Raw genomic sequence first — 56,657 nt, forward strand, 5'->3', positions numbered from 1 at the left:
TATCTCCACCGAACAACAATAATTACTTAATAATATAACATGGTCTCTAAGAAAAAGGAAGTAATAAACAAAATAAATAATATCTCGCCTAAAATTTATCAGAACCCTTATAAGTAAGGAAGCGTTAAAAGGAATTGGCGGCTTGTGGTCCGAATACATGAATCTAAGTAAATAAGTAGAAGAATTCCGTCAATTGTTTATCCGACCGGTTCGCGTTGAGACCTGACTTGTTTCACTGCACTGATTAAATAGCCGTGAATGGATGCGTACCGTTTAGGATTTGTCCAGACATCATGGAAAATTTGTTTGAGAGTAAGTTGGATGCGCCGTTCATCGGACAACATTCGTGTTAATAACAAATATAACGATTTTTCATACCGGTCATATAACAATTCGAGAGCGTATCTATTTTTTAGTTCGATTTGTTGGAATAACTCTTCATCAGTTCGCATGCTCTCCTCCTTGTAGTCGTTTACATCTTGTTTTGTAAACACTTTGTTACTTGTTTGTTGTTGTAATTTTCCCGATAAAAAAAATATCAAACACCTTAACTCTTTGATATTAAGATATTTAAGGAATACGTTAGTCGCAAAGAAGGAGAATGACGCCATGAATTCGATTTATTTACGTGTGTATACAAAAGAAGACGCACAGGCATTGCTGGATCTCAGTATTCGAAACCAAGGACATTTTGAATATTGGATGCCGGTCAAGCCCCCAAAAGACACCTATACGCTGCCGAAACAACTTGAGCGAATTCAACAGTTGGAGGAGAACCAAAAAGCAGACCGTTCATATGCGTTCGGGATATTTTTAACAGAAACGAATCAACTGGTTGGAGAAGTGTCTGCGGCGTTCGTTGAACGTTTCCCGGCAGAGACGTGTATGATCGGGTATCAACTTGATCAGCAGTATAACGGGCAGGGGATCATGTCAATAGCTGTCCGCCAAGCTGCGCGTCTCTTGTTCGAGCAGTACCAGTTCCACCGTTTGCGGGCCGAAGTCATGCCCGAGAATATCGGATCGATCCGCGTCTTGGAAAAAGTGGGGTTCAGACAAGAAGGGATCGCAAAAAAGAGTTTGTTCATTAACGGTGCCTGGGAAGACTTCGTATTGTTTGCACTATTAAAAGAAGAACTCGAATGAAGGGAAACGCTCGAGCACAGTCTTTTAGCCATACATCAGAATTGTCAAAGGAGAATGATTCATGCCCATGTCGACGTATTACCAGAATCTGCGTCAAAAAACAGGAAATCAATTGTTGTTCACACCGTCTGTCGGTGCAATCATCCGCGATGCATCGGGACGAATCTTGTTCCAAGATCCGGGAGGTCCGTTCTGGAGCCTTCCGGCGGGCGCAATCGAACCGGGCGAGCCGCCGGCAAAAGCGGTAATCCGTGAAGTATATGAAGAAACTGGATTGATTGTCCGTCCGGTCCGCCTGATCGGCTGTTTTGGAGGAGAGGCGTTTCGCCTGACCTACCCGGATCAAAACCAGGTGGAGTATATCGCCTTTATTTTCGCGTGTGAGGTGTTGGAAGGGACGTTAACAGCGATTGACGGTGAATCTAAACAACTGTGTTATTTTGACAGGAAAGATCGTCCGCCCTTAGCGCTTCCTTATCCTGAGCATATTTTTGAAACAGGAACGGAAAGTAGCTTTTTTGAATGGGAAGAAGCATGGATTGATCAATTAAAGATGCAATACTCTGTAAAAGACGAACATTAAAAGGTTTTTGAATAGAAAAAATATGCTTTTTGGTGATTTTATTTTGACAAGCTTCCTAATGTTCGATATAGTATCCAAGTACGAACGTTGTTATTTCATTAATAAAAAATATTCGTTATTTGGGGTGCTAGTGATGGATGTAGTATTTGATTATGAAGATATTCAATTAATTCCTGCAAAATCAATCGTAGGAAGCCGGTCGGAATGTGATACGACGGTTGAGTTTGGTGGACGACGGTTTAAGTTACCGGTCGTGCCGGCCAATATGCAGACGATCATTGACGAAAAAATTGCGACTTATTTGGCAGAGAACGGTTACTTTTACATCATGCATCGTTTCGAGCCCGAAACACGACTCGATTTTGTCCGGTCGATGCAAAAACGCGATTTGATTGCATCAATCAGTGTTGGCGTAAAAGCGGAAGAATATACATTCGTCGAGACGTTGGCACAAGAAGGCTTGACGCCGGAATACATCACGATTGACATCGCTCATGGTCATTCGGAAGCGGTCATTCGGATGATCCAACATATCAAACTGCTGTTACCGGACAGTTTTGTTATTGCTGGAAACGTCGGGACACCGGAAGCCGTTCGTGAACTGGAACACGCCGGAGCAGACGCGACAAAAGTTGGAATCGGTCCAGGTAAAGTGTGTATTACGAAAATTAAAACGGGATTTGGTACGGGAGGCTGGCAATTAGCGGCATTGAGATGGTGTGCCAAAGCGGCCAGTAAACCAATTATTGCTGATGGCGGTATCCGGACCCACGGCGACATTGCAAAATCGGTTCGTTTTGGGGCGACGATGGTGATGATCGGTTCACTGTTTGCGGGACACGAAGAGTCCCCGGGTGAGACGCACGAAGTTGATGGCTTACGCGTTAAAGAATATTTTGGCTCGGCGTCCGAGTTCCAAAAAGGTGAAAAAAAGAACGTCGAAGGAAAAAAAGTGTTTGTTGAACATAAAGGCAGCTTGTCAGAGACCTTGATTGAGATGGAGCAAGATTTACAGTCTGCGATTTCGTACGCGGGCGGTAACAAGCTGCAGGCAATCAGAACTGTCGATTATGTGGTCGTCAAAAATTCAATTTTTAACGGCGATAAAGTGTATTAAGTCGGAGAAAGCGGCATCCTTACAGGGTGTCGCTTCTTTTTTTATTTTATTGATAACGCTTACTTAAGAACGAAAAGGGTAAAGAGAATGGTGCATATTTTCAGAAAAATCCATTTAAAGGAGTGTTTTGAAATGAGACTGGAAACGACGACTTACTTAGTAGACAAGTTTTCTGCTGTCCGCAATCAAACCTTAGCATTGATCGAACCGCTCGAACCGGAGGATTTTATTATTCAAGCCAGCCCAGATGTCAGCCCGCCGAAATGGCATATCGCACATACCACATGGTTTTTTGAGCGAATGATCCTCCAGGAATATGATGACCAGTATACAGTGTTTCATCCAAAGTATAACTATTTATTCAATTCCTACTACAATTCGATTGGACCTTACCAACCACGTCATCAACGAGGTGTTCTGTCTCGGCCGACCGTTGAGGAAATACTTGCTTACCGAATGCATGTGGACAAAGCAATCTTGTCCCTGTTGCAACAAAAGCGAGAAACACCCGTTCAGCAAAAACTGGAGCAACTGATTGAAATGGGGCTGCAACACGAACAGCAACATCAGGAATTAATCCTGATGGATGTTAAGTACAACTTTTTTGTGAACCCCTTACTGCCTGCTTATCAAAATAAAACAGAATCTGAACGTACTCTGGGCGTTGACGGTTCACCGACATTTAAACGGTTTGAAGGGGGACTCGTTGAAATCGGTCATGATGGTCAAGGGTTTGCCTTTGATAATGAAAATCCAGTCCACAAAACCTGGCTCAACCCGTTTGAGTTGGCAAGCCGACCGGTCACCAATCGTGAGTTTCTGGCATTCGTCGAAGCAGGCGGGTATGAACAGTCGGAGCATTGGTTGTCTGACGGGTTTCATATCGTTAATCAGCAAAGCTGGAAAGCACCTTTGTACTGGATGAAAAACGAACAAGGTGAGTGGTCCGTCTTTACCTTAAACGGAATCAAACCGTTACACTTGGACGAACCTGTTTGTCATGTCAGTTTTTACGAAGCGGATGCCTACAGCCGCTGGTGTGGAAAACGATTACCGACCGAGGCGGAATGGGAGTACGTCGGACGGCAGGTCGAACAACGGGGGAATCTGATGGGAGAAGGGTCCTACCATCCTCGACCTGTCAGTTCCGATCTGCAAGAGATGACCGGCATGTTCGGTGATGTCTGGGAATGGACTGCGAGTGCCTATGCACCGTATCCGGGAAGCCGGCCGCTTGAAGGGGCGTTGGGGGAATACAATGCGAAATTCATGTGTAACCAGATGGTGTTGCGAGGAGGCGCATGTGTGACGCCGGATGATCATATCCGCGAGACGTACCGTAATTTCTTTCCTCCGGATAAGCGTTGGCAGTTCAGTGGTTTTCGGTTGGCAGGTGACCTTTAAATGAGTCAGCAGGTCAAAAGTTATGACATGTATACGAAGCAACACAATATGCATCAGGAAGTGTTGTCCGGGTTATCGCAAGACAAGAAGACACTTCAGGCAAAATACTTTTATGACCAAAGAGGATCTGAATTATTCGAACAAATTACACGACAACCGGAATACTATTTGACGAGAACGGAACTCGAGATTTTATCGCAGCATCAAGTGGCGATTGCCGATTGTATCGGACCGGTCCATACGCTGATTGAGTATGGAAGCGGCAGCAGTCGGAAAATCAAAAGTCTGCTCAGCTCATTACATCAGTTGGAGGCATATATGCCAATTGATATTTCCAAAGAGTTCTTGATTCAGTCCGCGCATCAACTTTCGCAGGACTATCCGACTTTGGATATCAAAGCCGTATGTGGTGATTATTCGACGCCGTTGGTCCTGCCGATTGAAGACAAGCTGAAAAAAGTGATTTTCTTTCCCGGATCAACCATCGGCAATTTTGATCCCGACGAGGCCGCTGCTTTTTTGAGTCGTTCGTGTCAACTGCTGGAAAAGGGTGACGGGTTTTTGATCGGTATTGATACGAAAAAAGCGGCAAGTGTGCTCGACGAAGCCTATAACGATCAGGCGGGTGTGACGGCACAGTTCAATTTGAACATTTTACAGCATATCAATGAATCACTTGAGGGAACGTTTGATCTGACATGGTTCGAACATGTTGCGTTTTATAATGAAGCGCATGGCCGGGTTGAGATGCATCTGAGAAGTCGGATTGATCAACTGGTGACCGTCGCGGATCAGACATTTAGCTTTAAACAAGGTGAAACCATCCATACGGAAAATTCCTATAAATACAGTGTGGACGACTTTCAAGTGTTGGCCAGACAAAATGGATTTACTCCGGTCACATGTTTTACGGATCGAAACCAATATTTTAGTGTTCATTATTTAGAAAAGACATGACGACAAAGAAACGACCATCCGATGGCGGATGGTCGTTTCTTTGTCAGGTCAGTCGGCTTCCGTCCGGAATCGGGTGTTCCGGGCAGACCAACACGGGCATGAGCTGATCGAGAGAACCCAACTCGAGAATGCGGCCGGACGAGCCGACGACGAGCCCCGGGACGTTCAGGGCGACCAGTGCTTGTTTGCCGATGATTTCTTCGTATTCAAAACGTGTTTCTTTCCAATCGAGAAACACAGACTGTTGAAATTCTAAGAAATCAATCAGTAGTAACAGTAATGCGGGTTCTTCGTCCGAAGTCTGAAGCGAACGAATGGTACCGACACGAATGTCGAGGGATTCCAGCTGATCAAGAGTCACGAAAGGTTTGATCGGATGCACATTCAACTCTCCTTTGATATCTTAAATTAAGAACGTTTGTTCTTGTTTAATAGCGGGTATAGACTATCAAGAAGGTAAAAGTTCGTTCGTCGTGCGCTCATTGCGGTAAATAATCCTCCAGATTGATATCGAGTTCTTGCCCTAAAGCTAACTTCGCTAATTCACGCCCGAGATAGGGACCAATCGTTAAGCCGGAGGCTCCAAGTCCGTTAGCGACCAGTACATTCGGATGAGTCGCGAGTCGTCCGATGATCGGTAAGGAAGTACTGGTATATGGACGAAGTCCGACACGCATCTCATTGATTTTCGAGTCTTCCAGTGCAGGTGCAACCGGCAAGGCACGTGTCAATAAAGCATGCATGCCCTTGACGGTCGGTTGGAGGTTATAGTCAAGTTGTTTCTCGTGCGTGGAGCCGAGCGCCAATTTTCCATCCTCGATCGATACAAGATACAGTCCGCGTTGCCCCATGATGACGGGCCATTGCTCTGTCTGTTCCGCCGTGATGTCCAGATGGAGAATCTGTCCCTTCTCAGGACGGATGTCAAGTTCAAGATGCAACGGTTTCAACAACTCATTGACCCAGACACCTGCCGTCAAGATGATCTGCTCCGCGTAATGCATTTCATCCTCAATTCGGACACCTTTCACTTGACCGTCCACAACGATTAACGAGGCATCTGCTTCAACCACCTTCGCCTGCTGTTTGAGGGCGCCGCGTTCTAGTGCAGCGCGTAACGCACGTCCGTCAACTCGTGCTCCGCCGGAAACGAATAATGCATCCTCGACATATTCAATCAACGGAAACATCTGTTGCACGCGATCAGCGGTCAAACGCTCGATTTGCTGGATCGCCGGCGCCTCGGGAAAACGATTTTCAGCAATGACCTGCATTTTTTCGATTTTTGATGTTTCGTGTAAAGCGATAGCGCCTACTTTTTGATAGCCGGTCGTCGTCTCACCAAGTGCCTCGAGTTCCGGAATCAAGGTGTCATAATAATGAGCACCGTTATTGGCTAACCGATACCAAGCCTTGTTCCGACGTTGCGTCATCCAAGGACAAATGATTCCGGCTGCGACGTGCGTGGCACGACCCGCTTCTTTCCGGTCAACCAACAAGACGGATGCTCCTTCTTTCGCTAAATGATACGCGGTTGAGGTGCCGAGAATACCTGCTCCGATCACGATATGGCTGTACATGCTTTTCATCTCATTTCTAAAATAATCTAGTTCAAGTGTAAAGAAAAAAACGGCAAAGAACAAATACGAATGAGCAGCTGAAAACAGCACATTCAAATATGGGGAATGATGGGAAAATAAAACTTTTTATCAGAATGTTTCGTATACTCAATATAAACCTACATTTCACACGAAATTTACGGTTAGAAACTGCCTAATTCGGAAAGATACCCTTATAGGCATCACGTCCCGACATCATCGACTTGAGCATGGAGTCACCATTGAAGGAGGGGAAGGCAATGAACATTAGTCGCGCCATTGTACGCAAACGCTACACGGATCACACTTTGTTTTATTCTGCCATCCTAACTTGGAAGTTGCTTTTCTTCCTGCCCTTACTCATGTACGTCAATAGTGGGTCGGACCATGTTTTTCGTCTTTATTTTGTTCCTTATTTGACGGTCATTGTTTTATTTCGTGTCATGACTTACTTTGCCACGTATAAAGCGTCCTTTATGGAAATGACCGAGATGGGCTTATCTGTGTTCCTGATCATCGCAGATTTCTACTTGGTTGCGTTATTTGATATTCCATTACCGTTTGGGATGGTCATCATGTTGTTATCAATCTTGCATTTTACTGCTGCGTTCAGTCGTTTTCGTTGGTTTCGTCGTCGGCTTTGGCTCAACCGCCATTTGGAAATCTTAAATTTTCTGACCGATCATGGTGAGACGCCGATCAAGATTGCCGTAGTATCTGAAGACGAGATGCTTGTGACGACAAAAAGCGGCAAAGAGTTCACGTACCGTCATGTTTACTGGAACGGCTTTTACTTCGAACGCGGATAAAATAAAAAGACTGTAGACTCAGAGCTACAGTCTTTTTTTGATGGAAATGGCATCGATTGTTTGCGATACTGAAGGCACAGTAACGAAAAGTAGGTGAACGTTTATGATACGTTGTCTCCTTGTGACAACCGATCATCAAGTTTTGGTGGATACGGATTTGGATCGACTGCACGCACCAAACATCAAATGGTATTTTGTTGATTTTGATCAGCCGACGGAGCATGAAAAACAACAGTTGGTGTCGGCATTTGAGTTTCATCCGTTGGCGCTTGAGGACTGTTTTCAATATTTGCAGCGCCCGAAATTGGAATATTATGAAGGGTATAGCTTTTTTGTTCTGCATGCCTTAGATACGGAATCGTTAAAAGGGAAGGAAATTAATCTGTTTGCCAATGAGAAGTATGTCGTTTCCTACCATGAAGAACCATCAAGCGAGATTGATTTAGTGTTCAATGCCTTTCAACGGATTCATGGTGACCATGAACACTGGACGATTGAGATTGTACATAAAATCATGGATAAGATTGTTGACGGCTATTTTCCAATCGTGCATACGTTAGAAGATAAGATTTTTTCACTCGAAGGACGTTACGAACAGCGTGGAAACGATAAACGCATCATGGAAGACATCTTTGATATTCGATCCGATTTGTTGGAAGTGGCGCGAACGATTTTACCGATGCGGGATTTGTTATACCGGGTCGTTGAATCAAGACGACTGGCGATCCATGCAAATAAAAAAGCCTTTTTCCAAGATATCTACGATCATCTGCTGAAGCTCAACGACATGATCGAGTACAACCGCGAGATGACTTCCGAATTCCGGGACAATTTTATTTCGCTCAACTCATACCGGATGAACAATATCATGAAGACGTTAACGATCTTTACGACAATTTTTATGCCCTTGACGTTTATTGCCGGGATTTACGGGATGAACTTTGAACACATGCCGGAACTGACAACGAAGTATGGCTATTTCTTTGCTTTGGGCGGAATGGCGATGATCTCGATTAGTATGATTTTGTATTTCAGAAAAAATCACTGGTTTGATGAGTGAGGGGGAAAGCGGTTGGATATTCGACAATTACGATTTTTTACGACGATCGTGGATCAAGCGTACAACTTAACCCGTGCCTCGAAACACCTACATATTTCGCAACCTGCACTCAGCCAGCTGGTCCGCGATTTTGAAGAGTCGGAGCAAGTCGAACTGTTTGAACGCCATCATGGGCGTTTGACCGGTCTGACCGATGCGGGTCGACAATTTTATGAAGACGCCTTAAAAGTGTTACGCCAACATCAAGTCATGATGGAACATCTGCATGAACGATCCAATCTGATGCGGGGGAAAGTCCGGCTCGGCATTCCGCCTGTCATCTTACCGGTCCTGTTCTCGCAACTCATCCCGAAGCTGATGGCAGAACATCCGGGGATCGAGTTGGAAGTGATTGAAGAAGGGGCATTTGAATTAAAACGTCGTCTGTTGCTTGAAGAATTGGACTTAGCGATTTTGATTGAGCCGGGAGAGTCGTATGGAATCGAACGTTACCGGTTGATTGAAGATGAGGTCGTCGTCGCAGTCCGTCCCAGCCATCCGTTGAGTCAGCAACAGAACGTATCCTATCAAGAGTTGGCTGCAGAACCGCTTGTCATTCTCAATGACAGTTTCATGTTGCATCATCAAATTCTGTCGCAGTTTCGAAACGTTCAGGTGGAACCGCACATCTTTTTTACGTCCGGAGCGTGGGATTTATTGATCGGGATGGTCCAGGAACTGGATGTCGTGTCGATTTTACCAGAACCGATTTTACGGTTTCATCACGCGGAAGATATCCGAATTCTTCCGTTCGACCCACCGATGTTATGGGACGTCTCCCTCAATCATTTGGCGGGAGTCGAACAACGGCCGCTCGTCCGTCACGTCCACGAGTATGTCTTACATTATTTTAAATCGTACTGGCCGCATCCTTCCGGTCGAGAGGAAGCGGAATAAAAAAATCCCGGACGATTCGTGTCTCTTTCGATAAGAGGACGAAATCGATCGGGATTTTTGTTGACATTCGGCTGGTATCAAGACGCGGACGCCGGTAACAGCTGATTGATTTTTACCTGTGCTTCTTTATACGGAGCAAGCGGATTCGGGGCGCTCAAGGTATCGCGTTCGACCTCGATTTGCTTCCGTAATGTGTCCTGCAGTGCCGCATACATCGCATCGAGTAAGACGACGACGTGTTGATGGGCGACAGTGCGTAATTGTTGTTCCTCGGAGTCCAGATATGCGGTGGCGTCCGGTTTCGTCATCTGCATCAAAGCGTCTTTTAATTGTTCTTTTTCGTTCCGTTCAAAAAAGGCTTTGGCATTTCGGAAATACTGTTTGACGGATTCGTAAGGTGTCGGGTCAAGAAACGGTCCCGTAAAACTTACAGCCGGCATCGAAAATGCCTCGAACGGCGATAATTGGAAGGACGGATTTAATTTCGTCGCAAACTGTTCTTCCTCTTGAAAACGTTGCGCAATGGCAGTTTTAATCCAACTGTCGATCCGGAAATGGGTCACCCGCAGTTCTTGTTCAAAATCATATTTCAAGAAGCCGAGCAATTCTTCCAAGGCTTGTTGTAAAGCATGCTGTTTCGTGGCATTGGCAAACCGGACCGGATGATACGCTTCTTTAAAGAAGTCCGGGAACCGGTAATAAATACGCTGATTGACATGATGCAACAACTCGTGAATTTCAGCGGATAACGCATGCCGCAGCAAGTCGGGACGATGATTTGAAAAATGTGTCTCGATTGTGGCCGCAATGTGGTCCAGTTCTTCCAGACGGACCTCTTTTCGCGCAATGTTGGATTCAGTTTGTTCAATCACTTGTCCTAACCGATGAACGGTTTTTTCCGTCTCATCCGATAAGGCTTGTAAGGCCAGTCCTTTTAAATCCTGTTCCAAAAACTGATGGAACACCTCTTCAAATGCGGCAAGACCGGATTGCTGATTCTGTCCCGTCTGTTTTTCGGACAACGCCTGCAGGCTGGAGACGCCAAACAGGCGCGGCGCCCGAATTCCGAACCGTTGCAATTCGGTTCCGACATACTGTAAGACGTCTTGCTTTTCGGACTCCTGACGGGCTAAATCAATGGCATTGACGATAAAAAACATCTTGTCGAGCTCAAAGGCATCCTTGACGCGCCCGAGTTGAATGAGAAATTCCCGATCGGCGCGGGCGAACGCGTGGTTGAAGTACGTGACGAACAGAATCGCATCGGCATCTTTGATATATTCGAAAGCGACGTCGGTGTGGCGGGCATTGATCGAATCAGCACCCGGTGTGTCGACCAACGTAATCCCGAGACGCGTCAGAGGGCTGTCGAAATACAAATCGATGATATCGACAAAACAACTGAGATGTTCTTGGGCGACGTATTCCGTAAACGTTGTCCGATCAACGGTTTGTGTCGTACCGATGAACCGTTGAACGATCGGATAACCGGTCGAAAAGGCACGTAAAAACGAGGCGTTTCGTAACTCCTGTTCCGAGCGGCTTTCAATCCAAGCGAGTGCGTCGGCAAGGGATTCGGCGGATGCGTCGAATTTGTCCAGCACATCATTCAAATCGCTGAGCAACTCCTGCTCGGTTTTAAACAGGATCGTCGCCGTCTCATGCGGATGTTCCGGACTGACCGGATTGATGCGGTTGATCGATGCCGTCGTCGGGTTAGGTGAAACCGGCAAGACCGCTTGCCCGAGCAACGCATTACAAAACGACGATTTACCGGCACTGAAGGCGCCGAACAAGGCAATCGTAAACGTACTCGCAGTGACTCGGGTCAACTTGTCTTCGAGATAGGCGACCGTTTCTTCGAATCCGTGCACTTGTGACAAAATGTTCTGGATCTGTTTGATGTCATGAAGCGAGTAGGTCAGCGCGTCTTTAGATGTGGTTGCGACCGGTTGTTCGATGGTGGCCGCTGTTTCTTTGAGTGATTCATGTGGTGTGAACGGGACGACATCTTGTGCTGCCCGTATCCGGTTTTGTTTCCATGCCGCTACTTGTTGCCGGGCAAGTTCCAGTTGATCATCAGAAGGCGCGGCGGCTTGTTCGAGATAGGTCGTCATCCCTTGCCGCGTTATCGTTTCTGTCGTCAACAGGTCACGTTTTTGGCGTAAGACATCTTGTTCGGCCAGTAACGCCTGAACGGCTGTCCCATCCATCCGTTCGAGTTCTCCGCGAACGGCGTCCCGCCACCGGTTTGTTTCTTTGACGTACCAGGCACTTGTCTGGCTGACGACCCGGTTTGTAAATTGCAGGACGGATTCGCCCGTAATCGTGATGCCTTCTTGCAACGCTTCTTCCATCACGTCGAGTGGAGGATCAAGCGGAAACTGATCGATGTGTAACGATTGCGTATCCGACAACAAGCCGGCTTCTTTTAATGATTGTTTCATCAGTTTGCGCAGGTGCAAAACGACTTCGGAGGTCGTGACGGACTGCAACGCATGCAACACTTCTTCGGCAATCTGTTGCTGGGTTCCTTGTGTTTTCTTGGCACTTTTGAAAAAGCCGACTTTAAACGTCGGCTGACGCGATTCAAGAAACGTCTTCATCTTTTCGCGGAGTTCAAACGGCATCAACGTCGCATTTCGAAGTAAACTTTCGCGGTGTTTGGAAAAACGGCTGACCCATTGTTCCGGTGACATCAACTGGATTTGTTGCTCGATCTGTGCCAAGCGTGAGAAAACCGTCTCCGGCTGGAGTTGTTCTTCGCGTGTCAGCTGTTCTTGACTTGCTTGTTCGGCTTCTTCGATCCGGGTACGCAAGTAGGTGACGTGTTCTTGATGCAGGCTTTCGAGCGTTGTCGCCGCGGACTGGAGCAGTTTCGGTTGAACGTCCCGGATGCTTTGTTCCACCAATTGCTTGACCGTCGCAAAATCGTTGTCCGGCTGTTCGGCTTCACGCAAGCTGGTAAAGAAGATTCCTTTTGGTTCAACACCGTGCGCTGCAAATGCCTGGCGGACAGAGCGCTTGAACGATGCAAACGATAACTCGTTGGACTGGTGTTTATCAATTTGATTGACGATCAGGTACAGCTCAGGAACGGAACTAAGCAATTCCTTCGTGACCATGAAATTCAACTCGGACTGAACATGATTGTAATCCATGACATAAAAAATAATATCGGCTAAGTGTAAGGCGGATTCGGTTGAGATCCGGTGCGCGTCGTCCACGGAGTCGACACCCGGTGTGTCCATCAAGACCAAACCGTTTGGTAACGTCGATGCCGCATGGGTGATGTCGATTCGTTCGACCGTTCCGTCACGCCCCAACGTCTCGAGGTGAGACAGCTCATCGGACGTCAACTTGACGGACGGACGATCATGGAAATGGACGATTGCTGCATCGTGTTGGTCATGTTGGACCGTGACGATATTCGCGCTCGTCGGAATCGGACTGGTCGGTAAAATCGATTCTCCCGTCAAGGCATTGATCATGCTGGATTTCCCGGCAGAAAAATGCCCAGCAAAAGCAATCGTAAATTCACGTTTCAACAATTTTTCCGAAAATTTATCTAATTTATCCAGTCGGAGTTGATCCGACGAAGGATGAATGAGTGTTGTCAGAAGCGCGGTCGCTTCTATCTGGTTCGTTAATCGTTCTTCGAATGAGCGCATGCGTATGAAACCCCTTTCTAACAATCCTGTTTTAGTGTAGCATGGTTAATTTATGTTCGTCATCTGTTGCAAGTAAGTTGTTGATACCCAATCTACTTAAAGCATTCAAACTGACGTTTTTCCAAAAATGGTTTATGCTGATACAGCAGGAGTAAACAGGAAAGAACTCTTAGATTTCATGTTACATAATGAAACGAAACATGGCTTGAGTCCTCTAAAAGGAGGACTCAAGCCATGTTGGTCGAAATTAAAGATTAATTGGGTTCAGGAACAATCATTTCGGATTCGTCCGGACGCTCTTCAGTCGTCTGCATGAGTCGAAGCAAGTGTAATTTAAACAGATACATCACAAGTAAATGGATGTTGGCTTGCGTCGTTTTGTACAGCATCCACGGTAAGGCGGGTACATACTCATGGATGGCGATGAGACATTCTTGGGAACCCGGAATTTGGCGGAACTCGATCCGGCCTTTACTTCCGTCTTGTACTTGGGCGAATAGTCCGCCCGTAATCCGGTACGTCGCTTGTTGGGCATCTTGGAACGGTTCTTTTGTCAACTCAAGCAAGGGTTGATCCAAGAAGGGGACTTGGATCTGGACAAGCGTTTCATCCGCCAGGTGAGACGTCAGAAACGGTTTGGCGAAAGAGGACAACCAGTCGACATAATCATCGGCTGCCCAGTTCGCATCCCGGCCTTCCGGAAGACGAACCCGTTGGACGGACCGGACATCGAGTGATTCGGGCTTCTTCGCTGAACCCGACGAGCCTTTTTTCTGTTGTTTTTCTTCTTGTTCTTCTTGAAGTGCCATCCGAACCGACTCTTCAAAGGAAATTTTCCCGTCACTGATTCCGTCGACCATCTTTTCCGGGTCAGCGACCATTTCATGTACCATACTTTCAACGAGTGGATAAACCGTCTCTTTCGGTTCACCGGAGACTAAAGTGACCCAAAGCCGCGACAGATTGACCGTCATGAACGGTAAATCAAAGGTCGGCTGTTTTTTGCCGATCACTTCAGCCGTTTTTAAAATCATTTCTTTATAAGTCATGGATTCGGGACCGCCGATGTCGATCGCCCGATTCTTTAAGTCATCCCGTCCGACGCTTGCACCCAAGGCGTGGATGACATCAGGCAAGGCGACCGGGTGCGTTTGATTGCGTGTCCATTCCGGAAGCAACATCACGGGCAGGCGTTTGACGAGCTTGGATAGAATCGGGAAGGAAGAACCTTTTGGTCCGACGATCAAGGCGGCGCGAATCGTCGTCACCGGTGTTCCGTAAGCTCCAAGCACCCGCTCGACTTCGAGACGGCTTTTCAGGTGGCGCGACAAATCTTCTGTTTCTTCGGGAATGATTCCGCTTAAGTAGACGATTTGCTGAATACCGTTTTCTTTTGCCGCGCGGGCATAATTGTCAGCTAAAATCAAATCCATGTCTTCGAAAGAACCTTGCGTCAGCTTGGCGGATGGCATCATCGAGTGGACCAAATAGATGGCGATGTCTGCGCCCTGTAAGCCGTCAATCGTATCGTTGAGTGAAAAGAGATCGCATGACCGCCACTCGACGTTTTCCTCATCATCCTTGTCGTCGCCGTTCCGGGACAGCGCAATGACATCATATTTTTTCTTTAATTCATTTAATAAATTATGTCCGATATATCCTGTTGCACCGGCAAGCGCCAGTCGTTTGCGTGGTTGTGTCATTTGATTTCCTCCTTGATTAGCACTACTTGAGCAATTTACCCGAATCGACCGCTTCGTAATCCAAACAAGTGTTTTCAAAAAATAAGGCTTCAGTCGTTAAAAACAGGGAAAAGAAAAAACAGGGAACACAGTCAAGGATTCAGCAGCAGTATCATCTGCACATTTACTTTTAGTTTAGGGAGAGGGACGAAGATGAATGAAGTCTGTTTCTTAGATGAACACCACTATAAGCGCTATCACATGATTTTGAGACGGTTGAATGCGAGGAATCGGTCAAACCATTCGTTTCAGTCGATCCTGTTCTTAGCAACGGGTAACTTACAACTGTTGCAACTGTTCAGTGATTATTTTTTCCCGGAGACGGGTGAATTTTTTTACCAAGAGTTGTTAGCGGAACCGGTTGATAATCGGATTATTGAAGTCGAGCGTCAATTGCTGGTTCAGCTGTATAATGGTCGTACGACCTTGACCGTCATCGAGGTGATCGACCAGTTGAATCCGAAAGACTTGGAACTTGCGTTAGGGGCCATTCAAATCCGATCATTCGGCGCAGATGAAGGCATCGTTCATCGGTAACAAAACTAATCCCATAGCTGACTAGATAAGAAGTGGAATCGTTGATGATTCCACTTCTTTTTTTGTGAGTCTGCTCCTCTTTTCCATAACAAAAGAAGAAACGCTAAAAGATGTTTGTGACATCAGTTTATTATCATAAAACGGTATCCGAATAAAAGCTAATCTTGTTTATTAAGATTTGATTGAACGGGAATCAACCTGGAAATAAGATGTAAGTAACAGGAAATATGTGACGACCATCGTCTGAAATTTACGATGAGACGGGAGAGGAGTGAACGTATGCAACTCAAACAATCGATTTATTTTCATTCGCCGATTTTCATTCAAAACATCTTGACGACGATATATGGGCGCGTCTTGTACCAAGAACGATATGGGAGCGTCTATCAAAAGCGTTTTCAAGAATTAAAGGAGAAAGAACAATTTCGAATCAACGCTGAAAAAGAACAGTTGAACCGTCTGAATCACTTTCTGGCGTTTTGTTACGACTACAGTACTTATTATAAAGAGCTTTTTGACGAAGCGCAGATCTCCTTACCGTTTCACCAATTAGAGGAGTTGAAGCAGATTCCTATTTTGAGCAAAGAACTGTTACGTACACGCAATGCAGACATCCACGCTAAAGTCCGGGCACCGATTCTTGGAAAAACGGGAGGGACGACCGGAAAGTCGATTCAAGTCCACTATACAAAAGACGATATGCAAATCCGGATGGCACATCTGGATTATTTCAAGTGGACACACGGGATTGAGCGCGGGATGCGCCGGGCCAGTTTTACCGGTCAAGTGCTCGCAGCAACAAATCAAAAATCACCGGTCTATTGGCGGATGAACAAAACGATCAATCAAATGCTGTTTACGATTAAAAACATCAATCCGCAGACGGCTGCTTCCTACATCGAACAATTAAACCGATTTGATCCCGAATCGATTGACGGATTACCGTCCGGAATGATTGAAGTCGCCCGACATGCCAAAAAATATGGGATTCCCTGTACGTTTCGACCGAAAGCGATTTTCCCGACGGCAGAGATGATGACGGCCGAAGAACGGAAATTGATTGAAGAAGTGTTCCACGCTCCGATTTTTGACCAATATGCCTCATCGGAAGGAGCGCCGATCGTCGCTGAATGCCGTTATGGAAAAAAACATCTGCATTACGAAATGGGGATTATCGAAGTCGAGGCAGATGGGCAGATTCTTGTGACGAGTTTTGACACACATGGCACGCCTCTCGTCCGCTATCGTGTCGGAGACCGAATGACACTCAGTGAAGAGACGTGTCAATGTGGTCATGCGGGTCCAATCATCGCATCGATTGATGGACGCGGACGCAGTTTCATTCAATTGAAGGACGGTCATCGCATTTTTGAAGGCGAACTTGCCGGTATCGTTCGCGCCTTTCCGAACTGCATCGAACGTGTCCAATACATCCAAGCAGATGAAAAGGAAGTCGTCATGCTGTATGTACCGGACGAACGCTGTTTTAAAGAAGAACATGAAAAAGAGCTTTATTTTGTCTTGAAGCGGTTGTTTGGGGGACAAATGGAGGTTCTTTTGCGAGCGGTTCCGGAAATCCCAAAAGAAATCAGTGGCAAGACGTTGCTGATTAAACAGTTAATTCCGGAAAGCTTATAGTGAATAAAGATGTAAAAAAAGCAGATTTTTCCTGATTTTAAAAGGAAATGATCTGCTTTTTTTATGTTGTCAAAAGAGTCGCAAACTGTAAAAAACGGTAAAATGCTAGCACATTTCAAGGGAACCGGATGATTTTGTCATGTAGTTGTCAGAAAAGCGACATAAGCTAAAGGTATCAGATAAGTTCAGATTTATTAAAAGTGGATAAGTGATCGATTCATTGTTCGAGTGGTCGACGATCCAGTCGTTGTTCGAAAGGACGTGCGCAGATGGGAATCAAAGAGCAAGTGTATCTGTATTCACCTGTGTTCCTACAAAATCTTTTGACGACATTGTACGGCTATCAGTTGCAACGGGACCGGTATGGACCGGTGTATCAACAGCGGTTTCAAGAATTGATGGACAAACGGGCGGAAACGATCGATGTCGCAGCGGATCAATTGAAGCGGCTCAATGAGTTTTTGTTGTTTTGCCAGCATCACAGTCCTTATTATGAAGCGTTGTTTGCAGAATTGAACCTGCAATTGCCGTTCGAGAAGCTGACGGATCTGAAGCAGATCCCACCACTTGAAAAAGAAACGTTACGGCAACACATCGGATCGGTCCGAACGGATCTGCCAGCCCCGATTATCGGCAAGACAGGCGGCACGACAGGAAAGTCGATTCAAGTCCATTATACGAAGGCCGACATGCAGATTCGAATGGCGCATCTGGACTACTTCAAAGCGACGCATGGGGTCGAAAAAGGAATGCGACGCATCAGTTTTACGGCGCAAGCCCTGGTTTCGGAACATCAGCGGACCCCTGTCTACTGGCGGATGAACCGAGCGCTCAATCAATTGTTGTTCACCGTCAAAAAAATCAGTCCGCGTACGATGACCGCCTATCTGCAAGCGATCGACGAATTTGATCCGGAATCAATTGACGGCTTACCGTCCGCGATGATTGAACTTGCCTATCATGCAAAACGAGAAGGAATTGAGCTGACATGTCGGCCACGCGCCATTTTCCCGACTGCTGAGATGATGACACGAGAAGAACGGCAATTGATTGAAGACGTGTTCCATGGACCGGTTTTTGATCAATATGCTTCATCGGAAGGGGCACCGATCGTCTCGGAATGCCGGTGCGGACAAAAACATCTGCATTACGAGATGGGCATCATTGAACTGGAAGCAGACGGAGAAGTGCTCGTGACAAGCTTCGATACCCACGGTACACCGTTGATCCGTTACCGGGTCGGAGACCGGATGACCAGCAGTGGGAAGACGTGTTCCTGTGGTCATCTCGGTCCTGTGATTGATTCAATTGACGGTCGAAAACGGGGCTATCTCATTAAACCAGACGGTCAAAAAGTATTTGAAAGTCAGCTGTCGAGTCTCGTTAAAGTGTTGCCGAACAGCGTTGAACGGGTGCAATATATTCAAAACAGTGAACGGGATATCACGTTTTTGTACATTCCGGATTGGACACGTTTTTCGTCGGAACACGAGCAGCAACTTTATCGTTTTTTGAAAACCTTACTGGGCGCGGACATGCAGGTATCGCTTCGGGCAGTTCAAGAAATTCCGCGTGAAGTCAGTGGCAAAACGTTACTCGTCAAACAAATGATGGCTTAAAAGGCAGATCTTTTCGAAGATCGGTCTTTTTTTGTCGATTCCTTCGTCCAACTCAATGGAAATAGATGACAATCTCTTGTAAAATGGGAATCATTAGTGGACTAGGAGGGAAGACATGAAACCAGGCCCTAGCATTTTGATTCTCGGGACGATGCACTTAGATCGTCCCGAGAACGGTGATCTGCTGCATCCGGCGCCGATTACAGTGTCGGATGCAGACCGTCAACAGCAAATCCAGACACTGATCGACGTGCTGTTGACGTTTCGACCAACGAAAGTGGCGCTTGAGACGACAGCGGACCGACAAGCACAACTCGATCAAGACTATTCCGCCTATCAAGAAGGAGCTTTTGAACTGACGGCCGATGAGCAACATCAAATCGGATTCCGGTTGGCCTGTCAAGCGAAGTTGCCTCAGGTAAACGGCGTCGATTGGAATCAATCAATTGAGGGAGTGCCAAACCTTAGTCAACTCGAACAGGAAAAACCGGTTGGATTTCATCAGATCATCTCGCGGGAAACCGTACGGATGAAACAATTGGATCAGGATATCATGCGGCTCGATTTTTTGACCTTCTTTCAGAAAATCAATCAACCAGACACGACACGGGGTATGCATCAGACCTATTTGGAACTCGCCCGTCTCGGGGAGACGGGCATGAAGTGGGTTGCCCGGTATTGGTATGTCCGGAATCTGACGATTTTAAAAAACATCCTCGCACTCGTCAAATCATCGGATGAACGAATTGTCTTGATTTACGGATTGGCCCATGTGCATCTACTGCAACAACTGTTAACAGACAGCGGTCTGGTCGAAGTGATGACACTCGACGACCTGACACGATAAGGAGAGAAGTCAATGTTATTTCATTACCATCTGTGGACGCCGTTCGTCGAAGAGACGGAACGGTTTTATCAAAAGCTTGGTTTTCGCGTGACGCAACGAATTGGAAAACAGGACGGAACGTTCACGTCGTTTGACCCGCCACTTGACTGGGACGATTTCCGGCATGAAAAGATTCTGTTTCGGATCATTGAGATGAAACGGGGCGCAATCAATATTACGTTTGGGTACGGAAAAAAAGTCGCCTTCGACCACATCGGCTTTTGGATGACAAAAGCCGAGCGGTTGGCGACACTTCAACGGGCGGAAACGTTGGGGTGGACGGTCCAGGCGAACGAACGCCGGACGTTCATTCAGACGCCTTACGGCTTTCGGATCGAATTGCAGACGCATCTGGATGCGATCGAATCACGATCGGGAGATCAACTTCTGCAGCTCGAGATTGCGACACCAAAATCAGGTCTTGCAGCGATGTTACACCAGTTACTCGAGCGACCGGTTCCGGAAATCACGACGTCAGCAGCCGAGCAGACACGTTTGGTTGACGTGACGTTTTCCGGTGAGCACGCAAGACACGAGCAGGATCCAAACGGTCTGGAAGTGCGGACGACGAGTCGGGTGCAGCGTTAATCAACGAGTGGATAGGTGACGAAGACTTTTAACGGATGCGCGTCTGTCAGCAAGCGCTCGAAACATGCGACTAGATCGCGGGAAGCGACCGTTTGTTCATACAGTTGCTCGAGCTGCGGAACGTGCGCTGCCGTCTCGAAAAACCACGCAGCATGAGTGCGGTAATCCCACCCGTCACTCGAGCCGACAATCCGCAATTCTTTTTCGTAAAAAGCCGGCGTTAACGATAACGTCTCGTGATTCCCGTCCGACAAGATACAGAGCTGACCGTGAGGAATCAATGCCTCTTGTAACAGAGCAAAAGCGTCCTGACGGGCCGAGCATTCGAATGCATGCGTAAACGTGTCGGAAGACGGATCGTCGAACTGAAACAAAGCCGTCGCGCCAAGTCGTAAAGCGAGGGCTGCCCGGACGGGATCCGGTTCAGAAACAATAATGCGTTCGACCTGATAATAGTGCCTGAGATAAAAAACAGTTAATAACCCCATGACCCCCATCCCGGTCACGAGTACAGAATCCGTCGGCAGAGGCGCGAGTTTCCGCACGCCCTTTGCGGCGTCACACGACAAGATGTTCAGTAAGGCGAGTTTAGCGGAAATCCCGTCCGGAACAGGAATGGCTTTAGACGCCTCGACAAGCGCGACGTCTTGATGACCATAAAAAGAAAGCAACCGATCGCCGACCTGAAACTGGGTCACGTCTGTCCCGACGGCGAGGACTTGGGCGTAGCTTTCGTAACCGGTCTCTTTCGGGTAGATCGTAACCGGGTCCGTTAGATCGTTGCCACGGATTTGCGGTAGTTCGGCGCCGATGCTGATGGCTCCGGCGATGGTTCGGACAAGCAATTCGTTTGCTTGCGGGGGAGGCAGTGTATGTGTAGTCCAGGCGACGGAACAAGCTGATGTCACCTGTAAGCGGTGCTGATCCATTAAAAACCCTCTTTTCTGAAAAAGTGATTCATCTTCATGTAGTATAAGGTGAAAAAATCCTTTTCAGAATAAAAATATGACAATTTTGTAAGGTGTGAACTTTTGGGAAGTAACCTGTTTACCAATCAGGATATGCTATTCTAGACAAAAGACTGAACAAGAAGAGGACGTGGCAGACATCGAACGCATCGAAATGTCGATTCATCGTGGATTAGTGGAATTAAAGAATTTAGATAAACGGATTCAAAAAGCACAGACCAAACCGTTCATCGGTGTTCATACCGGCAGTCAGGCTCCGGCAGGTTATCCGTCGGTCGTGACGTTTGCCGAAGAAGCCAAAGCTAATCTCCAATCGATTCGGGACTTGATGGAACGACGGAACCGGATCAAGTCGGCCATCACGGCGTCGAACGCTGTAACGATCGTCCGGATTGCCGGGCGCGAGATGACCGTCGCCGAAGCCATTGACCGACGGGATGCCGGACTGGTCTATGACCGTCAATTGTTGCAGACATTACAGACGCAACTCCGGCAGGTCGAGCAGACGATCGAAGAAGAACGTCAGGATATCACGCGTCGGGCTGACAGCCATATCGAGGCGACATATGGTTCACGCGAGAAGGGGAATGCCGAGGAAATCGAAAAGTCACGGCGTTTGTTCCTTGAACGCTTGGAACCAAACTTGATTGATCCGTCGCAGTTACGTCAAGTGATCGCCGAGCTCGACGAAACGATTGACACGTTTGAGGCGGAAGTCGATTTCACGCTGTCGGAAAGTAATACGGTCACGAAAATCTTCGCCTGATGAAAAAATTCCTTGTTTGTCCGATGATCCTGCGACCAAACACGCTTGTTTTGTGCGATAACAAAACGTCGGTGCGATGCACCTCACATCGGTTCTGAATGGAACCTCAAGTGAAAGTTCAACGCTGACAGCTCAACGGATAACGAACAATGGTCAACGATCAAATGATCAAAGCTTAAAGTTGAATGAGCAAAGACGAATAAAATCCACGGTACAACGGAATGAGAGAGGATTTGTTTGTTGCCTCTAGGAACACCGCGTGGCTGGGCAGACAAGGAATATACATAAGTAAGAGAAGTAAAACAGGAAAGGATGAGACGGATGTTGCCGATTTATTTGTCTATTTTGGAGATGTCGAATCTGACCCTTGCAGTTCTCATCGTGGGCGTCATCTTGACCTTCAAATACGGACGCCTGTTTGTGAGCAAAGAAATCCCGACTGCAAGTAAACGAATTGCCGCTGTCTTGTATAGTGCGTGTCTGTTCGGTTTGAGCGGCATCGTCCTGTTGTTTTCATGATGACGAGACCTTTTTTGACAGGAACCTACCGTGTCAAAGAAGGTTTTTTTGATTCAAAGGCGAAAGGGTAAAGATTGAACAGTGAAGTGATTATTAAACCAAGGGGGAACTGAGAATGGACGGATTATTAAAACGCCGGATCGGGGCAGGCATCGTTGATTTACTTGTCCAAGGAGTGGTTGCCGGTGTGCTCGAAGAAACCGTGTTGAAACGCGTCAAAAATAAGGCGGTTCATTCACTGATTACGGAACCGGCCGTCAATTTCCTGATCGAGACGACACAACTCGCGACAGGAAGTCGGCAAACCATCGGGCAACGACTGTTTCAGATTCAAGTCGTCAGTGACAACGGACAACCGCTCGCTGTCAAACAGATTGCGAAACGGATTGCTTATCGGGAAACGATTGCTCCGATCAAAACATGGAAAAACCGTAAAATTTATCTGCAGGACGGATCGGTGTTACCGGAGGATGAATTTGCCGGTACACGTGTTGTGCGGAAGGGAAAATGAAGCGATCTCCTCGCCTCTACACGTCAGGCAGAATCAGTACCGGTTTTTCTTAATCGGGAAAGGAAGAGGGGGCGGATGTGATCAAGACACTTAGTATTCAGCCGATCAACGCCGGCAATCGACAAGCGGTTCTGGCATTGGAAGTTGCTCCGACTCAACGTGATTTTATCGAGAGCAATCAACAGTCCCTGCAAGAAGCCAGGCAAGATCTCGTACACAACTGGTCGTGTCTGGCCTTATGTGAAGCGGATCGTCCAATCGGATTTATGATGATTGGAGCGGCGAACGAGCAGGAACGGTATATTTGGTTGGATCGTTTTATGGTGGATCGGCGCTTTCAAGGAAAAGGATACGGCAAGCTTTTCCTGAAACAAGCAATTCAGTACATTACCAAACAGTATGATGTGGATGAGATTGTTCTCAGTGTTCATCCAAAGAACAGGTCCGCGTGTTTGTTTTATGAAAAAAATGGCTTTCAGAACACACAACAAATCGATGAAGCCAACGGGGAAGTCATATTTGTCTATCCATTGGCCGGAGCGAACTACCCGTGTTTCCCGGATCAAAAGACGTTCTCATGAATCCGTCAACAGACGGGACGAGAACCCAAAAACTAAAAACACAATCCAGCAACTTGCTGAAAGGTGGACCGATTGATGGGGCGACTCATGCATCGGTCCCCTTTTTTATTTGGAGTTGATCGTTTATCCACTCCAATAATTTTTTCGCCGGACGTGACAGGACGGCTTCCTTTTTCCAAATCAAAAACGTGTTTGAGGTGACGTTCGGCAGGAGTGGCACAAAAATCAGTTCACTGCCTGTTGTATTGATGATGTGCTCCAGGCATAAAGCGTGACCAAGTCCTTCTTTGACCAAAAGTGACGCATTAAACAGTAAGTTATAAGTTCCGACGATGCGGCTTGCATTGAAATCGAGTCCCGTTTTTTCCGCAAACTGTTGCTGGTCTTTGGTTTGTTCCGAGATGATCAACGGTGCATTCCGTAAATCCGCTGCATCGACCGTCGTTTGTCGGCCCAGCGGATGGTCTCTTCGTGTCAAGATACCCCACCGGTCGGCTGTTGCAAGCTGCAAATGATGATATTCCTTGACGTCAAACGGTTCAATTACGAGACCGAAATCAAGAATCCCTTTGTCGAGTTTATCGAGAATATCTTGACCGTTGCCGCTGTGGATCCGGATGGTGACCTCAGGGTGCTGCTGATGCATCTCATGAAATGCCCGGATAACACTTAACATACTGGTCGTCTCGCCGCCGCCGATGTAGAGATCACCGTGCAACGTTTCTTCCGTCGTCAGATTGGTGACGATTTTATCCGCCAGCGTAACCATTTCGCGCGCCCGTTCGGCTAAATAATAACCGTTCTCCGTCAAGACGATACCGCTCGGCGTCCGATCAAATAAAACACCGTTTAACTCGTCTTCCAGCCGTTGCAGTTGGCGGGACAATGCCGGTTGAGAGATCCGGAGAATGCGGGCGGCACGGGTAATGTTTTTTTCTTCGACGACCGCTAAAAAATACCGTAACTGTTGTAGTTCCATGAGAATCCTCCTATGCGTTTTAGTTATGTCTCGTAATGTAATATTAGCATTAGACATGACTAATGGATACTTGTAGTGTTGTACACAAGCAAGACATACGAGGAGGAACATCAATGAGTACACCACTAAACAAAGTCATCGTCATCATGGGGGCATCCAGCGGGATTGGCGAAGCGACGGCCCGTTTATTAGCAGAACGAGGAGCGACACTGATGTTGGCAGCCCGTCGTCTCGACCGCTTACAGGACATCCGGGACGCGTATCCGCAAGCGGATATTCGGATCAAGCAGGCAGACGTCACGCAGTTTGATCAGGTCGAAGCTGTGATTCAGGAAGCGAATTCGGCATTTGGACGGATTGATGTTCTGTTTAACAATGCCGGCATCATGCCGACCGCACCACTTGCCGCGGGTCACCGGGAGGACTGGAAACAGATGCTTGATATTAATGTCATGGGGGTATTAAACGGAATCGCCACGGCGTTACCGATTATGGAACACCAACAAGCCGGTCATATCATTGCAACGGACTCAGTCGCCGGTCATGTCGTCTATCCGGAATCGGCCGTCTATTGTGGGACGAAGTTTGCCGTCCGGGCCATCATGGAAGGTCTGCGGCAAGAACAACGGGAAAACCAGATTAAATCAACCATCATTTCACCAGGTGCCGTGCAGACGGAACTCTATACGACGATAAAGGATCAAGCTGTCGGCGAATCGCTTCGTCAAGCGCAACAGGAATGGGGACTGACGAGCGAAGATGTGGCACAAGCCGTTTTGTATGCAATCGACACACCGGACCGGGTTTCGATCAGCAACTTAATCATTCGTCCGACGCAACAACATGTGTGATGCCGATGGAATCATCATCACTTCGTCAACAGGTTCAAAATCGACTGATTGAGGCAGACGATCCCCTGTTCGAGCAGATTCATGCCGTACAACGCGAAGGAGAACGATTGCTCCACCGGTTGAACCAGCAACTGTTGTCACCGACGGCGTTTCGCGACACGTTAGCCGAGTTGATCGGTCAGCCGGTCGATGAAAGTGTTGTCGTCTTACCCCCGTTTTATACAGACTTCGGGCAACACATTTCGCTCGGAAAAGACATCTTCATCAACCGTGGGGTGATGTTGACGGATCTCGGTTCGATTCAAATTGATGATCATGTGTTGATCGGTCCGTTTGCCAAGCTGCTGACCGTCAACCATCCGGTCAGTCCGGCAAAGCGGCGTGGTTTGCTCGTTGCCCCGATTCACCTGAAACAAAATGCTTGGATTGGAGCGGGGGCGACGATTCTACCGGGGGTGACGATCGGCGAACAGGCGATTGTCGCAGCAAACGCGACCGTGACGAAAGATGTCCCGGACAAGGCGATTGTCGCCGGTACCCCGGCTCGAATCATCCGTTACGTTGATGAGATGGAGGGATGAAATGAAGCGTCGCATGACTGTCATAACCATGATTCTCTCGCTTGTACTGTCGGGGTGCGGTACGTCGGCGCCTGTGTCGACCGAATCAGACAAAACGGTCAAGGAGAGAGCAACCATGCACATCGAAATCAATGGTCAAATCGCTTCAGTACAACTGGAAGACAATGCGACAACTAGAGCCTTGATGGCGGACGCCCCGTTTACGATTAAAATGGATGATTTGCATCGGAATGAAAAGTACCATTATTTCGACAAGGCATTTCCGACGGATGCTCAATCGGTTCAGAAGGTTGAGGCGGGAGACGTGTTGCTGTATCAAAACAATTGTTTAGTGATTTTTTATGAAGCGGTCGAACCGGTGGCTGAATATACACGAATCGGAAAAATCACCGATTTTGAGGACATTCAATCGCTGTTTGCTCCTGCAAGTGTCCAGATTCGTTTTCTGAATGAATAAACAACATAAAAAAGACTTACATCTGGTCCATGACCGGTTGTAAGTCTTTTTAAATTACTGTTTTTATGGTCATTTCAGGGACAGAGGCGAAAAGGAACTATCCAAATTCCATAACCGGTCTCCCAGTTGTTTAAGCAACTCGTTGGCCCGGCGCTCGATTGCCTCGGGCAGTGAAGTCTGGCTGAAGTAGCTCAGATTCAGACTTTCCCCGTCGAGCATCGCAAGCGTCCCCGTGACGTCTTTTGCGTGGTAGAGATGAATGACGCTGTATGTTTCATCCCCGTTCGGATACTGGAAGTAAAAGCGGGGACCGGAAAAGACGCCGATCAGTTCCAGTTGAGTCGTTTGTAGCCCGGTCTCCTCCTGCAGTTCACGGATGGCGACTTCTTCGAGTGTTTCGCCGAGTTCCATCGATCCGCCCGGCAGTCCCCAGTCGTGTGTATCGGACCGGTGTTGGAACAAGACTTCCTGTTGATCGTTCGTCACGAGGACCGTCGCACCGACGCTGATGATCGGACGACTCCCGATGGTCTTGCGTAATTCTGAGATATACCCCATGTAGAGACCTCCTTTAAGATCTATAAGATTGGCTTTGATGTAACCAGTGTTTGCACAGGACGGAACAGCATTCTTGTTCGTGATAACGTCTCAATCATTCGGCTGGATTGAGGTGGATCGCATATGTTGACAGGACATCGGTAAATTGCTGAACACTCATGTTCGGTCGCTCCTCCATTACCGGATGAATCCACCCTCTGCATGAATGATCTGTCCTGTGATCCAGGCGGCGTCTTCACTGACGAGGAAGGCAATGGTCCGCGCGGCATCACTCGGTGTACCGATCCGTCCGAACGGAAACTGCGGTTGGAGCTGCGTCCGGACGTCATCCGTCATCCACGTCGAATCGGTTGGTCCGGGATTGAGCGCGTTGACGGTAATCCCAAGCGGCGCGACAGCGAGCGAAAACGAAGTCGTAAACGCTGAAATCGCCCCTTTTGTCGCTGCATACGCGAGTTCATCCGGCATCGGACCGAGATCCTGTCCGGACGTCATATTGACGATGCGACCATTCTGTAAACCGGCTTGCTCGAACTGACGGGCAAACAGGACCGATAACAGCAGCGTGCTCCGGATGTTGACGGCGTAGTGGGCATCGAGTGCTGTAATGTCCAAGGAAGCCAGATCGGTCTGCGTCGAGTGAGCGGCATTGTTGATCAGGACGGACGGCGTACCGACTGTTGAGAGCGTATGGGTGAAAACACGTTCTGCCGCACGTGGTGCCGACAGGTCGATTTCAAGCGCCTCGCTTTGGGTACCGTTTGTCGCCAGCTCTGCTTGAAACGTCTTGATCCAGGAAGGATCGGCTTTCCAGTATGTAAAACAAATCGTCATCCCTTGGGCCGCGAGCTTTCGGCAAACCGCCGTGCCGATATCATCGGGATGGCTCGCACCGGTAATGAGTGCGATCCGGGGTGAATATGACATAACAACGCCTCCCATGTAAGTCCGTCTATGTGTGTCATTGTACCGTGATGAAAAGAAGGGCGTCCAGAAAAAAGAGGGTTTTTTTTACAAAATGTAATAGAATCCATCCGTTTCCAAATGCTATGATGAAAAAAAGAGGTGGTTCAACGTGCTGAAACGGAAATACGCGGCGCGCTCGTCATGGAAGCGGATAATTGAACGAAATTACCGGGAGCTGTACATGGAGACGGAATCATTCATCGGGTATGTAACACGTCTTGATATGATTCAGGTGACGCACTCGTTGCATGTTCGGTATTCAGAACAGGTGATTCAGCTTGTTGGCGACGGCTATTCCTGGCTGCAACAGTTTCCGAGCGGAAAAAAGCATGTCGTCACGACGATGTTTGATGAACACGGAAAAATCGTTCAAACATATGTCGATATTTGTCTTCGTCACGGACGGGATGCGAACGGGATTTACTGGGATGATTTGTTTTTGGATCTTGTGTTGTTGCCGTCGGGAGAGTGTTTGATTCTTGATGCGGATGAGCTGGAAGCGGCATTAAGAGCGGGGGAAATCAAACGGACGCAGTATGATGGAGCATGGCGGGAGATCGACCGGTTGCGCGAACAAATGCGGACATCGGATGTGGTGCCGGGTACGCTTGCTTATGCGCATCATGCCTTACTGAGCGATGCGTGATTCGAGCAAGCAAATCCCGTTGAGTGTCAAAACAATCAACGGGATGATGGAAGGGTGCCGCTAGACGATTTTGTTGTTGTTGTGATAGAGGACAAACAGAACGATGCTGATGACGGCTAAGGCGATCACAATAAGCACCATCATAATGTTTCATCTCCTTGCGCCTTTGAAAACATGACATATCCCTGTCCTAGTCTTTACCCTGTATTCAGAAGACCGAGTGAGCAGGACGCAGAAAATTTTTAACAGATCGAGATGACTGACGAGAAGTCTGATCTGAATCATCAAGGAGGTTGGAAACATGAAACAGGCGTACATATTTGATATGGACGGGACGTTATTTCAAACGAATCGTATTCTCGGTCATGCCTTGGACGATGCGTTCACTTTCTTGCGCGAGCAAGAACGCTGGACCGGAGAGACTCCGCTTGCGAAATATCAATCAATTATGGGAGTACCGTTGCCGGAAGTCTGGCGGACGCTGTTGCCGACGCACACGGATGACGAACGGACAGTTGTTGATCAAATCTTTCAAGGCGCGTTGATCACCCATATAAAACAAGGGCATGGTGCGTTGTATCCGGGTGCCGAAGCGACACTCATGGCCTTAAAAGCAGCGGACCATCCTTTGTACATCGCAAGCAACGGCTGGAACAACTATTTAGCTGCGATCGTGACGTATTATGAACTGGATCGTTGGTTAGACGGTGTCTACAGCATCGAAGACGTAGCATCGTTACAAAAAAGTGATTTGGTACGGCACATCTTGTCAAACCATCAGTTGACGCAAGCGACGGTCGTCGGAGACCGGATTTCTGACTTTATGGCGGCACGGACGAATCAATTACCGGCCATCGGCTGCCGTTTTGATTTTTCGAATGAAGCGGAACTGGCAGAAGCAGATTATATCGTCTCCGATTTACGGGACATCCTAAAGCTGAGTCTTGCTCCGCTCTCGAAATGAGATAATCTAGTTTCAACACGACACAACCGGTGCCTCCTTTAAATGCAAGGGGACACCGGTTGTGTTGGATTGTGTCATCTCTTTTGGAAAAGCGCTGTCCACAGTCCGGAGAGTCCGAAGACCGGATCGGTCGGTGCAGCTTCCTGCATCAACCGGATTTCAAGGACGTCGAACGTATCAAAAATCGAGCGGAGTTTGTCTTCCGTGAAGCCAAGACCGCCCTGCAGACTGCGTTGACGGTAAACGTCCCAGTCGGTCATGTCGGACCCGCCGTACTGACCGCCCTCAACGAAGCAGGTTAAGGCAAAGCAACCACCCGGTCGTAACGCCTCCGTGACGACGCGGATGTAATCGTGTCGTCGGTGCGGGGCGATATGATGGAAACAGCCGGAATCGTAGACGAAGTCGTAAGCACCGTCTTCAATCGAGAGCTCAAACAAGTTTCCTTGCCGGAACCGGACATCAAGTTGTCGCTCGTTTGCCCGTTCATTTGCCCAATCAATCGATGATTGCGCAAGGTCAATCGCGTCGACCTGACTTCCACGTTCGGCCAGATACAAGGCATTGCGTCCGGGACCACTTCCGAGTTCGAGGACACGTGTCAGCGGAAGTTGTCTTTGTTCCACGTAGGCGACAAGATTTTCATCCGGTTTATCGACGAAAAAGGGAATCCGTTTCGTCCGGTCTTCATAAAAGCTATCCCAAAATGCGGTCGGTTCCCGCAGTAAAGCATCCAGCATGTTCAGGATATCGTCCTGCGTGCGAATCGTTTCCTTCATCGTGGCTCCTCTTTTCTCGCCGGCAGGTTTCTCAAACGGACGGCAGTTGTCAGTATGTCTTCCAGGTGTTCCGCCCGCTTGTCGATGAAGGTCGTCCAGAACGTTTCCCCGATTCTTGCCAGTTCGTCCGGTGAATAGACGCCGGGCTCAAAATGACCCCAACAGCCGTCCGTTGTCAGTTGATCCCAAAAAACATAATCAGCGACCGGGTAATGCGACAGCGGGACGTCTCCCCCCATCGGTTTTAAATCGACGAGTTCCGGACAGAGCCACATTGCCGTCGCGACGGATAACAGACCGCCGTGACGTTCGTTTAACCCGTCCAGTCCGGCAACGTGTAACGCTTCCTCAAAAGCCTGATAACGGTGGGTCGTGATGACGACCAGTTCCGGATACTTGAAGTTGATTTGTTTGACGAACGCCGATTCCCAGTAGGCACCTCCGTGCCCGTTGCAAAGGACAAATTGATTAAACCCTTGACGGAACAGATTGACGATGATTTCTTCAAGCATCGCCGATAACACCGTTGGACTGACGGTGACGGTTCCGATTTGATTGGCATGTTCTTCGGATGTATTAAACGGCAGGGTCGGCAAAACATAGGCATTTAAGCGTTCGCCGAAAACGATCGCATACCGCTCGGCGATCAATGTATCAAGATGCATCGGCAAATACGGTCCGAACTGTTCCGTCGCACCGACCGAAAGAATGGCAATGTTCGTCTGGCTGTCTCGAATGACTTGTGTACTGTTTTTGTAGCTAAGCATGCATCAATTCTCCTTTATTCGAATACTTGTCTTAATTCGATTTGTCCTTCGCCGTGACCTTGCGGATCCGGCATACGTCTGGCCCAGGCGATCGCTTCCTCTTTTGACGCCACATCAATCAACAGGAAACCGGCAATTTGCTCCGCCGACGGTTCAAACGGTCCGGATATGACGTCCGCTTGTCCATCGGATTGCTGATACGTAAAACGGAGCGCTTCCCGCGTCGGGTGAAGTCCTTTTGCCATGACCCGGACACCTGCCGTAACCAACTCCTGATTAAAGACGGCCATCGCTTTTTGGAGCGATAGATCCGGAAGTAAATCGGCTTCCGACCGGTGAGACGCTTTGACGAGCAACAGGAATAACATGAATTAACCTCCAAACGAAAGTAGAAAATGGTGATAGGCGTATCACTAATTTAGTATTCGACAAACAGTCAAAAATCCCTGCTGTATCAACTAAAAAATGGATGTAAAAAACTTTTTTGACGGAATAGATAAGGAAAATGATTGCCAATTTAATCATGTTTAATTAGCATGGAAATGGAAGCTATGAAATCAGAAATGGTCATGAAAGGGAACTGGAAGATGATATATGGCATCGGGTTATTTTTGTTGGGGGTCGTCGGGTTGGCGGCGCGCGGGTTGTATTTTGGGATCTTCGATATCACGGAGTGGGCGAGTCTATCGTTGCTTCTGCCCGCCGCTTATGGAGCGGGGTGGATCGAACGGATCCAACAAAAGCGGGACGGGACCTTTTGCGGCTTAGACGCCGGATACGCTTCACGCCTCGGTGAACGAGTATCGACAGGGGTGAAACAGATCTATCGGGCGGATGTCGCGTTCGGTACGTACCGGCGGACGTTCCATAAACCGTGGCACCGCTGGTTCATTGCTTTTCCGAAGGTGGAAGGGTTTTTTCTGAATTTGGTGTTCGACGTGTCAAACCAACAACTGCAGCTAGTCGAGAAACCGAATCAACGGTTGTGGAGCAATCAGACGGAATGGTGGATCGAGGAGGGGGGAGAGACTGTCGGTGAAATCAAAACGGATCATACGTTCCGTCATGCGGCCGCGTTCAGCGAAGTGTTGCGGATGACTTACCGAACGGAACAGTATCAGATCCGGTCATCCAAGTTATCGCGGCGCGTAGAGGTGTTGCAGCAAGGCGCAACGATCGCCACGAGCAAACGGAAACGGAATCTTTTGACGTTTGATGTTCCAAAGCAGGATGCGCACGTCGCGCTCATCGCCGGAATGGTCTTGTTTCGTTTCCATTATCGGGAATGAGACGCCTCCCGGATGAAGGGCGGAGTGTGATATCCTAAGACAAAGCAAGAGAATCAAAAACAGAAAGCAGGTGATTTGTGATGAGCAATCCACTGAGTCAACTCGCATGGACCTTCGTCTCCGAGTGTGACATCCCGCATGACGTGCAAGGATTATTGATTCAAGGCGAACAGGCATTGTCCGCCTACAAGACGATCCGTGACGTCGCCGTCTTCACGACCCACCGGTTGATCATTCGGGACGCGCAAGGACTGACAGGAAAAAAGGTCGAAGTCTATTCGATTCCCTATAAGTCGATCAACATGTATTCGACGGAAAACGCCGGCGGGATGTTTGACATCAACTCGGAAGTTCAACTGTTCACCCGGGCCGGAACGATTAAGATCAATCTCAACAAAAAGGTCGACGTTCGAAAAATCGATCTGTTGATTGCCAATGCGATTTTATGAGGAGGAAAGCGTAATGAAAAGAACGTTCAAGAAAAAACGAGTGATCCTCTTATTGACGTTGCTCGCCGCCATCTGCCGACCGAAACGAGTCCGCTAATTTTATTTCAACTCCCGTAATTCATGCTTAAATGTACAAAGCGTAACGACGGGCAATCTTCATCTACTGAATCCGTCACTCTGAATAACAGGGAAACAGCACGAAAACGCTCCGCCAAATAAAAACGGATCCATCAGGGACCCGTTCCGCAACTGACCGTATAGTGATGATCTTGTTTCTTGCTGTAACAAATGGTTGGTGTCATCCCCGTCTCGCTGTCATGATCGTACCAGATGACGTCGTACATGCGCCCGTACTCCGGATCGACCATTCTTCTGTCGAGAAGGGCGCTGTAACTCTGATACGGATGTCCTTGTTCGTACAGATAATGGCGAATCGCTCCGCGCTCTGTATCGTCCGAAAAGACGACCGGCGACAGCAATGGTAAGACGATCAACAAGGTGAGTATAGAACCACCCATCCAAAGTCCAATTTTTTGCCAACGCTTAATTTGAATATCACTCCATTTTAGTTAAAATATTGAATTTATATGTAAAAGCAACGACCGACAGTCACTTGATTGTCGGTCGTTCTGGTTTACCCCGTCTTTCGCATCGATTCAAACAAACGTCCCTTGTAGACGTCTGCGATCGTGTTCAAGAAGGACTCGGAAAATCGTTTCGGGAAAAACGGTTTCGCATAAAAGTACTGATAGGCCCGTTTTAAGTCGTCCCATTGTGTACACGGATCCGTTTGTCGGAATCGCGCGACATCGATGATTCGGGTGCCGGTCGGCGTCAATAAGATGTTGCGTAAGTGAATGTCGGATGGATTCAAGCCGACCGATCGTGCTTCTGCTAAAGCCTGATCGACGGTCTGGATGACATCGTCTGTAATGAGCGTGCCGCTGATCAAACATTCGAACAACGTTTGCCCTTCGATGTATTCGATGACAAGATAATCCGCGCCATACTCGTATTGTTTGGCATACGTCGTAAAAGGGCTTAGTTGTTCATAAATCGATCCTTCGATTGCTGCCAGATGTCGATGCGACGGGAAAAACTTTTTGATGACCCGGTCCGTTCCGACGATCCGAAATACAAACGCACTTCGACCCGTTCCAATCCACTCCAGTTCATCGGGATAAGAGGAGACCGTATAGCCATCTTGTATCTCTGTCAGATGGATCGCAAAAGCCAGTTCGGAATCTGTCTTCACACATGCCACTTCCTTTCTCTTCTTTTAATTATACGCTGTTTGGTGTGAGAAGGTTTCATAAAACGACTCCTGTGTGAAAGTTTTGAACATTTTGTGATATGCTGAAAATGTACAGCAAATACCTAGCTCAGGGGGTTCTTTTATGAATACATTACAACAATGGCGTGACCATTTTGAAGCGCTTGGTGCCTATGACGAAGCAGTAGCTCTACTTTATTGGGACATGCGGACGTACATGCCGGATCAATCGGCCGAAAACCGTTCGAAATCGATTGGATTTCTGTCGACGGAAAGTTTCCGCCGCCGGACCGGCACAGCGTACCAGACGTTGCTGAAGACGATGGGACAAGAGACGCTGACGGGGTTAGAGGCGATCTCTTACGAAAAAGCGAAACAAGCATACGATCGGGACTCGAAGATTCCGGAAGCGGAATATCAGACGTTCATCACGTTGATCTCGGAAGCCGAAAGTGTCTGGGAAAAAGCGAAGGACGCGGATGATTGGGATCTGTTCGCCCCGTACTTAGAAAAAATCGTCGCCATGGAACGTAAATTCGTCGAGTACTGGGGATACGGGCAACATCCGTATGATGCGTTACTTCATGATTATGAGCCGGGGATGACAGTCGCGGAACTTGACCCGTTGTTCGCGGAACTCCGTCAAGCGATCATCACCCTGTTAAAACAACTGGACGGGAAAACGTTCCCGACGCTCGACTGGTCAGCAAGCCGAAAGACGCAGATTCAATTGAATCACGACTGGTTAAACGATATCGGCTATGATTTCACGGCCGGCCGCCTCGATGAGACGGTTCATCCGTTCCAGACGACCATCAACCGGAAGGATGCCCGTGTCACGACGAAGTATGATGAAAATGATTACCGGAACTCCGTGTTCGGGACGATGCATGAAGCGGGACACGCGACATACGAACAAGGCATCGCTCCGGAGCTCGATGCGCTCGGACTGGGAGAAGGCGCGTCGATGGGGATTCATGAATCGCAGTCGTTGTTCTTTGAAAACTTCATCGGTCGAAACCAAGGATTCCTCGCAGCACGCTACGAGGGACTGCAACAAGCGATTCCTTCGCTAACGGACGTTCCGTTTGAGACATTTTATGCAGCCGTCAATGAGGTCAAACCGTCCTTGATCCGGATTGAGGCGGACGAGTTGACCTATGCCCTCCATATCATCATCCGCTATGAACTCGAAAAACGGTTGATTACGGGTGAACTGGAAGTCAAAGACTTGCCGGCTGAATGGAACCGTCTCTATAAAGAGTACCTTGGAGTCGATGTCCCTTCAAACGCCAAAGGGGTGTTGCAAGACGTCCACTGGTCGGGCGGATCATTTGGTTACTTCCCGAGTTATGCCCTCGGACTCGTCTACAGTGCGCAGTTGAACGAGGCGTTACGCCGGGATGTGCCGAACGTCGATCAATTGATCGCGGACGGAACGCTTCAACCGATTAAAGGATGGCTCAATGAACACATCCATCAACACGGAAAAGCGAAGACACCGGCTGAATTGATTCAAGCGGCAACCGGACAATCGATTTCTGTCCAACCGTTGATCAACTATTTGACAGCGAAGTACACGCGGGTCGTCGAGGCGTTATGATGCGTTGGTTTGCCCATCGGGGAGCCAGTGATCAGTTCCCTGAAAATACGCTGGAAGCCATCGAAGCGGCGATTCCGTTCGTTGACGGGATCGAATTTGATGTCCACTTTTCACGGGACGGTGTCGGTGTCATCATTCATGACGAGACGGTCAACCGGACGACCGATGGAACGGGACGCGTCGTCGATCTGACGCTCGCGGAACTGAAACAGCTGAATGCCGGTGCGCGCTTTAAAGGAAGCGGCGGACCCGTCCGGACGACGATTCCGACACTCGATGAAGTCTTGGCGTTACTTGCTCCGACAAGCGTGATCCTGAACATCGAGCTGAAGACGGATACGATCCGTTATCCGGGTCTTGAAGCCTATACACTCGAACGGTGTCGTGCCTACGGCATCGCAAGCGACCGATTGATTTTCAGTTCGTTTAATCATTATTCGATCGCGACCGTCCGCGAGCTTGATCCGGCGATTGAGACAGCGATTCTGTTTCCTTATCCGCTGTACCATCCGGAACAGCAGGCAAAACAACTGGGGGCAAAGGCGATTCACCCGGATTACCGTCGCGTCACGCGAGACGACGTCATCCTTGCGCATCAGGCGGGAATCGAAGTCCGCGTCTATACGCCGAAAACCGCGGCTGATGTCAAACAGATGATGGCGCTCGGCGTCGATGCCGTCATCGTCAACGATCCCAAAACATTTAAGGCGAGCTTGTCCATCCACTAAGGAGGAAGCGTCATGCGCAAGGAGCATGTGTTAATCATACTAGCGTCAATCACGGCGCTCGTCATCGGTCTGCAGATTGGTTTTGCCAGCCTGCCGGCGCCGAAACCAAAACAGGTCGAGGAGTCGGTGACGAAACCGGATGATTTTCAGGCAGGACTGCGTGACGCAAAAACCGAATTAAAGATGGTACAACGCTTTGCCTTGACGAGTACGATCAAGCATGACCGTTCAAACGAGACGTGGATCTACGCCAGTCAAACCCCGACCCGGATCGCGGTCGATTGGTATTATGTTTCGAGTTATCCGGAGAGCAACGTCCAGATGACCCGAAACGACGTCTCGCGAATCGTGACGTACGACCGGTACCTCATCGTCGTGCGTCCGATCTACGGGGTTGTCGAAGACAGTGAACTGGAACAGTTTGCGCTTCGTTTTTCAAGTTATTTTATGACACTAAGACAACAAAAGGAGGATGACGATGTCAGGTAAAATCATTCTGTTGATTGGTGGATCGGGCAGCGGAAAGTCTTCCTTGATTAAACGGTTACGCCATGAATATGAACGTGTCCGCTTTATCCCGTCCGTCACGACACGGCCGAAACGTCCGACGGAACAGGATGGGGAGAGTTATCATTTCGTCGACGTCAAGACGTTCCAGCAATTGATTCAAGACAATGGTTTCATCGAGTACGCGCACGTTCACCGCGCCTGGTACGGAACACCGCGCCAAGCGTATGAAGATGTGCTGGCGTCCGATGGAATCGTCATCAAGGATATCGATCCCAAAGGGGCAACCGCCTTTAAAACGATGTTTGCCGATCAAGTCATCACGATTTTCGTCTCCGTTCCGCCGGACTTGATGAAAGAACGGCTGTTGATGCGGGGGGATACGCCGGAGTTCGAAGCCCGGCTCATCGATTATGCCGATGCGTGGAAAGAGCGTGATCATTACGACTACATGATCGAAAACATTGACTTTGAACAAGCTTATGCCGATCTGCTCGGCATCATTTCCGCCTATATTCCAGGACAACCGTCCGAATCGTAACAGCAGGGAGACTCCCTGCTGTTTTTGACTGTTGCAAAAGGAGGTACGGATGGATCCGATTTTAGACAGCTTACAACAACAACCGGCTTTAAAAGATTTTACGGGTTGGCGGCACCTTTCGACCCGGTATGGTAATGATCCCAAATATACAGCGCAGGACGAAACAGGAACGTCAATCTTCCACATCAATCCGTTACGGGACGTGGAGCGAAAACAGCAAGAGTTCTGTCTCCTGCAACAGATGCATCAGGACGGGTTGGCGGTGCCGGAACCGCTTGGCCTCATCGTGATACCGGGTATGTCTTGGTGCTGCAGCCGGTACCGCTATCTGGAGGGAACGACGGTCCGGCAACTGTTCCCGCTGGGGCAGGAGTCGGAGTATCACCTGGGACGAGAAGTGGGGCAACAGTTAAAACGACTGCATACCTACGCGGCACCGTCAGCGTTTGAACCGTGGGGGGACCGTTGTTTCGCCAAACACCAGCGGTACGTCGATCAGTATCGGCAAGGACGGATCAGAATCCAAGACGATCAGCCCCTTCTTTCCTTCATCGAGCGCCATGTCGAGTTGCTGGACGGTCGACCGAACCGGTTCCAGCACGATGACCTGCACCTCGGTAATCTGATTGCGGATGAGGGTCGGTTCGTCGGATTGATTGATTTTTCGAATCATGATTTTGGGGATCCTTGGCATGATTTCGTCAAGATGGGATTGTTTCAGGTCGAGGAGAGTGTGCCGTTTGCCGTCGGTCAACTCGACGGATACTTTGACGGGGAGGTGCCGGAAGCGTTTTGGGTGCTATACAGTGTTTATCTTGCGATGGCGGTCTTTTCTAGCGCGGTCTGGACCGAGCGACATGCGCCGCTGGAAACGGAACGGATGAAACAACGCCTTGCCGGTATAGTGGCGGCTCATCATCAGTTCGAACAAGTGATTCCGGATTGGTACCAAGACTTCAGGTATTCCAATTCCGAAAATGCATGAAACCACCACAACAAACGTTTCCCTGATGAAGGCGACTCCGTCAGGGAAACGTTTGTTGTGGTATTCAGCTGTCCCACGTGTCATCGAGGTGCGCGGCATAAAAACGGAGCGCCCGGTCGAGATTGTGTAAGGTCAACGCTTGAACTACCTCCACCTACGCTTCACTTAGAGGTGAAGGATTCCTGAGTTATCCGACCTACCGGTCGAAAATTGATCAGGCTAACCCCGTCGTCCCGACGGTTGAAGAAGCTAAGATACGTTCGGCTTCTTGTTTGAGATTCAGTCCTGCGTTCACATCCCGGTCGTGATGGATGCCGCAACTCGGGCATGTCCATTCCCGTAAGCCAAGATGTTTCACGTCTTTGTGTTGATGGCCGCAACTGGAGCACAGTTGACTGGAAGCAAAGGTCTTGCCGACTTTCACGACGGTCTTCCCGTACCAGTTCGCCTTGTACTCCAGCATGCGGAAGAACTCCGACCAACTGACGTCCGAGATGGCCTTGCTCAACTTGCGGTTCTTCTGCATGTTCTTCACCTGCAAGGTCTCGATGCCGATGACGTCGTGGTTTTGGACGATCTCGGTCGATACCTTGTGCAGGAAGTCGGTGCGTTTGTTGGCGATCTTCTCGTGGATACGGGCGACTTTCCGTTTCTGCTTCTGATAGTTCCTCGCCTCGGACAGCGTGACTTTCTTGTTCAAAGCGATGCGTTGACGGCGGGAGAGCTTACGCTGTTCGCGCGCCAGTTTCTTCTCGAGCTTACGGAAGTAACGGTCATTCTTGTAGACCGTGCCATCTGACAGGATGGCAAAGTTCTTGAGTCCGACGTCGACGCCGACAGATGAACCGGTCTTCGGCCGTTCGTTGATTTCCTGCTCGACGAGCAGGGAGACAAAATATTTGCCTGAAGCGTTACGTCGGATTGTGGCGTTCAAGATACGGCCTGTGATCTGTTTCGAATGGGCGAAACGTACCCATTTCAACTTTGGAAGTTTCAGCTGGTTGCATCCAATCGAGACTTCAGGAAGCTGGTTTTTGCCTTGGATGTTGGTCTTGTACGACTGGACGGGATTACGCTTGGACTTGAAACGAGGGTATTCGTTTTGCTTCTTGAAGAAGCGGTCAAACGCATCAGCAAGATGCTTGACGCTAATCTGAACAGAGGTACTATCGACTTCCTTCAACCAGTCGAACTCCTGCTTCAACACAGGAATTTCTTTGGAACAAGAACCGTAGGACAGACCTCTTCCAGTGGTCTTGTACATTTCATCCCACTTCGCCAAGAAGTGGTTGAAGATGAAGCGCGAACACCCAATCGTCTTCGCAATCAGGATTTCCTGCTCTTTTGTGGGGTAGATTCTGAATTTGTAGGCCTTGTGCTTCAACACCATTTTTCACCTCCTTTAAGGAAAATATACCCGAAAAGCAGGCTGGCGATTCATCTCCCACTTTCACTTCGTTTAGAAGTGGGAGTATTCTCGCCTAATTTTGATAAAACGTTTGGAGCACGGGGTGGTTCGGAAATCGCACGAGTCCTGCAGTCAAGGTCTCCTCCGCCTCCGCATAGCGTCCAAGCGCCCGGTAGGTGCTGCCGAGTCCGAAATACGCTTGTTGTTGTAAATAAGGCGGGATTAAGCCAGGGGTGATTGCTTGGACATAATAGGGAACGGCAGCTGATTCTTCGCCGAGGCTGTCGTGGCACCAGGCCATCTGGTAATTGACGAACGGATCGTCCGGTGCTTGCCGGATGTAAGTCGCGACGACGTCTTTTGTAACGGTATACTGTTTTTCCTGCCGTAACCGACTGACTTCCGTCCAATCAAAAGGAGCTGTTCCGGTCGGCGGCGCTTCCGTTTTCAGACGGACGAAAATCTGCTGCTCCATCCAGGTGTGGTTATCGGGGAACCAGATGGATCGGATGCCGTCGTCCGGAACACACCGAAGCAGTAGCCAAGGTCATCCGCCGCCCGCTGCTGTTCTTCTGCGATCCATGCTTCGAACCAGTCCTCTGTAAACACGGCCACATCCGGTTGTCCGGAAGAGGGGACGGAAGATTGCGCAAGCCAACTCGGAAAATCCGTCAGTTGGTATGGACGGATCGTCAAGCGTTCCGTCTGTGTCGTGAGTGTGCCTGTCATCACTGAATCACTCCTTTTTTGAGGTGGGAACCAAAAAACCCTTCAACCGAATCGGCTGAAGGGTTGGATGAAGATTAAGCCTGTTGTTCGAGTTTTGTCAGCAATGTCCGGAACGTATCGAGTTCGGCATCGGAAAAGTCAGCGAACACATCAGACAGATATTCCATCTTCATCGCTTCCAGTTTCCCGTACAACTCGATGCCTTCTTCTGTCGCCCGAAGTTCGACGACACGACGGTCGAGCTCACTCCGCTCACGCGAAATCAATCCTTTTTTCGTCAATTCATCCGCAAGCGCCGTAATCATGCTGGCTGAAAATTGGAATTCATTGGACAAAGCCGACGCGATTTGCGGACTGCTTGTGCAAAGTGACTTCAAAATAAAGAATTCATTTCGCGTCAAGTACGTCGTAAACATGCTCCGGACGTCTTTTTTGATGGCGCGGTAATTCATGCGTAAACCCTTTTCTGTATCCACGATCAATTGGTCGCGGTTTGCTACTTCTAGTGTAGTGGCCATAGTTTCACTCTTTCTGTACCGTAGTTTCTTCTTCCGAGATTTAGTATAGTGAAAAATTTTAGTTTAATCAATATTTTTCTCTTGAATCATCTGTTTTGTTAACGGTTGGACCTGTTTGATGATTTCCTCGACATTTCGGAGTTCAGGATAGAAGCGGCGGAAGAAATAATCGATCCGGTGCGGATCGTTGCCGGCGATCGTCACCGCCATGCAGATGTAGGCAATCCCGATCCCTTGGCGGGGCAGGAAGGGGTTCGGCATGACCTGGGCACATTTCAAGGCGAGCGGACTGTGGACGGAAACGGCTTCGATCAATTCGCCGTAGTTCCGGATATCGACGTAATGGAACATCCGGATCAATTCGTTGATCAATTGTTGATCGGAGTCAAGCATCATCTGGGACGTGACCAATTGTTTATCCAGATCATTGATGACAGCGGAATGATCAATGAAATAATTTAAGTTGTCGGACGTGATCCGGACTTGGTGGGGATCAGACAAAATCTGTTGGACGGTCTCGTCTTCGAATTGTTTGAGCTGTTTCTTGATGTTGACAAACTCTTGGTCGGCGATTTCAAGCAGACCGGCGACCCGGCTGAAACTGCGCCGCACTTCCGCCGGCACGCTGTTCGGATTTTTGTAACCGAGATCATGTTCGATTTCAGCCCACGCGTGTTGAAGGATGGAGCGGATCTGAATCTCGGCTGTATGGTCCTTGAAACGGCCGTATTCGCTGAGCGCGAGTCGTTGGTCACTGAGGGCGGCGACGAAGTGGACCGACAGATAGCCGAACTCCGTCGTATCGAGTAACGTCGATTTATCGACGGATTGATCCCGGTCGATCGAAAACTCATTTTCGATGATCCGCGCCGCTTCCCGGACATCATCGTGAAAATACGTCACGATCCGGATCCCGGTCAAGTCATGGACGTCCCGGAGCGACTGGTATTTATTTGGTTGTCGTAACACTTTTTGATATAAGCTTTCGGATTCCTTGGTCCGCGCAACAATCGAATGGTATTTGATCCCGGCAGCGTCTAAAAGTTCGGATAACAACACCTTTAATTTATCCGCAAACGCGTCATAATCTTCCTTATCGTTTACGTATTCCAGCATCATCGTATTTAAATCTTGTGATTGCACGGATTTCACCTTCCTCATCAAGTCTCTTCTAGCCATATTGTAGCACTCGTTTTCGATGGGCGCACGGGAAGACCCTGTTTCAACGACTGCCGTTCGTGGGAAAGAAAGAATAGAACATCTGGGAGGGGTGCTACAATGGAAATCTTGGACGCACGGGCGTTGCCGGCCGATCATTCCGATATCTTACATGTCACACCATCGTCAGTTTATTTCAGACGCCGACTCGACGAAAATCAATTTCATATCAGCCGGTTTGATTTGGAAGATCAGGAACAAATCGATTTGACGACGGACGTGTTGCGCGATCACGGACCAACCCGTCCGTTCGTCAAACAAGGCAAAGTGTATTGTTTAAACGAGCAACACCGGGATGACGGCGGGGAAACCCACCTGCTTGCGATCGATCTGCACTCGGGGAAAAGCGAGCAGCTCGCCGTGTGGAACTTACCCGGTGATTTGACGCTGTACTGGGTCTTAAACGCCCGTTATATGGTCCTGTTGCATGTCGATCAGACGACGACGGCTTTTCTGTATGACGTGACGACAAAAACCCAGCACCCGATCAACGATGAACGGTTGTACGGCATCACGGAAAACTACCGGGAACTGTACTTTTTCCTCGTCAGTCTAAACGAGACGGATTATATCGTCTGCAATGCCCGGCTCGATGAGTTTTCATTTTATGACGCGCTTGAGAGCGGGGTCATCTCGCCGGAAGATCCGATTGATCACTCTGAAAGTCTGTTGATTGCTTCGCTTGCTACGATTGTCCAGGAAATCGAACAAGGAGCTGACCGTTTGTCGTTTCAGACGTTACTCCGCCTGGACGGGGAAGGGGACACTGTTCAATATTTAGGGGAACAGGGTGGTCACCTTGTGTTCAGTGCCTACACCGAACGGTTAAATGAAGAAGTGTTTTATCAGATCAACAATGAATCGGACATCACGGAACTCGGTCGGGTCCGGTGGAGTGATTATGAACCGCTGGACTTTACGTATGACGACGTCGAATCGACGATCTTCATCGTCAACGATCGGTCTGATGAACACCATGAAGTCATGAATCTGCGGACAGGCGCCCGCTACTTGGAACGGGACCCCTTTGAACGGGTGTTACGCGACCGGTTTTATCTGCATGAATCGATCGGCGATGACGCCGAACCGATGGTGACGGTATTTGACGGCGAACAAAATGTCCGTCACCGGTTTGAGGATGCTTATTATATGATCGTTTCCGGAGAGCTCGTCATCTTGTCCGTCAAACAGTTGCAATAATTCATCGAACAATGGGCGGAATCACACTGTAAATTCAAGCAGTGTGATTTTTAAACTGAAGGCATATTTATTTCATATACCGTATATACTGATAAAATCAAAAATGAAAAAGGCAACAATTATATTATCCTTCTTCGTAAACAAAACAAAAAACTCTCCCATCTTAGCCAATTTGACCAAGACGGAAGAGGAGAGTGGTATGCTTATTCTGCGTCAGATGTCCGTGTGAAGATATCGACTTGAATGTTTCCAGCTGTTGCGCGTGAGTACGGGCAAACAGTGTGCGCGATTTTTCCGAGTTCAGCAGCTTGTTCTTCCGATACACCACGGACAAGAACATCGAGTTCAACCGACAGGGTAAAGCCGTCTGCTGCTTCGTTTAGGGTAACGTGAGCAGTGACTTCGCTGCCGTCGTGTTTGATGCCTTGTTTACGGGCAACAAGGTTCAAGGCAGAATCAAAACAAGCAGAGTATCCGGCAGCAAATAATTGTTCCGGGTTTGTTGCTTCTTTTTTAGATCCTGGTACAGGCATTGCGAGGGCGACGTCTAAGATTCCGTCTTCCGATACGACGCGGCCGTCGCGGCCTCCTACAGCAGTTGCAGATGAAGTAAACATTGGTTTCATGGTTGTAACATCCTTTCGTTTTTAGGTATTCTTTTTAAGTAGCTTACAATTAGATTTTATACAATCTAATTTAAAACACAACTATTATGCTTGAAGGAGGTCTCTTGATGACAAATCCACTCTTACTGGATGAACAATTATGTTTTCCGTTTTATGCGATTTCACGGGAAATCACGAAACGATACCGTCCGTTGCTCGACCCGCTCGGGTTAACCTATCCGCAGTATCTGGTCATGCTGGTCCTATGGGAAGAAGATGAACAATCGCTCAAAGCAGTCGGTGAACGGTTGCATTTGGACTCCGGCACGTTGACGCCTTTATTAAAAAAACTGGAGGTGTCCGGTCTGATTCGGCGTATCAAGAATCCGACAGACGAACGGCACATCAAAATCACGTTGACAGCAGAAGGACGGAATCTTCGACAACAGGCCGAACGTATTCCGCTCGCCTTAAAAGAAGTGCTCGGGGTATCGGAAGAAGATCTTGAACTCGTCAAACAGACCTTAAACCGGCTGACATTAAAAATGAACGGAACTGATTAAACAGTCCCGTTCATGTAATGCTTATTTACGGCGGAAACCTTCTTCTTCCAGATAGTTTGCCGCTTCTTTATACGAATTAAAGGCCCCGTCGAGTAAATCGCCGGCGTAGACTAACCATGTATCGAGATCTTCGTTTAATAACGTCAATTCGAATTGATTGTCATTGATCCATGTTTCTTCTAGTGTTTCGACCGTCTCGACGGTTTCCAACGCCTTGATGGCATCTTGAAGTAAGAGGATTAAAGCCGGCTCCGAAAATTCACGGATGTTGACGAATCCTTTCCGGTCTTTTTCATATCCTGGTAAACCTGCTGCGTAAACAAACCCGTTCCCGTTTGGATGCAGGTGATAGACGACGATTTTTTTCTCAAACTGACTTTCCGGGAAGTGGAAGTTGACACGATTCAGGGAAACTTCTTTCCGGACAAGTTGTGGGAAAGTCTCGATGATAGTTAATTTTTCTTCAAATGTTAGCATGGTTCCTCCTTGAGATACATTTCTACTCTCTTATATATGCGATGATTCGCAGAGAAATGTCAACGTCTGATTGATGACACTGAAACTTCAACGGGTCTCCTCCCGTATGAAAAAACGAAAGGCAGGAGATTTTATGCAAGCAAACCATCCGACCGGGGAGTGGCAATATCTGCCTCAGGCCTCGGTAACCGCTGAACGTCAATACGTTGGAATCAAGTATACCATTGTTGCCCTCCTCATTGGAGTCGCGACCGTCGTCCAAATCACCTGGCTTGATCTGTCTCCTTGGTGGATGTGGATTGCCGCCGCCGTCGTCGGTCTGTTGTTCATCCTGCAGTTCGTCTATATTCCGCCGATCCGGAAAAAGTATTTTAAGTTCCGCGTCGATGAGGAATTTTTAATCGTCGAATCCGGCATCTTCATCTTACATCATGTCGTGACACCGCTCGTCAAAGTCCAAATCATCGATACCTCGTCGGGTCCGATTTTACGTCGTCATGAATTGATGAACATGAACGTCCGCACCGCGTCGGGAGAAATCGATCTGCATGGACTCGAGGTGACTCAGGCGAAGAAACTGCGACAGCAGATCGAACGGATCGCGAAACTTGAGGAACAAGAGGAGGAGACGTTATGACACGGCGGGTCCATCCTCTGTTCATCCTGATGACGACGTTGACGCATCTCCGTTCGCTTGTCATTCCGATTGCGGTCATTTTGTTTAATGATCTGAAAAATGACGGGTTTGGTGTCTATACGGCAATTGGCGTCGCGGTCGTCAGCCTGATCATCCTGTTGTTCGGAATCGCGTCCTGGTATTTCTACACGTTCACGTTAGATGACCAATCGATTCGGGTCAACAAAGGGATTTTCCGGAAAAGTGAGCGGACGACAAAACGTCAGCGGATCGAGTCGATCGGCATCAATCAAAACGTCCTCGAGCGTCTCCTTGGACTCGCGACTTTAACGGTCGAAACATCGTCAGACGGCGGCAAACCGGAAGTCGAGCTCAAAGGAGTTCGGTTGAAGTTCGCCAAACAATTGAAGTCGACAATCGGGTCGACGGATCAGATCGATTCGTCAGAACACTCCTCCTCGTCTGACACGTATTCCGTCAGCATGACAGAACTGTTGCTGGCCGGTGCCTTGTCCGGGAGAATCGGTCTTGCGCTGGTCGGATTTGGTGCCGTTTATCAATTTATCAACCGCTTCATTGAAAAGTACATCAGTCAACTGTTCAACGAATTACTCCATCTGTCGTTACTGGTGTTAGTTACGATCGGTCTGTTGGTGTTAGTGATCATCTACATCGGCTCCATCCTCGTCTTTGCCTTACGGTATGGATCGTTTCAAGCCACTTTACACCAACACCGGTTGACGATCGGATACGGTCTCTTGAACCGGACGGAAGTTGTGTTTCATCAAGATAAGGTCCAAGCACTCGTCATTGAAGAAAACTGGATCAAACGCCGGTTTAAGCGGGCACATCTTTCCCTGCATATCATCTCCGCCAGCGGGGAAGAGGAAAAGCTGTTGCTCCATCCCTTCATCCGCGTCAGTGACATCGATGGCTTTTTAGAACGGTTTTTACCGCGGTTTAAGCAACTTGTACCGGAACGACGTGCCGCCGATCGCGGATTTTTCTACATCGTGCGTTGGCCGTTGCTCGGTTATGCAAGTCTGTTCCTAGCTGTAAACGGCGTCTTGTACTTTTGGCTGCCGGAAGCGATCCGGTATATCGGCTTGGTGCTGTTCTTATTTTTTCCGCTGTATTACGTCCTCGCCCGGTCCGGTTACCGCCATACACGCTACGGTTATGAAAATGACCTGTTCGTTTTACGAAAACAACTTGTCAATCGGGAAACGATTTATGCGCCCCGTCTGAAAATCGAAGCTTTTTCCGGTCACGTCTCCCGTTTTTTGGAGGAGAAAAGCATCTTGAAATTCCGGATCACGCTGCGTGGTTCGACGGAGTTTGATGCTGGATACTTTACCGCAACCGAATTTAAAGAGATCTTGAATTGGTACCAGCAAACATTCCTAAAGCCGTTGCCGCCGGTAGCAGGTCCTGAGGCAAAGGACGGCGAATAGGTGTAGGAAACATAGGACGGAAGGGAGTTTACAGCGTGCGCAGATGGTTATTCGTCATCCTTATCCTAGTATTGATCATCAGTGGATTGATTCTATATGATGGTCACCGGATTCAACAGACGCTCAGTGGACAGTCCGACGCGTCCCGCCTGTTAGCAAGCGAAAGCAAAACGTCGGATGAGAAGCAAACCGATGATCAAACGTGGTTTACCGAACAAGACGTCGTATCGAAACAACTGACGACATCAGGACCGGAACGCGTTGGTCAGTACCTTGCCGCAACAGAGGCTTCTGACAAAACAGTCATTGTCCTACCTGACGACACACCAAACCAGGCCTCCCTGTTTTCACTGATCCGCTTGTACCATGAACGATTTGGTTACCATGTCCTGCTTGTCGAACGACAAGACACGGAGGCACGGAACTCCGGTTGGTTGGACCGGTTGGATTTGATTGATTGGACAAACCAGCTGATTGCGGAAAATGGACCGGCGAGCCAAATTTTATATCACGGATTAGGTGTTGGAGGCGCGACGGCCTTGTTGGCTGCCGGAGAGACGGACGTCCCGAAACAGCTGAAAGTCGTCATCTCGGAAGGCGCTTACGCCCGCCTTGACGATTGGCTGGCGTTCCGTGCCAAAGAAGATCTCCCGTATCCCGCGGGTCCGTCACTGGCTGCTGCCAGTACGTTCAACAAATTCCGACAGGATTTCTTTTACGGGGATGTATCCGTCACGCGACAGACCTCACGCATCATGGTTCCGACCTTATTCATTCACGGGACGGACGATCAACGTGTCCCGTCGCGGATGGCTTATGAACTGTACCAAGCGAAACCCGGCATCAAACAGCTGTACCCGGTCCGGGGAGCAGGACACGACGACACGTCTTCCAAAGATCCCGAGAATTATGAAAAGCGGCTCCGGTTGTTTATTGAACCATTCGTCAAACCGCTATAAACCATAGAAACGAGAACGGCAGATGTTGCATCCGCCGTTCTCGTTTTTGTATTGACCTGATTTAAAACAGGATAAATATACTAGCTTCCGGTCGGTATGCTACGCTGTCTCTATTAACAAGAAACAGGCGCGCGTAGTGTGTTGTTTCGAAAGGAGCAAGCCATGACAGGAACTCAGTTGTCTTGGGTAGGAAATGAATCAGCGTTCGTCGATCAGATAGACATTCAAACCATCGGTCATGTCGCGGTCGGCCGGTTTGGCGGATGTAGTCGGGCGGGACAAACGAAAAATGAGGATGGATGTTTAATCTGGCTTGGTGACGATTGGGAATTCACGTTAGTGCTCGACGCCCACGATACAGCAGAGAGCGCCAGTGCAGTCGTGCGTCAAATGACACGGCATCAGCAGGAAATCGAACAAACGTTACATCAACCGGTCGAACGGGCATTTTCGTCACTGGAACAGCTGGTGCTCAGACTGTTGCAGGACGAAGCGTTTCGGACGACTTGCCGGAGCGTGCAAGGCGAGACGGCCTGTTTGTTTCTTGCGCGAAAAGGAAAATACTTGTGGTGGTTATCAGTCGGCGACGTGTTGGCATATCTGTTCCACCCGGACTTGAGCCGGCATCGTCAGTTCAAACTGAACGAACGTCAATTTTTTGAATGGATCGGGCGGGTCAACACGTTTGAGTTACCGGTTCCGTGTTACACGCGCGGCGTCCGGGAGTTACGGCGCGGCCTCAACCGTATCCTGATGACGACGGATGGTCTGGTCGAATGTCCCGGAACACCATTCGAAGATCCGGAGACGATGGCGATGCTGTTTGCGGAACAACCCGAAACGGCAGCACTTGCTACGCTGCTTGAAACGATTGAACGACACGATGTCCGGGACAGTACAACGATTGTGACCTGGACGGTGACGGTGGAAGAAACGGTTACAATGCCGGGCAACGCAAAATAAAAGCATGACCCGTATTTCCGTCGCTGGTGGAAAGGGGGTCATGCTTTTATTCAGTTGGTTCCATCGGAGACTCGGTGGCAGCGGTTTGTTCTGTCGGAACGATGTCTGTCTCCGGTGTTTCCTCCGCATCGGTCGACGGCAACACGATGCCGACGCTCGCCATGACGGCAAGTAAAGTGGTATTCGTTAAAGTTTGACGCATCTGTTTCCCTCCACATTCTAAAGATAAAGTGATCTTTCTCACTATTCTGAATATTCTTGGCGGATTCGTCAAGTAATCGCCATCTTCCTTAGAAGTATTTTTCCCGTTAAACCGTTATACTTAAACATGAAAAAGGGGGATCTCGCTTGAAACTAACTAAAGCCAACACACGTATTTTCGAGTCGTTGTTACCACGACTCAACCTGAATGTCGAAGAACCGGAGCGGACAGAAATCGAACACCGTCTCCAAGCCGATTTGTACGAAGCACAACGGTCGCAAAAGCCGTTCGAAACGGTGCACGGACAATCGCCGGAGGAACGGCTCGATCAAATGATTGCCGAAATTCCGGAACGCCGCCGCGTTGAGACGCAAAAACGGTGGACCCGCAACTATGTCTCGACGATTCTGATGTTCATCTTCATCGAAGGAATCGACGGCATTTTTCAATTTGCGTTAGCCGACTACATCCTCTTTTCCATCATCGCATTATTTTTAATCGATGCAATGTCGATCTTAATCACGTCACCGAAAATCCGTCTCGTCAAAAAGCGGGTCTGGGCACAATTCCTTATCAGCTTCATGCTGTTCGCGACGTATAAAGCTGTCCTGATTACGTTCGTTCCGAATCCGGACGTCTTGATTCAAGTCAGTGGAACGGCTTCGTATGTGATTGGAATCGCCGGACTGGTCGGACTGTACATTTACTGGTCGAAGAATCCGCTTCGTAAACGGGCCTAATCAGCAAGGAGGGAAAAACATGGAATTCACGCACTGGAAAAGACGTATGCAAGACCATTTTGAACGAATGGGATTTGATTTACGGATTGAACGACTGGCGATGCAGGATATGCTGAAGCTCGAGGCGACACACGGAGCGTTCCTGTTTTTCCCGATCACGATCACTTTATATGAACGAATGGGTTGGCAAATGGTGGCGATTGAATCGCACCATCCGGAAGAAGTCGACGATGTGTTTGCGGAAGCACAAGTCCAATCGTTGTTCCAGATGACGATGATGACCTTCGAAGAAGAAGAACGCGAATTCATCTTGGGTTTTTACAGCAATACCGGGCGTTACTTAACGGACCAGGTCTCTTCGACCGGTCAACTGATCCGCGTCATCGAAGAGGAATGGAACGATGGAGAAGTCTTACGGATTTCGACGTTTGAGTCGTTTCCAGGCTTGTTCGTCGCTCCGGCATTTGCACATCAGACCTATGCCTTTGCACCGGACGGGGATGACTGGCAGGTCTTGGTCGGTCGGACCGGTCGGCCAGCCAGTGATTACCGCTTTGACGGGCACGTGTTGAGCGCGCACCGCGTGCCGGAAGGGGAACTGTTTACACCGGTTCCGATCCGCGTCCCGATTCATCAGTTTGAGAATGTACGCCAGCAACTACAGAACGAACAGGTCGAGATCGAGACCTTTTTACAACAGGCGATGGAAACGATCCGTCAATACGATCCGTCATTCGGGTTTGCCTGGCGGGCGACGGTCACGTTCTTCCACGGAATCCCGGTCAATCCGTTTGCGCAACGCTTGTGGCTCGAAGAAGGGCAGAAGCGCTTTCGTGTCATGCAACAAGGATCCCGGCGGATTTTGGCCATCGGTGCCACGTCCGGCGAGACGATTCAGTTGCTTGATCAAGCGGTCGGTGCCGGTGAGCCGGACGGGACACCCGTCAGTGCCGTGGGACAGCTTCTGTTAGGAATTTGGCAACAATTCGAGTCCGATGAAGCGACCTATTTGACCGCGGTCGACTGTGAAGGCATTTCACGCCAACAAGTCGAAAACCGGATTCGTCACAGCCTGGCACGCCGTGAACCCATCGAATGGATCGACCGGGCACAAAACGGGAACGACAGCTGCCGCTTCGGTGGTCTGACGCTTACCTTTCCGCACCGCCCGCCCGGAGTCGTCCAGATCAGACGAACCGATGAATCAGCTGCTGGAGCAGAGCAAACCGATACACCATGATACACACCCGAAAAAGCGACTGTCGTCTCTCGATTTACGGAGAGAGGACAGTCGCTTTTTTTACTCCGAAAATGGCTGACCGAGTCCGAGGGAGGCAATCAACTTCCTGATCCGTTCTTCCGACTGCTTGGGGGTCAAAATTAACAACTGATCTCCGCCGATCAGCCGGGTTTGTCCCCGTGGGGTGATGATGGCATCGTTTCGGATCACCGCGACGACCAACAAGTCTTGCGGCATCTCAATTTCTTGCAGGGTTTTCCCGTCGATGCGGCAAAATGACGGAACACTGACTTCGACAATCTCGGCGTTCGGATTGGCGACGGTCATGAACTGAATCAAAGGTTCAACATCAATCCGCGGTTTGACATCGAGCTTCATCAATTTGACGATCCACGGCAAGGCCGTCCCCTGCAACAGAGCGGATGTCATGACTGTAAAGAAGACGATGTTGAACAACAGGTTCGCTTCCGGCAAACCGCTGGATAACGGATAGGTCGCCAAGATGATCGGAACGGCGCCGCGTAATCCGGCTGCCGTGATGACACTTTGTTCCCGGATATTGTAGGGAAACGGCAGTAAGGACAAAAAGACGGCAAGCGGTCGGGCGATCAGCACCAGCGTCAGGACGATGACAGCGGAGACGAGTAGCGTTTGTGGATCAAGCAACTGTTTCGGGAAGACAAGCAGACCGAGCATGATGAACATCCCGACTTCCGCCAAATGGGACAAACTGCCGCTGAAACGGACAAGGATGTCCCGGTAAATCAAATCGTGATTGCTGAGCCAAATGCCTGTCACATACACAGCGAGGAATCCACTGGCGTGCAGACTCGTCGCCACGCCGTAGGAGAGAAGGGCGCCGCTGATCAACAGCGTCGGATAGAGGGCGGAAGATTGAAGCTGAATCCGGTTCATCAATGTCGTCAAGCCCCAACCGATCACAAGCCCAATCAGAAGGCCAAGCCCCATCTCATAAAGCAACGCCACGATTCCCTGACCGATCGAAAATGCGGCCGGACTGAGGGCGAACTCCGTAAAAAGGATCGTCAGGAAGACGGCCATCGGATCGTTGGTTCCGGATTCCGCTTCCAGCGTGTGTTTGACCTTCTGATCAATCGATTGTCCGTTGAGCAATGAAAAGACGGCTGCCGCATCCGTCGAACCAACCAGTGCTCCGATCAACAACGCAATCGGCCAACTGAAATCAAGCAGGTAGTGTGCGACGACGGCAATCAATCCGGTCGTCACGAGGACGCCGATGGTCGCGAGCGATAATGCCGCCGGTAACACCGGTTTAAAGTTCTTCCATCTGGTGTTGAGTCCGCCGTCAAACAAGATGATGACCAGAGCGATCGTCCCAAACAGCCGTGCTTGTTCAAAATCGGCAAAATCAATCCATCCCGTGACATCGGTTCCGGCGAGGATCCCGACAAAAACAAACAAAATCAAAGTCGGGACATTCAGACGAACGGCAAATTTCGTCGTGATGATGGCGAGTAACAGTAAGATGCCGGCAAGTAACAGGACGGTTGCTTCGTTCACATGCACTCACTCCCTTTGATGAAAGGTATCTTTTCTTTAGTATACGCCATTCTCTTGCACCGATTCGGAAAAATAGTTTTCAAGAACATGTGTATAAATCCGAAAAAAAAGGAAAACAGGTAGCATATGGTATTATCGATCCGAAAAGAGGAGGCAGTTCCATGAATATTTGTGTGGTTACAGGAGCAAATTCCGGTATGGGCATGGTCACGATTCAAGAATTACTCGAACGCGGGGACCGGGTCATCGCAACCGTCCGCTCAGCCAAGAAGGCGACGTTACTCGTTCAATTGTTGCGTGAGCATGGGGTCTCCCATACGAATCTGGAGGTTGAGATCGTCCAACTGGATCAACTGGACTCGGTCCGGCAATTTGCGGATCTGCTATTTGATCGGATCGGTCGCATCGACCGGCTGATTCTGAACGCCGGTGTCATGGTCCCACCGTACCACCGGACGAAGGATGGGTTCGAGTCTCAGTTCCAAGTCAATTACCTCAGCCACTTTTATTTGATTGAACGGTTGCTCCCGCTTCTGGAACAAGGACAAGACCCCCGCGTCATCTCGATTTCGTCACTTGCCGGTGAAGGCGGGTTGATCCGGACGGACATCGAACTCGAGGCGATGGCGCATGTCAAAAAAGAACAATACAATCCGATGCGGTCATACCGGGAATCAAAATTGTTGCAGATGGTGCACATGCGTGAACTGGCGGAACAATACGGAGACCGGGTGACGTTCGTCAGTGTCCACCCGGGCATCGTCAATACGGACTTATTCTATCGCGGAAAATACGGCAAGGTGCTCAAAACCGTCTTAAAGCCAATTGCTCAAATCGGGTATTGGACCGGAAAACTGTATACGCCGGAATACGGAGCCAAAACGGCGTTGTACCTTGCAACGACGGAAGATCGTCTTGAAAACGGAGGGTATTATGCGGATTCGGCACCGCGTCTCAGTAATCCGGTCGTCGAAGACGAGACCTACCGCCAACAAGCGCGGCATCTCTCGAAACAATGGGTCGGGTTAACGTAACCAAAAGAAGGTCTACCGACTCGTGGGAAGTCGGTAGACCTATGTTGTGCAGACTGGGGGTCTGATCACGCTCTTAGCATACAATATAGGAGTATATAATTTTGAAATATGAAAAAAATCACAAATTGATGCTGTTTTTTAAAATTTCCATGTAGTTTGTGCAAATCGGTTTTCTTCTGCGCTCATTTTCGTTAGGATGAAGAAGAATTTTTTTTCAGGAGGACTACTATGATTCGACAAGCTACAACACAAGATGTAAAACAGATTGCGGCACTTCTCAGACATAAGGCCGAATTATTACAAGCAGGCGGAAGCGAACAATGGTCCGCGTATCTGCAGGCAGATCTGGACGCGCTCGTCGCAGCAGATCTTTCAGCAGGACGTTTGTACGTGTACGAACGGGACAGCCGGCTTCTTGGTTCGATTGCGCTGTTGCCTTCACTCGACTGGGACAAAGCCTTATGGGATGATGCGGAAGGTTTGTACATCCACCGGATTGTCGTCAGTGAATCGGCAAAAGGGTTGGGTGTCGGAAAACAGCTGATCCAGCATGTCATCGCTGTCGCGACGGCTGAACAGGAACGTCTGCGGCTGGATTGCGTCGCGACGAATTCATTTTTAAATACGTATTATCCGTCCTTCGGATTTGAAAGCCGGGGAATTCGTGACGGTTTTTCGACATATGAGTATCCGGTCGCCGTCCTTTCGCACTGAGACCCCCTTTAGTCAGGACAAGTGACGTGTGCTTTGGTATGGTTAGTAAAAAGAATGATTCGAGGAGTGATCAGATGCGTCTTCAGATTGGTTTCATCGGTTTTGGAAAAAGTACGACCCGTTATCATCTACCCTACGTCATGATTGAGGAAAATTTTGATGTGACGTGGATTTACAATCGAAAAGCAAAACCTGATCTCGAAAAAACGTATGCTGATCAGTTACCCGATGTCCGCTTTACGACGGATCTCGACGCGATGCTGCGGGATCCGGAGCTGCAAGTCGTCGTCATCAATACACCACCCGCCACGCATTTCGCCTATGCGCTGCAAGCGTTGCAACACGGAAAACACGTTTTGGTCGAAAAACCGTTTACGGTGACGGAGCAGGAGACGACGCAGTTGTTCGAAGTCGCCAAGCAACAGGGAGTTAAACTGCTGGCCTATCAAAACCGGCGTTTTGACAGTGATTTTCAAGTCGTCGAGCAAGTCATCCGGTCCGGTAAACTGGGACGCCTCGTCGAGGTTGTCTCGCATTTTGATCTCTATCGCCCGGAAGCGGCGCCGGCCATCGCGACAAACGAGAATGGCGCGTTGTACGGTCTCGGTGTCCATACGATGGATCAGATTGTCGCCTTGTTCGGCAAACCGGACCAAGTCGGGTACGACATCCGTTCGGTCCGCTTAGCCGGGAATCCGGATGATACGTTTGCGCTTGATTTTTATTATCCGGAACTCAAGGTCAGTGTCCGGACGAGTCATGTCGCCTTAGCCGGTGCGCCGCGTTGGATGTTGCACGGGACAAACGGTACGTTCATCAAACAACACGTCGACCGGCAAGAGCTCGATCTGAAGGCGAATTACTTCCCGGGAGAAGAAGGCTTCGGAGAAGATTCGGAAGATGATTACGGGCGACTGTTGTATCATGATGACCACGGTCACTTGCAGGACGTCCGGATTCCGAGTCCGGTCGGTGATTACGGGAAGCTGTATCGGGCCTTTTACGACAGTATCGTCCACGATAAACCTTTACCTGTCACCGAAGAAGAGACAAAACTCGTCGCACATTTGATGGAACAAGGTTTCTCCCAACCGTCTCCGTTCATTTTGAATGTTAAAAAATGAATTTTTTTCGATATCAATATAATTACATCTCAGCAATCTGCCTAGGCAGAGCTGAGATTTTTTGTTATAAAGGAAAAGATATCACAATTTTTCAGAATTTTCTTATGGAATGTTGATTAATATTTCAAAAAGATGGGAAAAACTGTGTATATTACATCCAAAGGGGGTTTATCATGAAAAAATTCATTTCGTCCTTCATCATTGCGGGGGTGTTGATCGGCTTGTTTAGTCCGTCGCTCATCGCAGAAGCCGCCACGAAGTTGACCGTCACGACCGATGTGTTGCGTGTTCGTGAAAAGCCGTCGACGACGAGCAAGATTCTCGGAAACATCACGAAAGGTGCCGTCTATACGTCGAATGGCACATCCGGCAGTTGGTACAAGATCACGTATAAATCACGGACCGGTTACATACACAAGGACTACGTCCGAACGTCGACGACCTCGAAATATACGTCGACCGGTGCCCGTTACACGACGGTTGGCACGTTGAACGTCAGAACAGGTCCGAGTACAACGTCTAAATCCGTCACACAGTTAAACAAAGGGGTCAAGGTCGCGTCATACGGCACCTCCGGCAGTTGGACCCGTATTTTGTACAACGGGAGCTACCGTTATGTCTCGACACAATACTTGACGAAGACTGCTCCAAGCAGTTCGTCGAAACAGTTAAGCGTACCGTATTACAATCAGTACTCATTGGGTTATCCATCCGGTTGTGAATTCGTTTCGTTGAAGATGGCACTCGAGTACAAGAAGAAAGCGGTCTCTG

At 48.8% G+C, this 56,657-nt stretch carries 64 protein-coding genes (1 of these 64 only partly in view); 41 read left to right on the forward strand and 23 right to left on the reverse strand.

Going from position 1 to position 56,657, the window contains the following annotated elements; genetic code table 11:
* Positions 1-197: 197 nt before the first annotated feature.
* Positions 198-452 carry a hypothetical protein gene (locus P397_RS0108085; protein ID WP_026832804.1) on the reverse strand — a complete coding sequence of 85 codons (255 nt, stop codon included), beginning with the start codon at positions 450-452 and terminating at the stop codon, positions 198-200.
* A 157-nt stretch (positions 453-609) separates the two neighbouring features.
* Here P397_RS0108085 and P397_RS0108090 point away from each other — a divergent pair, with 157 nt between their 5' ends.
* From P397_RS0108090 to egtD, 5 genes are all read left to right on the forward strand, one after another.
* On the forward strand, positions 610-1,146 hold the full coding sequence (locus tag P397_RS0108090) for a GNAT family N-acetyltransferase (protein WP_028106128.1): 537 nt from the start codon (positions 610-612) through the stop codon (positions 1,144-1,146).
* Positions 1,147-1,207: 61 nt separating this feature from the next.
* On the forward strand, positions 1,208-1,729 hold the full coding sequence (locus P397_RS17180; protein WP_064506553.1) for an NUDIX hydrolase: 522 nt from the start codon (positions 1,208-1,210) through the stop codon (positions 1,727-1,729).
* Positions 1,730-1,862: 133 nt separating this feature from the next.
* Positions 1,863-2,846, forward strand: a complete 984-nt coding sequence (gene guaC, locus P397_RS0108100; protein WP_035414111.1) for a GMP reductase — start codon at positions 1,863-1,865, stop codon at positions 2,844-2,846.
* Positions 2,847-2,978: 132 nt separating this feature from the next.
* Entirely contained in the window at positions 2,979-4,250 is a 1,272-nt protein-coding gene (gene egtB / locus P397_RS0108105) for an ergothioneine biosynthesis protein EgtB (RefSeq protein ID WP_028106130.1), read from the forward strand.
* Positions 4,251-5,207: an L-histidine N(alpha)-methyltransferase gene (gene egtD, locus P397_RS0108110; RefSeq protein WP_028106131.1), complete on the forward strand. Its 957-nt coding sequence runs from the start codon at positions 4,251-4,253 to the stop codon at positions 5,205-5,207.
* Positions 5,208-5,250: 43 nt separating this feature from the next.
* Here the strand turns inward: egtD and P397_RS0108115 are convergent, their stop codons facing one another.
* Together P397_RS0108115 and P397_RS0108120 are read right to left on the reverse strand one after the other, a co-directional pair.
* On the reverse strand, positions 5,251-5,589 hold the full coding sequence (locus P397_RS0108115) for a hypothetical protein (RefSeq protein ID WP_026832809.1): 339 nt from the start codon (positions 5,587-5,589) through the stop codon (positions 5,251-5,253).
* A gap of 97 nt (positions 5,590-5,686) precedes the next feature.
* Positions 5,687-6,787: an NAD(P)/FAD-dependent oxidoreductase gene (locus tag P397_RS0108120; protein WP_028106132.1), complete on the reverse strand. Its 1,101-nt coding sequence runs from the start codon at positions 6,785-6,787 to the stop codon at positions 5,687-5,689.
* Between the two features lie 278 nt (positions 6,788-7,065).
* On the opposite strand from P397_RS0108120, the gene P397_RS0108125 reads away from it, so the two are divergent.
* The 3 genes from P397_RS0108125 to P397_RS0108135 all read left to right on the forward strand — a co-directional run bounded on the left by P397_RS0108125 (position 7,066) and on the right by P397_RS0108135 (position 9,610).
* Positions 7,066-7,614, forward strand: coding sequence for a hypothetical protein (locus P397_RS0108125; protein WP_028106133.1), 549 nt, complete (start codon positions 7,066-7,068; stop codon positions 7,612-7,614).
* Positions 7,615-7,717: 103 nt separating this feature from the next.
* Positions 7,718-8,674 (forward strand): magnesium/cobalt transporter CorA, encoded by a 957-nt coding sequence (gene corA / locus P397_RS0108130; RefSeq protein ID WP_026832812.1) that lies wholly within the window; start codon positions 7,718-7,720, stop codon positions 8,672-8,674.
* A 12-nt stretch (positions 8,675-8,686) separates the two neighbouring features.
* Positions 8,687-9,610, forward strand: coding sequence for a LysR family transcriptional regulator (locus P397_RS0108135; RefSeq protein WP_028106134.1), 924 nt, complete (start codon positions 8,687-8,689; stop codon positions 9,608-9,610).
* Between the two features lie 77 nt (positions 9,611-9,687).
* Here P397_RS0108135 and P397_RS0108140 read toward each other — a convergent pair whose 3' ends face one another.
* Positions 9,688-13,281: a dynamin family protein gene (locus tag P397_RS0108140; protein ID WP_028106135.1), complete on the reverse strand. Its 3,594-nt coding sequence runs from the start codon at positions 13,279-13,281 to the stop codon at positions 9,688-9,690.
* A 254-nt stretch (positions 13,282-13,535) separates the two neighbouring features.
* On the reverse strand, positions 13,536-14,984 hold the full coding sequence (locus P397_RS0108145; RefSeq protein WP_028106136.1) for an NAD(P)H-binding protein: 1,449 nt from the start codon (positions 14,982-14,984) through the stop codon (positions 13,536-13,538).
* Positions 14,985-15,176: 192 nt separating this feature from the next.
* Here P397_RS0108145 and P397_RS0108150 point away from each other — a divergent pair, with 192 nt between their 5' ends.
* The 5 genes from P397_RS0108150 (at position 15,177) to P397_RS0108170 (ending at position 20,291) form a co-directional block, all read left to right on the forward strand.
* Positions 15,177-15,560, forward strand: coding sequence for a hypothetical protein (locus P397_RS0108150; protein ID WP_026832816.1), 384 nt, complete (start codon positions 15,177-15,179; stop codon positions 15,558-15,560).
* Positions 15,561-15,839: 279 nt separating this feature from the next.
* A complete protein-coding gene (locus P397_RS0108155; protein ID WP_028106137.1) occupies positions 15,840-17,198 on the forward strand; it encodes a phenylacetate--CoA ligase family protein in 1,359 nt (452 codons plus the stop codon).
* Between the two features lie 269 nt (positions 17,199-17,467).
* Positions 17,468-18,817, forward strand: coding sequence for a phenylacetate--CoA ligase family protein (locus P397_RS0108160; RefSeq protein ID WP_028106138.1), 1,350 nt, complete (start codon positions 17,468-17,470; stop codon positions 18,815-18,817).
* Between the two features lie 115 nt (positions 18,818-18,932).
* On the forward strand, positions 18,933-19,664 hold the full coding sequence (locus tag P397_RS0108165; RefSeq protein WP_028106139.1) for a DUF5694 domain-containing protein: 732 nt from the start codon (positions 18,933-18,935) through the stop codon (positions 19,662-19,664).
* Positions 19,665-19,676: 12 nt separating this feature from the next.
* Positions 19,677-20,291, forward strand: a complete 615-nt coding sequence (locus P397_RS0108170) for a VOC family protein (RefSeq protein ID WP_028106140.1) — start codon at positions 19,677-19,679, stop codon at positions 20,289-20,291.
* On the opposite strand, the gene P397_RS0108175 is transcribed toward P397_RS0108170, so the two are convergent.
* Positions 20,288-21,220 (reverse strand): zinc-dependent alcohol dehydrogenase, encoded by a 933-nt coding sequence (locus tag P397_RS0108175; protein WP_028106141.1) that lies wholly within the window; start codon positions 21,218-21,220, stop codon positions 20,288-20,290. The genes P397_RS0108170 and P397_RS0108175 overlap by 4 nt on opposite strands.
* 169 nt (positions 21,221-21,389) lie before the next feature.
* Between P397_RS0108175 and P397_RS0108180 the strand changes: the two genes are divergently transcribed.
* The 4 genes from P397_RS0108180 to P397_RS0108195 all read left to right on the forward strand — a co-directional run bounded on the left by P397_RS0108180 (position 21,390) and on the right by P397_RS0108195 (position 23,636).
* The gene (locus tag P397_RS0108180) at positions 21,390-22,025 is read left to right on the forward strand and encodes a hypothetical protein (RefSeq protein WP_235183955.1); all 636 of its coding nucleotides are present in this window, start codon (positions 21,390-21,392) and stop codon (positions 22,023-22,025) included.
* Positions 22,026-22,346: 321 nt separating this feature from the next.
* Positions 22,347-22,544: a hypothetical protein gene (locus P397_RS0108185; protein ID WP_028106143.1), complete on the forward strand. Its 198-nt coding sequence runs from the start codon at positions 22,347-22,349 to the stop codon at positions 22,542-22,544.
* A 115-nt stretch (positions 22,545-22,659) separates the two neighbouring features.
* A complete protein-coding gene (locus P397_RS0108190; RefSeq protein WP_026832824.1) occupies positions 22,660-23,055 on the forward strand; it encodes an RDD family protein in 396 nt (131 codons plus the stop codon).
* Positions 23,056-23,132: 77 nt separating this feature from the next.
* Positions 23,133-23,636, forward strand: a complete 504-nt coding sequence (locus P397_RS0108195) for a GNAT family N-acetyltransferase (RefSeq protein ID WP_028106144.1) — start codon at positions 23,133-23,135, stop codon at positions 23,634-23,636.
* Between the two features lie 85 nt (positions 23,637-23,721).
* On the opposite strand, the gene P397_RS0108200 is transcribed toward P397_RS0108195, so the two are convergent.
* Complete coding sequence (locus P397_RS0108200) at positions 23,722-24,615, reverse strand: LysR family transcriptional regulator (protein ID WP_028106145.1); 894 nt, start codon at positions 24,613-24,615, stop codon at positions 23,722-23,724.
* Positions 24,616-24,728: 113 nt separating this feature from the next.
* Between P397_RS0108200 and P397_RS0108205 the strand changes: the two genes are divergently transcribed.
* From P397_RS0108205 to P397_RS0108215, 3 genes are read left to right on the forward strand one after another with little or no spacing between them, the layout of a single operon-like run.
* Positions 24,729-25,466: an SDR family oxidoreductase gene (locus P397_RS0108205; protein WP_028106146.1), complete on the forward strand. Its 738-nt coding sequence runs from the start codon at positions 24,729-24,731 to the stop codon at positions 25,464-25,466.
* 5 nt (positions 25,467-25,471) lie between these two features.
* Positions 25,472-26,047: a DapH/DapD/GlmU-related protein gene (locus tag P397_RS0108210; RefSeq protein WP_028106147.1), complete on the forward strand. Its 576-nt coding sequence runs from the start codon at positions 25,472-25,474 to the stop codon at positions 26,045-26,047.
* A gap of 1 nt (position 26,048) precedes the next feature.
* Positions 26,049-26,504 (forward strand): cyclophilin-like fold protein, encoded by a 456-nt coding sequence (locus P397_RS0108215; RefSeq protein WP_028106148.1) that lies wholly within the window; start codon positions 26,049-26,051, stop codon positions 26,502-26,504.
* A gap of 69 nt (positions 26,505-26,573) precedes the next feature.
* On the opposite strand, the gene P397_RS0108220 is transcribed toward P397_RS0108215, so the two are convergent.
* Positions 26,574-27,062, reverse strand: coding sequence for an NUDIX hydrolase (locus P397_RS0108220; protein WP_028106149.1), 489 nt, complete (start codon positions 27,060-27,062; stop codon positions 26,574-26,576).
* Positions 27,063-27,239: 177 nt separating this feature from the next.
* Entirely contained in the window at positions 27,240-27,989 is a 750-nt protein-coding gene (locus P397_RS0108225) for an SDR family oxidoreductase (RefSeq protein ID WP_028106150.1), read from the reverse strand.
* A gap of 148 nt (positions 27,990-28,137) precedes the next feature.
* Here P397_RS0108225 and P397_RS0108230 point away from each other — a divergent pair, with 148 nt between their 5' ends.
* Positions 28,138-28,674, forward strand: coding sequence for a DUF402 domain-containing protein (locus P397_RS0108230; RefSeq protein ID WP_028106151.1), 537 nt, complete (start codon positions 28,138-28,140; stop codon positions 28,672-28,674).
* Between the two features lie 301 nt (positions 28,675-28,975).
* Positions 28,976-29,638: an HAD hydrolase-like protein gene (locus tag P397_RS0108240; protein WP_028106152.1), complete on the forward strand. Its 663-nt coding sequence runs from the start codon at positions 28,976-28,978 to the stop codon at positions 29,636-29,638.
* Positions 29,639-29,712: 74 nt separating this feature from the next.
* Here the strand turns inward: P397_RS0108240 and P397_RS0108245 are convergent, their stop codons facing one another.
* The 3 genes from P397_RS0108245 to P397_RS0108255 are packed head-to-tail and all read right to left on the reverse strand — an operon-like array spanning position 29,713 to position 31,552.
* Positions 29,713-30,417 carry a class I SAM-dependent methyltransferase gene (locus tag P397_RS0108245; RefSeq protein WP_028106153.1) on the reverse strand — a complete coding sequence of 235 codons (705 nt, stop codon included), beginning with the start codon at positions 30,415-30,417 and terminating at the stop codon, positions 29,713-29,715.
* On the reverse strand, positions 30,414-31,184 hold the full coding sequence (locus P397_RS0108250; protein ID WP_028106154.1) for a creatininase family protein: 771 nt from the start codon (positions 31,182-31,184) through the stop codon (positions 30,414-30,416). The genes P397_RS0108245 and P397_RS0108250 overlap by 4 nt, the downstream gene beginning before the upstream one ends.
* Positions 31,185-31,198: 14 nt before the next feature.
* Positions 31,199-31,552 (reverse strand): YciI family protein, encoded by a 354-nt coding sequence (locus P397_RS0108255; RefSeq protein WP_028106155.1) that lies wholly within the window; start codon positions 31,550-31,552, stop codon positions 31,199-31,201.
* Positions 31,553-31,735: 183 nt separating this feature from the next.
* Here P397_RS0108255 and P397_RS0108260 point away from each other — a divergent pair, with 183 nt between their 5' ends.
* Both P397_RS0108260 and P397_RS0108265 read left to right on the forward strand, forming a co-directional pair.
* Entirely contained in the window at positions 31,736-32,473 is a 738-nt protein-coding gene (locus P397_RS0108260; protein ID WP_035414115.1) for a tubby C-terminal domain-like protein, read from the forward strand.
* Positions 32,474-32,553: 80 nt separating this feature from the next.
* On the forward strand, positions 32,554-32,922 hold the full coding sequence (locus P397_RS0108265) for a PH domain-containing protein (RefSeq protein WP_026832836.1): 369 nt from the start codon (positions 32,554-32,556) through the stop codon (positions 32,920-32,922).
* A gap of 230 nt (positions 32,923-33,152) precedes the next feature.
* Here the strand turns inward: P397_RS0108265 and P397_RS0108275 are convergent, their stop codons facing one another.
* Entirely contained in the window at positions 33,153-33,470 is a 318-nt protein-coding gene (locus P397_RS0108275; RefSeq protein ID WP_028106157.1) for a hypothetical protein, read from the reverse strand.
* 86 nt (positions 33,471-33,556) lie between these two features.
* Positions 33,557-34,177, reverse strand: a complete 621-nt coding sequence (locus P397_RS0108280) for a serine/threonine protein kinase (protein WP_026832838.1) — start codon at positions 34,175-34,177, stop codon at positions 33,557-33,559.
* Between the two features lie 142 nt (positions 34,178-34,319).
* Here P397_RS0108280 and P397_RS0108285 point away from each other — a divergent pair, with 142 nt between their 5' ends.
* From P397_RS0108285 to P397_RS17185, 5 genes are read left to right on the forward strand one after another with little or no spacing between them, the layout of a single operon-like run.
* Complete coding sequence (locus tag P397_RS0108285; RefSeq protein WP_028106158.1) at positions 34,320-35,798, forward strand: carboxypeptidase M32; 1,479 nt, start codon at positions 34,320-34,322, stop codon at positions 35,796-35,798.
* Positions 35,798-36,526, forward strand: coding sequence for a glycerophosphodiester phosphodiesterase (locus P397_RS0108290; RefSeq protein WP_235183956.1), 729 nt, complete (start codon positions 35,798-35,800; stop codon positions 36,524-36,526). The genes P397_RS0108285 and P397_RS0108290 overlap by 1 nt, the downstream gene beginning before the upstream one ends.
* Before the next feature lie 12 nt (positions 36,527-36,538).
* On the forward strand, positions 36,539-37,015 hold the full coding sequence (locus P397_RS0108295) for a hypothetical protein (protein ID WP_028106160.1): 477 nt from the start codon (positions 36,539-36,541) through the stop codon (positions 37,013-37,015).
* Positions 37,005-37,574 carry a guanylate kinase gene (locus tag P397_RS0108300; RefSeq protein ID WP_026832842.1) on the forward strand — a complete coding sequence of 190 codons (570 nt, stop codon included), beginning with the start codon at positions 37,005-37,007 and terminating at the stop codon, positions 37,572-37,574. The genes P397_RS0108295 and P397_RS0108300 overlap by 11 nt, the downstream gene beginning before the upstream one ends.
* 49 nt (positions 37,575-37,623) lie before the next feature.
* The gene (locus P397_RS17185; protein ID WP_051523921.1) at positions 37,624-38,559 is read left to right on the forward strand and encodes a phosphotransferase family protein; all 936 of its coding nucleotides are present in this window, start codon (positions 37,624-37,626) and stop codon (positions 38,557-38,559) included.
* Between the two features lie 214 nt (positions 38,560-38,773).
* On the opposite strand, the gene tnpB is transcribed toward P397_RS17185, so the two are convergent.
* The 5 genes from tnpB to P397_RS0108330 all read right to left on the reverse strand — a co-directional run bounded on the left by tnpB (position 38,774) and on the right by P397_RS0108330 (position 42,357).
* On the reverse strand, positions 38,774-39,946 hold the full coding sequence (tnpB, locus tag P397_RS0108310; protein ID WP_028106161.1) for an IS200/IS605 family element RNA-guided endonuclease TnpB: 1,173 nt from the start codon (positions 39,944-39,946) through the stop codon (positions 38,774-38,776).
* A 94-nt stretch (positions 39,947-40,040) separates the two neighbouring features.
* Positions 40,041-40,442, reverse strand: a complete 402-nt coding sequence (locus P397_RS17190; RefSeq protein ID WP_051523923.1) for a tetratricopeptide repeat protein — start codon at positions 40,440-40,442, stop codon at positions 40,041-40,043.
* A complete protein-coding gene (locus P397_RS0108320; RefSeq protein WP_028106162.1) occupies positions 40,415-40,696 on the reverse strand; it encodes a GNAT family N-acetyltransferase in 282 nt (93 codons plus the stop codon). The genes P397_RS17190 and P397_RS0108320 overlap by 28 nt, the downstream gene beginning before the upstream one ends.
* A 74-nt stretch (positions 40,697-40,770) precedes the next feature.
* Positions 40,771-41,214, reverse strand: a complete 444-nt coding sequence (locus P397_RS0108325; RefSeq protein ID WP_026832844.1) for a MarR family winged helix-turn-helix transcriptional regulator — start codon at positions 41,212-41,214, stop codon at positions 40,771-40,773.
* A 63-nt stretch (positions 41,215-41,277) separates the two neighbouring features.
* Positions 41,278-42,357: a GTP pyrophosphokinase gene (locus tag P397_RS0108330; RefSeq protein ID WP_233550649.1), complete on the reverse strand. Its 1,080-nt coding sequence runs from the start codon at positions 42,355-42,357 to the stop codon at positions 41,278-41,280.
* Positions 42,358-42,492: 135 nt separating this feature from the next.
* Here P397_RS0108330 and P397_RS0108335 point away from each other — a divergent pair, with 135 nt between their 5' ends.
* A complete protein-coding gene (locus tag P397_RS0108335; RefSeq protein WP_026832846.1) occupies positions 42,493-43,632 on the forward strand; it encodes a hypothetical protein in 1,140 nt (379 codons plus the stop codon).
* Positions 43,633-43,835: 203 nt separating this feature from the next.
* Here the strand turns inward: P397_RS0108335 and P397_RS0108340 are convergent, their stop codons facing one another.
* The gene (locus P397_RS0108340) at positions 43,836-44,258 is read right to left on the reverse strand and encodes an organic hydroperoxide resistance protein (RefSeq protein ID WP_026832847.1); all 423 of its coding nucleotides are present in this window, start codon (positions 44,256-44,258) and stop codon (positions 43,836-43,838) included.
* A 107-nt stretch (positions 44,259-44,365) separates the two neighbouring features.
* On the opposite strand from P397_RS0108340, the gene P397_RS0108345 reads away from it, so the two are divergent.
* Complete coding sequence (locus tag P397_RS0108345) at positions 44,366-44,800, forward strand: MarR family winged helix-turn-helix transcriptional regulator (protein ID WP_028106163.1); 435 nt, start codon at positions 44,366-44,368, stop codon at positions 44,798-44,800.
* 21 nt (positions 44,801-44,821) lie between these two features.
* Here the strand turns inward: P397_RS0108345 and P397_RS0108350 are convergent, their stop codons facing one another.
* Positions 44,822-45,277, reverse strand: coding sequence for a hypothetical protein (locus tag P397_RS0108350; RefSeq protein ID WP_014970474.1), 456 nt, complete (start codon positions 45,275-45,277; stop codon positions 44,822-44,824).
* A gap of 133 nt (positions 45,278-45,410) precedes the next feature.
* Here P397_RS0108350 and P397_RS0108355 point away from each other — a divergent pair, with 133 nt between their 5' ends.
* From P397_RS0108355 to P397_RS0108370, 4 genes are all read left to right on the forward strand, one after another.
* A complete protein-coding gene (locus tag P397_RS0108355) occupies positions 45,411-45,914 on the forward strand; it encodes a PH domain-containing protein (protein WP_028106164.1) in 504 nt (167 codons plus the stop codon).
* A complete protein-coding gene (locus P397_RS17195; RefSeq protein ID WP_035414117.1) occupies positions 45,911-47,368 on the forward strand; it encodes a PH domain-containing protein in 1,458 nt (485 codons plus the stop codon). The genes P397_RS0108355 and P397_RS17195 overlap by 4 nt, the downstream gene beginning before the upstream one ends.
* 35 nt (positions 47,369-47,403) lie before the next feature.
* On the forward strand, positions 47,404-48,327 hold the full coding sequence (locus P397_RS0108365; protein WP_028106165.1) for an alpha/beta hydrolase: 924 nt from the start codon (positions 47,404-47,406) through the stop codon (positions 48,325-48,327).
* A gap of 162 nt (positions 48,328-48,489) precedes the next feature.
* Positions 48,490-49,290 (forward strand): protein phosphatase 2C domain-containing protein, encoded by an 801-nt coding sequence (locus P397_RS0108370; RefSeq protein ID WP_028106166.1) that lies wholly within the window; start codon positions 48,490-48,492, stop codon positions 49,288-49,290.
* Positions 49,291-49,336: 46 nt separating this feature from the next.
* Here P397_RS0108370 and P397_RS17975 read toward each other — a convergent pair whose 3' ends face one another.
* Positions 49,337-49,492, reverse strand: a complete 156-nt coding sequence (locus tag P397_RS17975; protein WP_167331056.1) for a hypothetical protein — start codon at positions 49,490-49,492, stop codon at positions 49,337-49,339.
* A 146-nt stretch (positions 49,493-49,638) separates the two neighbouring features.
* Between P397_RS17975 and P397_RS0108380 the strand changes: the two genes are divergently transcribed.
* Positions 49,639-50,232 carry a hypothetical protein gene (locus tag P397_RS0108380; protein WP_028106167.1) on the forward strand — a complete coding sequence of 198 codons (594 nt, stop codon included), beginning with the start codon at positions 49,639-49,641 and terminating at the stop codon, positions 50,230-50,232.
* 19 nt (positions 50,233-50,251) lie between these two features.
* Positions 50,252-51,472, forward strand: coding sequence for a hypothetical protein (locus P397_RS0108385; RefSeq protein WP_028106168.1), 1,221 nt, complete (start codon positions 50,252-50,254; stop codon positions 51,470-51,472).
* A 60-nt stretch (positions 51,473-51,532) separates the two neighbouring features.
* Here the strand turns inward: P397_RS0108385 and P397_RS0108390 are convergent, their stop codons facing one another.
* Positions 51,533-53,014: a potassium/proton antiporter gene (locus P397_RS0108390; protein WP_028106169.1), complete on the reverse strand. Its 1,482-nt coding sequence runs from the start codon at positions 53,012-53,014 to the stop codon at positions 51,533-51,535.
* A gap of 161 nt (positions 53,015-53,175) precedes the next feature.
* Between P397_RS0108390 and P397_RS0108395 the strand changes: the two genes are divergently transcribed.
* The 4 genes from P397_RS0108395 to P397_RS0108410 form a co-directional block, all read left to right on the forward strand.
* Complete coding sequence (locus tag P397_RS0108395; protein ID WP_028106170.1) at positions 53,176-54,048, forward strand: SDR family NAD(P)-dependent oxidoreductase; 873 nt, start codon at positions 53,176-53,178, stop codon at positions 54,046-54,048.
* A gap of 228 nt (positions 54,049-54,276) precedes the next feature.
* Positions 54,277-54,762 (forward strand): GNAT family N-acetyltransferase, encoded by a 486-nt coding sequence (locus P397_RS0108400; protein WP_028106171.1) that lies wholly within the window; start codon positions 54,277-54,279, stop codon positions 54,760-54,762.
* 74 nt (positions 54,763-54,836) lie between these two features.
* A complete protein-coding gene (locus P397_RS0108405; RefSeq protein ID WP_028106172.1) occupies positions 54,837-55,886 on the forward strand; it encodes an oxidoreductase in 1,050 nt (349 codons plus the stop codon).
* A gap of 173 nt (positions 55,887-56,059) precedes the next feature.
* A protein-coding gene (locus tag P397_RS0108410; protein ID WP_028106173.1) for a C39 family peptidase crosses the window boundary here: on the forward strand, positions 56,060-56,657 show its 5' portion. Its footprint extends 482 nt past the window's final position; 598 of the gene's 1,080 nt are visible here — the first part of the coding sequence; its start codon is at positions 56,060-56,062; the stop codon falls past the right edge of the window.

Origin of the sequence: Exiguobacterium undae DSM 14481 (assembly GCF_000620805.1) — a bacterium.
Taxonomy (GTDB): domain Bacteria; phylum Bacillota; class Bacilli; order Exiguobacteriales; family Exiguobacteriaceae; genus Exiguobacterium_A; species Exiguobacterium_A undae.

Coding starts and splice junctions, on each gene's coding strand:
- P397_RS0108085 (WP_026832804.1), bottom strand. CDS start 452: ATGCGAACTGATGAAGAGTTATTCCAACAAATCGAACTAAAAAATAGA.
- P397_RS0108090 (WP_028106128.1), top strand. CDS start 610: ATGAATTCGATTTATTTACGTGTGTATACAAAAGAAGACGCACAGGCA.
- P397_RS17180 (WP_064506553.1), top strand. CDS start 1,208: ATGCCCATGTCGACGTATTACCAGAATCTGCGTCAAAAAACAGGAAAT.
- guaC (WP_035414111.1), top strand. CDS start 1,863: ATGGATGTAGTATTTGATTATGAAGATATTCAATTAATTCCTGCAAAA.
- egtB (WP_028106130.1), top strand. CDS start 2,979: ATGAGACTGGAAACGACGACTTACTTAGTAGACAAGTTTTCTGCTGTC.
- egtD (WP_028106131.1), top strand. CDS start 4,251: ATGAGTCAGCAGGTCAAAAGTTATGACATGTATACGAAGCAACACAAT.
- P397_RS0108120 (WP_028106132.1), bottom strand. CDS start 6,787: ATGTACAGCCATATCGTGATCGGAGCAGGTATTCTCGGCACCTCAACC.
- P397_RS0108125 (WP_028106133.1), top strand. CDS start 7,066: ATGAACATTAGTCGCGCCATTGTACGCAAACGCTACACGGATCACACT.
- corA (WP_026832812.1), top strand. CDS start 7,718: ATGATACGTTGTCTCCTTGTGACAACCGATCATCAAGTTTTGGTGGAT.
- P397_RS0108140 (WP_028106135.1), bottom strand. CDS start 13,281: ATGCGCTCATTCGAAGAACGATTAACGAACCAGATAGAAGCGACCGCG.
- P397_RS0108145 (WP_028106136.1), bottom strand. CDS start 14,984: ATGACACAACCACGCAAACGACTGGCGCTTGCCGGTGCAACAGGATAT.
- P397_RS0108150 (WP_026832816.1), top strand. CDS start 15,177: ATGAATGAAGTCTGTTTCTTAGATGAACACCACTATAAGCGCTATCAC.
- P397_RS0108155 (WP_028106137.1), top strand. CDS start 15,840: ATGCAACTCAAACAATCGATTTATTTTCATTCGCCGATTTTCATTCAA.
- P397_RS0108160 (WP_028106138.1), top strand. CDS start 17,468: ATGGGAATCAAAGAGCAAGTGTATCTGTATTCACCTGTGTTCCTACAA.
- P397_RS0108165 (WP_028106139.1), top strand. CDS start 18,933: ATGAAACCAGGCCCTAGCATTTTGATTCTCGGGACGATGCACTTAGAT.
- P397_RS0108170 (WP_028106140.1), top strand. CDS start 19,677: ATGTTATTTCATTACCATCTGTGGACGCCGTTCGTCGAAGAGACGGAA.
- P397_RS0108175 (WP_028106141.1), bottom strand. CDS start 21,220: ATGGATCAGCACCGCTTACAGGTGACATCAGCTTGTTCCGTCGCCTGG.
- P397_RS0108185 (WP_028106143.1), top strand. CDS start 22,347: ATGTTGCCGATTTATTTGTCTATTTTGGAGATGTCGAATCTGACCCTT.
- P397_RS0108190 (WP_026832824.1), top strand. CDS start 22,660: ATGGACGGATTATTAAAACGCCGGATCGGGGCAGGCATCGTTGATTTA.
- P397_RS0108200 (WP_028106145.1), bottom strand. CDS start 24,615: ATGGAACTACAACAGTTACGGTATTTTTTAGCGGTCGTCGAAGAAAAA.
- P397_RS0108205 (WP_028106146.1), top strand. CDS start 24,729: ATGAGTACACCACTAAACAAAGTCATCGTCATCATGGGGGCATCCAGC.
- P397_RS0108210 (WP_028106147.1), top strand. CDS start 25,472: ATGGAATCATCATCACTTCGTCAACAGGTTCAAAATCGACTGATTGAG.
- P397_RS0108215 (WP_028106148.1), top strand. CDS start 26,049: ATGAAGCGTCGCATGACTGTCATAACCATGATTCTCTCGCTTGTACTG.
- P397_RS0108220 (WP_028106149.1), bottom strand. CDS start 27,062: ATGGGGTATATCTCAGAATTACGCAAGACCATCGGGAGTCGTCCGATC.
- P397_RS0108225 (WP_028106150.1), bottom strand. CDS start 27,989: ATGTCATATTCACCCCGGATCGCACTCATTACCGGTGCGAGCCATCCC.
- P397_RS0108240 (WP_028106152.1), top strand. CDS start 28,976: ATGAAACAGGCGTACATATTTGATATGGACGGGACGTTATTTCAAACG.
- P397_RS0108245 (WP_028106153.1), bottom strand. CDS start 30,417: ATGAAGGAAACGATTCGCACGCAGGACGATATCCTGAACATGCTGGAT.
- P397_RS0108250 (WP_028106154.1), bottom strand. CDS start 31,184: ATGCTTAGCTACAAAAACAGTACACAAGTCATTCGAGACAGCCAGACG.
- P397_RS0108255 (WP_028106155.1), bottom strand. CDS start 31,552: ATGTTATTCCTGTTGCTCGTCAAAGCGTCTCACCGGTCGGAAGCCGAT.
- P397_RS0108260 (WP_035414115.1), top strand. CDS start 31,736: ATGAAATCAGAAATGGTCATGAAAGGGAACTGGAAGATGATATATGGC.
- P397_RS0108265 (WP_026832836.1), top strand. CDS start 32,554: ATGAGCAATCCACTGAGTCAACTCGCATGGACCTTCGTCTCCGAGTGT.
- P397_RS0108285 (WP_028106158.1), top strand. CDS start 34,320: ATGAATACATTACAACAATGGCGTGACCATTTTGAAGCGCTTGGTGCC.
- P397_RS0108290 (WP_235183956.1), top strand. CDS start 35,798: ATGCGTTGGTTTGCCCATCGGGGAGCCAGTGATCAGTTCCCTGAAAAT.
- P397_RS0108295 (WP_028106160.1), top strand. CDS start 36,539: ATGCGCAAGGAGCATGTGTTAATCATACTAGCGTCAATCACGGCGCTC.
- P397_RS0108300 (WP_026832842.1), top strand. CDS start 37,005: ATGTCAGGTAAAATCATTCTGTTGATTGGTGGATCGGGCAGCGGAAAG.
- P397_RS17185 (WP_051523921.1), top strand. CDS start 37,624: ATGGATCCGATTTTAGACAGCTTACAACAACAACCGGCTTTAAAAGAT.
- P397_RS17190 (WP_051523923.1), bottom strand. CDS start 40,442: ATGGAGCAGCAGATTTTCGTCCGTCTGAAAACGGAAGCGCCGCCGACC.
- P397_RS0108320 (WP_028106162.1), bottom strand. CDS start 40,696: ATGACAGGCACACTCACGACACAGACGGAACGCTTGACGATCCGTCCA.
- P397_RS0108325 (WP_026832844.1), bottom strand. CDS start 41,214: ATGGCCACTACACTAGAAGTAGCAAACCGCGACCAATTGATCGTGGAT.
- P397_RS0108335 (WP_026832846.1), top strand. CDS start 42,493: ATGGAAATCTTGGACGCACGGGCGTTGCCGGCCGATCATTCCGATATC.
- P397_RS0108340 (WP_026832847.1), bottom strand. CDS start 44,258: ATGAAACCAATGTTTACTTCATCTGCAACTGCTGTAGGAGGCCGCGAC.
- P397_RS0108345 (WP_028106163.1), top strand. CDS start 44,366: ATGACAAATCCACTCTTACTGGATGAACAATTATGTTTTCCGTTTTAT.
- P397_RS0108350 (WP_014970474.1), bottom strand. CDS start 45,277: ATGCTAACATTTGAAGAAAAATTAACTATCATCGAGACTTTCCCACAA.
- P397_RS0108355 (WP_028106164.1), top strand. CDS start 45,411: ATGCAAGCAAACCATCCGACCGGGGAGTGGCAATATCTGCCTCAGGCC.
- P397_RS17195 (WP_035414117.1), top strand. CDS start 45,911: ATGACACGGCGGGTCCATCCTCTGTTCATCCTGATGACGACGTTGACG.
- P397_RS0108370 (WP_028106166.1), top strand. CDS start 48,490: ATGACAGGAACTCAGTTGTCTTGGGTAGGAAATGAATCAGCGTTCGTC.
- P397_RS17975 (WP_167331056.1), bottom strand. CDS start 49,492: ATGCGTCAAACTTTAACGAATACCACTTTACTTGCCGTCATGGCGAGC.
- P397_RS0108385 (WP_028106168.1), top strand. CDS start 50,252: ATGGAATTCACGCACTGGAAAAGACGTATGCAAGACCATTTTGAACGA.
- P397_RS0108395 (WP_028106170.1), top strand. CDS start 53,176: ATGAATATTTGTGTGGTTACAGGAGCAAATTCCGGTATGGGCATGGTC.
- P397_RS0108400 (WP_028106171.1), top strand. CDS start 54,277: ATGATTCGACAAGCTACAACACAAGATGTAAAACAGATTGCGGCACTT.
- P397_RS0108405 (WP_028106172.1), top strand. CDS start 54,837: ATGCGTCTTCAGATTGGTTTCATCGGTTTTGGAAAAAGTACGACCCGT.